General features: G+C 72.0%; 47 protein-coding genes and 5 tRNA genes (2 of these 52 cut by a window edge). 22 read left to right on the forward strand and 30 right to left on the reverse strand.

The annotated features are described in order from the left end of the window. Positions 1-247, reverse strand: the beginning of a protein-coding gene (locus tag ACN260_RS20545) for a TetR/AcrR family transcriptional regulator (protein WP_422752622.1). It extends 422 nt beyond the left edge of the window; the window shows 247 of its 669 coding nt (coding positions 1-247); its start codon is at positions 245-247; its stop codon lies off the left edge, out of view. A 56-nt stretch (positions 248-303) separates the two neighbouring features. Between ACN260_RS20545 and ACN260_RS20550 the strand changes: the two genes are divergently transcribed. Further along, complete coding sequence (locus ACN260_RS20550; protein WP_422752623.1) at positions 304-1,158, forward strand: alpha/beta fold hydrolase; 855 nt, start codon at positions 304-306, stop codon at positions 1,156-1,158. A gap of 110 nt (positions 1,159-1,268) precedes the next feature. Then, on the forward strand, positions 1,269-1,700 hold the full coding sequence (locus ACN260_RS20555) for an NUDIX domain-containing protein (RefSeq protein ID WP_422752624.1): 432 nt from the start codon (positions 1,269-1,271) through the stop codon (positions 1,698-1,700). On the opposite strand, the gene ACN260_RS20560 is transcribed toward ACN260_RS20555, so the two are convergent. Next, the gene (locus tag ACN260_RS20560; protein WP_422752625.1) at positions 1,674-2,108 is read right to left on the reverse strand and encodes a hypothetical protein; all 435 of its coding nucleotides are present in this window, start codon (positions 2,106-2,108) and stop codon (positions 1,674-1,676) included. The genes ACN260_RS20555 and ACN260_RS20560 overlap by 27 nt on opposite strands. 56 nt (positions 2,109-2,164) lie before the next feature. Further along, positions 2,165-2,530 carry a DoxX family protein gene (locus ACN260_RS20565; protein WP_422752626.1) on the reverse strand — a complete coding sequence of 122 codons (366 nt, stop codon included), beginning with the start codon at positions 2,528-2,530 and terminating at the stop codon, positions 2,165-2,167. Positions 2,531-2,646: 116 nt separating this feature from the next. Between ACN260_RS20565 and ACN260_RS20570 the strand changes: the two genes are divergently transcribed. Then, positions 2,647-3,024: a winged helix-turn-helix transcriptional regulator gene (locus ACN260_RS20570; RefSeq protein ID WP_088642232.1), complete on the forward strand. Its 378-nt coding sequence runs from the start codon at positions 2,647-2,649 to the stop codon at positions 3,022-3,024. A gap of 28 nt (positions 3,025-3,052) precedes the next feature. Here the strand turns inward: ACN260_RS20570 and ACN260_RS20575 are convergent, their stop codons facing one another. The 4 genes from ACN260_RS20575 to ACN260_RS20590 form a co-directional block, all read right to left on the reverse strand. Further along, positions 3,053-3,436: a PIN domain-containing protein gene (locus ACN260_RS20575; protein ID WP_302741683.1), complete on the reverse strand. Its 384-nt coding sequence runs from the start codon at positions 3,434-3,436 to the stop codon at positions 3,053-3,055. Next, the gene (locus ACN260_RS20580; RefSeq protein ID WP_422752627.1) at positions 3,433-3,681 is read right to left on the reverse strand and encodes a type II toxin-antitoxin system Phd/YefM family antitoxin; all 249 of its coding nucleotides are present in this window, start codon (positions 3,679-3,681) and stop codon (positions 3,433-3,435) included. The genes ACN260_RS20575 and ACN260_RS20580 overlap by 4 nt, the downstream gene beginning before the upstream one ends. Before the next feature lie 146 nt (positions 3,682-3,827). After that, positions 3,828-4,055, reverse strand: coding sequence for a DUF397 domain-containing protein (locus ACN260_RS20585; protein WP_422752628.1), 228 nt, complete (start codon positions 4,053-4,055; stop codon positions 3,828-3,830). Continuing rightward, complete coding sequence (locus tag ACN260_RS20590) at positions 4,052-4,915, reverse strand: helix-turn-helix domain-containing protein (RefSeq protein WP_422752629.1); 864 nt, start codon at positions 4,913-4,915, stop codon at positions 4,052-4,054. Before ACN260_RS20590 ends, ACN260_RS20585 begins: the two co-directional genes overlap by 4 nt. Positions 4,916-5,220: 305 nt before the next feature. On the opposite strand from ACN260_RS20590, the gene ACN260_RS20595 reads away from it, so the two are divergent. Beyond that, a complete protein-coding gene (locus ACN260_RS20595; RefSeq protein WP_422752630.1) occupies positions 5,221-5,469 on the forward strand; it encodes a DivIVA domain-containing protein in 249 nt (82 codons plus the stop codon). Next, positions 5,463-5,729: a hypothetical protein gene (locus ACN260_RS20600; protein ID WP_422752631.1), complete on the forward strand. Its 267-nt coding sequence runs from the start codon at positions 5,463-5,465 to the stop codon at positions 5,727-5,729. The genes ACN260_RS20595 and ACN260_RS20600 overlap by 7 nt, the downstream gene beginning before the upstream one ends. 7 nt (positions 5,730-5,736) lie before the next feature. On the opposite strand, the gene ACN260_RS20605 is transcribed toward ACN260_RS20600, so the two are convergent. Next, positions 5,737-6,513, reverse strand: coding sequence for a DeoR/GlpR family DNA-binding transcription regulator (locus ACN260_RS20605; protein ID WP_088642199.1), 777 nt, complete (start codon positions 6,511-6,513; stop codon positions 5,737-5,739). 40 nt (positions 6,514-6,553) lie between these two features. Next, positions 6,554-8,599, reverse strand: a complete 2,046-nt coding sequence (locus ACN260_RS20610; RefSeq protein WP_422752632.1) for a beta-galactosidase — start codon at positions 8,597-8,599, stop codon at positions 6,554-6,556. Between the two features lie 279 nt (positions 8,600-8,878). Here ACN260_RS20610 and ACN260_RS20615 point away from each other — a divergent pair, with 279 nt between their 5' ends. From ACN260_RS20615 to ACN260_RS20630, 4 genes are all read left to right on the forward strand, one after another. Continuing rightward, entirely contained in the window at positions 8,879-10,204 is a 1,326-nt protein-coding gene (locus ACN260_RS20615) for an ABC transporter substrate-binding protein (protein WP_422752633.1), read from the forward strand. Positions 10,205-10,226: 22 nt separating this feature from the next. Then, positions 10,227-11,186 (forward strand): carbohydrate ABC transporter permease, encoded by a 960-nt coding sequence (locus ACN260_RS20620; protein ID WP_422752634.1) that lies wholly within the window; start codon positions 10,227-10,229, stop codon positions 11,184-11,186. Then, entirely contained in the window at positions 11,183-12,103 is a 921-nt protein-coding gene (locus ACN260_RS20625; RefSeq protein WP_422752635.1) for a carbohydrate ABC transporter permease, read from the forward strand. The genes ACN260_RS20620 and ACN260_RS20625 overlap by 4 nt, the downstream gene beginning before the upstream one ends. A gap of 196 nt (positions 12,104-12,299) precedes the next feature. Further along, entirely contained in the window at positions 12,300-14,495 is a 2,196-nt protein-coding gene (locus tag ACN260_RS20630) for an alpha-galactosidase (protein WP_422752636.1), read from the forward strand. 156 nt (positions 14,496-14,651) lie between these two features. Here ACN260_RS20630 and ACN260_RS20635 read toward each other — a convergent pair whose 3' ends face one another. After that, positions 14,652-16,040: a cellulase family glycosylhydrolase gene (locus ACN260_RS20635; protein WP_422752637.1), complete on the reverse strand. Its 1,389-nt coding sequence runs from the start codon at positions 16,038-16,040 to the stop codon at positions 14,652-14,654. Positions 16,041-16,421: 381 nt separating this feature from the next. On the opposite strand from ACN260_RS20635, the gene ACN260_RS20640 reads away from it, so the two are divergent. Further along, positions 16,422-17,384: a TIGR03557 family F420-dependent LLM class oxidoreductase gene (locus tag ACN260_RS20640; RefSeq protein WP_088642206.1), complete on the forward strand. Its 963-nt coding sequence runs from the start codon at positions 16,422-16,424 to the stop codon at positions 17,382-17,384. 60 nt (positions 17,385-17,444) lie between these two features. Here the strand turns inward: ACN260_RS20640 and ACN260_RS20645 are convergent, their stop codons facing one another. The 9 genes from ACN260_RS20645 to ACN260_RS20685 all read right to left on the reverse strand — a co-directional run bounded on the left by ACN260_RS20645 (position 17,445) and on the right by ACN260_RS20685 (position 25,546). Continuing rightward, positions 17,445-18,629: a hypothetical protein gene (locus ACN260_RS20645; protein WP_422752638.1), complete on the reverse strand. Its 1,185-nt coding sequence runs from the start codon at positions 18,627-18,629 to the stop codon at positions 17,445-17,447. Further along, a complete protein-coding gene (locus tag ACN260_RS20650) occupies positions 18,626-19,144 on the reverse strand; it encodes a SigE family RNA polymerase sigma factor (protein WP_422752639.1) in 519 nt (172 codons plus the stop codon). The genes ACN260_RS20645 and ACN260_RS20650 overlap by 4 nt, the downstream gene beginning before the upstream one ends. 81 nt (positions 19,145-19,225) lie before the next feature. Next, complete coding sequence (locus tag ACN260_RS20655; RefSeq protein WP_422752640.1) at positions 19,226-20,131, reverse strand: hypothetical protein; 906 nt, start codon at positions 20,129-20,131, stop codon at positions 19,226-19,228. Between the two features lie 91 nt (positions 20,132-20,222). Beyond that, positions 20,223-21,047 carry an endonuclease/exonuclease/phosphatase family protein gene (locus ACN260_RS20660; protein WP_422752641.1) on the reverse strand — a complete coding sequence of 275 codons (825 nt, stop codon included), beginning with the start codon at positions 21,045-21,047 and terminating at the stop codon, positions 20,223-20,225. 10 nt (positions 21,048-21,057) lie between these two features. Then, positions 21,058-22,551, reverse strand: coding sequence for a phosphatase PAP2 family protein (locus ACN260_RS20665; protein ID WP_422752642.1), 1,494 nt, complete (start codon positions 22,549-22,551; stop codon positions 21,058-21,060). An 82-nt stretch (positions 22,552-22,633) separates the two neighbouring features. Then, positions 22,634-23,635, reverse strand: coding sequence for a YihY/virulence factor BrkB family protein (locus tag ACN260_RS20670; protein WP_422752643.1), 1,002 nt, complete (start codon positions 23,633-23,635; stop codon positions 22,634-22,636). Then, the gene (locus ACN260_RS20675) at positions 23,628-24,629 is read right to left on the reverse strand and encodes a diacylglycerol/lipid kinase family protein (protein ID WP_422752644.1); all 1,002 of its coding nucleotides are present in this window, start codon (positions 24,627-24,629) and stop codon (positions 23,628-23,630) included. The genes ACN260_RS20670 and ACN260_RS20675 overlap by 8 nt, the downstream gene beginning before the upstream one ends. Positions 24,630-24,731: 102 nt before the next feature. Further along, positions 24,732-25,310: a Clp protease N-terminal domain-containing protein gene (locus tag ACN260_RS20680; protein ID WP_422752645.1), complete on the reverse strand. Its 579-nt coding sequence runs from the start codon at positions 25,308-25,310 to the stop codon at positions 24,732-24,734. Then, positions 25,310-25,546: an HTH domain-containing protein gene (locus ACN260_RS20685; protein ID WP_088642213.1), complete on the reverse strand. Its 237-nt coding sequence runs from the start codon at positions 25,544-25,546 to the stop codon at positions 25,310-25,312. The genes ACN260_RS20680 and ACN260_RS20685 overlap by 1 nt, the downstream gene beginning before the upstream one ends. A 116-nt stretch (positions 25,547-25,662) precedes the next feature. Between ACN260_RS20685 and ACN260_RS20690 the strand changes: the two genes are divergently transcribed. From ACN260_RS20690 to ACN260_RS20705, 4 genes are all read left to right on the forward strand, one after another. Next, positions 25,663-26,469 carry a PP2C family protein-serine/threonine phosphatase gene (locus ACN260_RS20690; protein ID WP_422752646.1) on the forward strand — a complete coding sequence of 269 codons (807 nt, stop codon included), beginning with the start codon at positions 25,663-25,665 and terminating at the stop codon, positions 26,467-26,469. An 85-nt stretch (positions 26,470-26,554) separates the two neighbouring features. Further along, on the forward strand, positions 26,555-27,379 hold the full coding sequence (locus tag ACN260_RS20695; protein WP_422752647.1) for a universal stress protein: 825 nt from the start codon (positions 26,555-26,557) through the stop codon (positions 27,377-27,379). A gap of 125 nt (positions 27,380-27,504) precedes the next feature. Next, positions 27,505-29,907: a phosphoketolase family protein gene (locus ACN260_RS20700; protein ID WP_422752648.1), complete on the forward strand. Its 2,403-nt coding sequence runs from the start codon at positions 27,505-27,507 to the stop codon at positions 29,905-29,907. Positions 29,908-29,974: 67 nt separating this feature from the next. Then, a complete protein-coding gene (locus ACN260_RS20705) occupies positions 29,975-30,841 on the forward strand; it encodes a universal stress protein (protein WP_422752649.1) in 867 nt (288 codons plus the stop codon). Positions 30,842-30,963: 122 nt separating this feature from the next. Here the strand turns inward: ACN260_RS20705 and ACN260_RS20710 are convergent, their stop codons facing one another. Next, positions 30,964-33,297 carry a heavy metal translocating P-type ATPase gene (locus ACN260_RS20710; RefSeq protein WP_422752650.1) on the reverse strand — a complete coding sequence of 778 codons (2,334 nt, stop codon included), beginning with the start codon at positions 33,295-33,297 and terminating at the stop codon, positions 30,964-30,966. Between the two features lie 187 nt (positions 33,298-33,484). Between ACN260_RS20710 and ACN260_RS20715 the strand changes: the two genes are divergently transcribed. Further along, positions 33,485-34,495 carry an Acg family FMN-binding oxidoreductase gene (locus ACN260_RS20715; protein WP_422752651.1) on the forward strand — a complete coding sequence of 337 codons (1,011 nt, stop codon included), beginning with the start codon at positions 33,485-33,487 and terminating at the stop codon, positions 34,493-34,495. 96 nt (positions 34,496-34,591) lie between these two features. Then, complete coding sequence (locus tag ACN260_RS20720) at positions 34,592-36,262, forward strand: GAF domain-containing protein (protein WP_422756776.1); 1,671 nt, start codon at positions 34,592-34,594, stop codon at positions 36,260-36,262. Positions 36,263-36,342: 80 nt separating this feature from the next. Here the strand turns inward: ACN260_RS20720 and ACN260_RS20725 are convergent, their stop codons facing one another. Next, on the reverse strand, positions 36,343-36,981 hold the full coding sequence (locus tag ACN260_RS20725; protein ID WP_067310092.1) for a response regulator: 639 nt from the start codon (positions 36,979-36,981) through the stop codon (positions 36,343-36,345). 282 nt (positions 36,982-37,263) lie between these two features. On the opposite strand from ACN260_RS20725, the gene ACN260_RS20730 reads away from it, so the two are divergent. After that, positions 37,264-38,238 carry an Acg family FMN-binding oxidoreductase gene (locus tag ACN260_RS20730; protein ID WP_422752652.1) on the forward strand — a complete coding sequence of 325 codons (975 nt, stop codon included), beginning with the start codon at positions 37,264-37,266 and terminating at the stop codon, positions 38,236-38,238. Positions 38,239-38,577: 339 nt separating this feature from the next. Here the strand turns inward: ACN260_RS20730 and ACN260_RS20735 are convergent, their stop codons facing one another. Both ACN260_RS20735 and ACN260_RS20740 read right to left on the reverse strand, forming a co-directional pair. Continuing rightward, on the reverse strand, positions 38,578-45,435 hold the full coding sequence (locus tag ACN260_RS20735; protein ID WP_422752653.1) for a polymorphic toxin-type HINT domain-containing protein: 6,858 nt from the start codon (positions 45,433-45,435) through the stop codon (positions 38,578-38,580). 91 nt (positions 45,436-45,526) lie between these two features. Further along, the gene (locus ACN260_RS20740; protein ID WP_422752654.1) at positions 45,527-48,751 is read right to left on the reverse strand and encodes a LamG domain-containing protein; all 3,225 of its coding nucleotides are present in this window, start codon (positions 48,749-48,751) and stop codon (positions 45,527-45,529) included. Here ACN260_RS20740 and ACN260_RS20745 point away from each other — a divergent pair. Continuing rightward, positions 48,744-49,232 (forward strand): hypothetical protein, encoded by a 489-nt coding sequence (locus ACN260_RS20745; protein WP_422752655.1) that lies wholly within the window; start codon positions 48,744-48,746, stop codon positions 49,230-49,232. The genes ACN260_RS20740 and ACN260_RS20745 overlap by 8 nt on opposite strands. Before the next feature lie 425 nt (positions 49,233-49,657). Here ACN260_RS20745 and ACN260_RS20750 read toward each other — a convergent pair whose 3' ends face one another. Beyond that, positions 49,658-50,659, reverse strand: a complete 1,002-nt coding sequence (locus ACN260_RS20750) for an NAD-dependent epimerase/dehydratase family protein (RefSeq protein WP_422752656.1) — start codon at positions 50,657-50,659, stop codon at positions 49,658-49,660. Between the two features lie 758 nt (positions 50,660-51,417). On the opposite strand from ACN260_RS20750, the gene ACN260_RS20755 reads away from it, so the two are divergent. Next, positions 51,418-52,008, forward strand: a complete 591-nt coding sequence (locus ACN260_RS20755) for a hypothetical protein (protein WP_422752657.1) — start codon at positions 51,418-51,420, stop codon at positions 52,006-52,008. 80 nt (positions 52,009-52,088) lie between these two features. On the opposite strand, the gene ACN260_RS20760 is transcribed toward ACN260_RS20755, so the two are convergent. Both ACN260_RS20760 and ACN260_RS20765 read right to left on the reverse strand, forming a co-directional pair. Beyond that, positions 52,089-52,163: transfer RNA gene (locus tag ACN260_RS20760), tRNA-Val, on the reverse strand. A gap of 9 nt (positions 52,164-52,172) precedes the next feature. Beyond that, positions 52,173-52,245: transfer RNA gene (locus tag ACN260_RS20765), tRNA-Gly, on the reverse strand. 156 nt (positions 52,246-52,401) lie between these two features. On the opposite strand from ACN260_RS20765, the gene ACN260_RS20770 reads away from it, so the two are divergent. After that, a complete protein-coding gene (locus ACN260_RS20770; protein WP_422752658.1) occupies positions 52,402-52,638 on the forward strand; it encodes a DUF6458 family protein in 237 nt (78 codons plus the stop codon). Between the two features lie 45 nt (positions 52,639-52,683). Here the strand turns inward: ACN260_RS20770 and ACN260_RS20775 are convergent, their stop codons facing one another. The 4 genes from ACN260_RS20775 to ACN260_RS20790 all read right to left on the reverse strand — a co-directional run bounded on the left by ACN260_RS20775 (position 52,684) and on the right by ACN260_RS20790 (position 55,532). Then, entirely contained in the window at positions 52,684-55,104 is a 2,421-nt protein-coding gene (locus ACN260_RS20775) for an ATP-binding protein (protein WP_422752659.1), read from the reverse strand. A gap of 165 nt (positions 55,105-55,269) precedes the next feature. Further along, positions 55,270-55,341: transfer RNA gene (locus tag ACN260_RS20780), tRNA-Val, on the reverse strand. A gap of 13 nt (positions 55,342-55,354) precedes the next feature. After that, positions 55,355-55,425 (reverse strand) — tRNA-Cys (locus tag ACN260_RS20785). 34 nt (positions 55,426-55,459) lie between these two features. Then, positions 55,460-55,532 (reverse strand) — tRNA-Gly (locus ACN260_RS20790). A gap of 298 nt (positions 55,533-55,830) precedes the next feature. Here ACN260_RS20790 and ACN260_RS20795 point away from each other — a divergent pair. Together ACN260_RS20795 and ACN260_RS20800 are read left to right on the forward strand one after the other, a co-directional pair. Next, complete coding sequence (locus ACN260_RS20795) at positions 55,831-56,430, forward strand: TetR/AcrR family transcriptional regulator (RefSeq protein WP_204924047.1); 600 nt, start codon at positions 55,831-55,833, stop codon at positions 56,428-56,430. A 119-nt stretch (positions 56,431-56,549) separates the two neighbouring features. Continuing rightward, positions 56,550-57,671 carry the start of a M36 family metallopeptidase gene (locus tag ACN260_RS20800; protein WP_422752660.1) on the forward strand. Its footprint extends 1,809 nt past the window's final position, so 1,122 of the gene's 2,931 nt are visible here — the first part of the coding sequence; its start codon is at positions 56,550-56,552; the stop codon falls past the right edge of the window.

Below are 57,671 nucleotides of genomic sequence, written 5' to 3' on the forward strand. Positions count from 1 at the left end.
CCGCCCGGTCGACCATCAGGTCGAGCAGGTCGTCGCGGGAGGACAGGTAGCGGTAGAGCGACCCGGCGCCGGTGTGCAGCGCGGCGGCGACCGCCCGCATGGAGACCGCGCCGATGCCGTCGGCGTCGGCAACCGCGATCGCGGCGGCCACGATCTCGTCCCGGGAGTGGGTGGGCGCGGGACCGCGCTGTCCCCGGGCGGGTCGGGACCAGATCGGCGGACGCGCTGGCTCGTCGGGTGAGGTCACCGCTACACTCTAAAACTGCAAACGCCGTTCGCGGTTTCGATGTCGGGGAGGACGAGATGGAACAGCACTGGACCGTGCAGCGGGTACCGGCGGCCGACGACGCCGAGATCGTGCTCCACTCCACCGGCAGCGGGCCGGGCATCATCGTGGTGCACGGCGGCGGCGTCACCATCGGCATCTACCGCCGGCTGGCCGTGCGGCTGGCCGACCGGTTCACCGTGCACCTCTACAACCGGCGCGGCCGGGACGACGCGGCGGCCCGCGCCGAGCCCTACGACGGCGAGCAGGACGTCGACGACCTCGCCGCGCTGCTGGCCGCCACCGGGGTCGGCAACGTGCTCGGCCACAGCGGCGGCGGCTTCGTGGCCCTGCGCGCCGCCGCCCGGGGGCTGCCGATCGACCGGCTCGCCCTCTACGACCCGGCGGTGCAGGTTGACGGTCTGTTCCCGCTCGACTGGGTGCCCGCCGCCCGCGCGGCGGCACACGCGGGCGACATCGCCCGCGCCATGGCGATCACCGGGGCCGGCCTCAACACCCAGTCGGCCACGTCGCGCCTGCCACTGGCCGTCCAGGTGGCCATCTGCCGGCTGTTCCTGCGTACGCCGATCGGGCGCGGCATGGGCGAACTACTGCCGACCACCCTGGACGAGAGCGCGCTGATCCAGCACCACGACAGCCCGCCGCAGCGGTGGGCCGGCGTCACCGCCGAGGTGCTGCTGGCCTGCGGCGGCAGCGGTCCGCCCTACTACCGGCCGATCAACGAGGCGCTGGCCGGGGCGCTGCCGCACGCCCGCACGCTGGTGGTGCCACGCGCCGGTCACGACGCGCTCAACCGGGCCCCGCAGCACCTGGTCGACGCGCTGGCGGAGTTCTTCACCACCCCGGTCACCTCGGAGCGGGCCGGTACGTGACGAGGGAGGAAGCCCTCGCTGGCTTCGGTGTACCGGCCGGGCCGTTCGGCCGGACGGCCAGGCGTACCCACCGGCGAGGGACTGTCCCACTCCTGTGGTCGAATCCCGGCATGCACATCGTCGTCTGCGGGGCACTCGTGGTGAACGACGCGGTCCTGCTGGTGCACCGCAGTCCGACCCGCCGGGCGTACCCGGATCTGTGGGATCTGCCCGGGGGTCACGTCGAGGCGGGCGAGTCCGAACGACAGGCCCTCGCCCGTGAGCTGCGCGAGGAGGTCGGCGTCGAGATCGTCGCGGAGTCCTGCTCACGGCTGGGCGACCTGCGGTCCGGCAGCGGCGAGGACGCCGTACACGTCGGTGTGTGGCACGTCGGAGCCTGGCTCGGCTCCCCCACCAACCGTGCGCCCGACGAGCATGACGATCTCGCCTGGGTCGGGCTCAGCGAGTTGGGTGGCCTCCCCCTCGTGCACGGCGGCCTGCCGGCGCTGCTCCGTGCCCTGGACGGGCCGCCCGGCTCACGCCTGGTCGAGGAGATGGCGTGACGGCAGGTAGTCGATCTTCGTGTCGGCGTAGACGCCGAGCGTGCCGTCGTCGAGGCACCGCAGGCCGACGCTGATCCAACGCACCTCGCCGTCGGCACCGAGCGCGTAGCCGACCGCGACGGCGAACTCCTCACCCCCGCAGGGGCAGGAGCAGGACTCGTGACCCGTCTCGTCCCAGTAGTCGGCGCTGTCACCGATGAAGGCGACCGTGCCGCAGGCGAGGCAGGTCCGCCGGGTCGCCTCCTCCTCGTCGATGTCGACGCGGAAGGCACGGCCGTCGCAGCCGGCACACCGGGACTCCACCACCGTGTCCACCGGGTAGCCGCCCGCCGCGAAGTAGCGGAGGTAGTCGGCGAGGTCGTCGACGTTCTCCCCGCGCCACAACTCCCCGGACCTGTCCAGTGCCATCCCGGCATTCTGCCCGGTGCCGGCGGTGCCTCGGCGAGCGGACGACCTCGTCCGGCTCAGACCCAGACGGTGGCCAGCCAGATGGCGACGGCGGCGGTCACCAGTAGGCCGAGGTTGAGCCCGATCTGGCGGGTCTCGCCCCGGGACAGGTGCACCGCGATACCGCCGACCTGGATCAGGACGAACCCGACGGCCGCCGCGACCGCGAGCCAGGGCGCGATCCCGGTCAGCGGCGGCAGGACCAGGCCGACCGCGCCGAGAACCTCCAGCACCCCGATGGTCCGGACCAACGGCATGGGTACGCGGTCGACCCAGCCCATCATCGGTTGCAACTGCTCCCGGCTCTGCACGACCTTCTTGCCCCCGGCGTAGAGATAGAAGACGGCAAGCAGGGCGGCGACGATCCAGTAGGCGAGTGTCATGACGGGCCCTCCAGCTCTGAACCCAATGGTTACGAGAAGGAACTAGCCACATCATGTGTCACTATCGGAGGGCTTACAAAAGGCACACGGGTGTGCGTAAGGCACAGGGGGTGGTCATGTCGCAGTACGAACACACCTGCATGATCCGGGGCGACGGCGGCCGGACGATCCGGGCGATCCTGGACCGCATCTGCAACAAATGGACGCTGCTGATCGTGGCGACCCTCGACGGGGGCGCGCTGCGCTTCACCGAGCTGCACCAGCAGATACCCGGCATCTCCCAGCGCATGTTGACGTTGACCCTGCGCCACCTGGAGCGCGACGGCCTGGTGTCGCGGACGGCGTACGCGGAGGTACCGCCCCGGGTGGAGTACGCGCTGACCCCCACCGGCAAGAGCCTCATCCCGCCCGCGCTGGCCCTCGCCGGCTGGGCCATCGAACACGTCCCCCACATCGAGGCCAGCCGAGCGCTCCACCAGGACAAGTCCGGATGACGGCAACGTTGTCAGATCACCGGGTCAGTCAGATGGTGCGGATCGTGATCAGGTCTTCGAGTCCTGCGAGATCGCCGGCGTTGCGGGTGTAGACGGCGGCGTCATGGGCGTGTGCGGTCGCGGCGATGAGCAGATCCATCACTCTGGCGCGCGGCTGACGGCCGGCTTCGACGACGCGGGCAGCCAGTCGTGCGTAGCTGTCGGCGATCACGTCATCGATGGGCAGCGGATCAAATCGGCGCTGGATGGCACTCAACCGCGCCAACCGGAGTGCCCTCGCCTCGGCGGTCTTGGCGACCAGGACACCGAATTGGAGTTCGGCAAGACTGGCGACGCTGATGGCCAACTCGCCCGGGATCGGGGTTATGTCGTTGGCGATGAGGACGCTGGTGTCGAGGATGCCCCGGCTCACCGCTCGGCCCACGGATCGGTGACCGCACTGTCCAGGAGATCCCGATCGTCTGCCCACGCAGGGTCTGTGGGCTGGTCGAACACCCCGGCAAGGTCGTCCCACTCCCGCCATGCGCGGGGGCTGACCGGGCCGAGTACGGCTGCCGGGCGGCCGGCGACGGTGATCGTCAAACGTTCACCCGCCTGCGCACGACGCACCAGGTCGCTGGCGTTCTGTCTCATCTCCCGAAGCCCCACCTCATGCATACGGCAAACGTAGCACATGTGCTACGCGCCTCTGACGAACCTCACCACGGACAGGTGCACGGCGATGCCACGACGCGGGAAGATCTTGGAAGCAAACGGCCCTCTGGTGGGCCGACATCCTCCAAGATCTCCCCGGGGCCCGACGCTCAGTGGGTGGCGTCGGTGAAGTCGAACTCGCCGTCCTTGACGCCGCCGACGAAAGCCGCCCACTCGTCAGCCGTGTAGACGATCGTCGCCGCGTCCCGGGCCTTGCTGTGCCGCACCGCCACCCGACCCGAGCCGTCGAGCAGCGGGCCCGCCTCCACGCAACTCCCGCCGTTGCTGTCGCTCTTGGTGCTGATGTGCCAGGCCACCTCGGGCATAGCCTCGTTCATGCCAACTCCTCTGCAATGGCCCCCATCAGGGCGGTCGACTCATCTTTGCTGAGTGCGGACTTCGACAGACGATCGTACGCACGGAGAAAGCGTTCGGCTTTTGGTGATTCCATGTAGAGCCGACCACCGAGGGATTCGACGTAGGCGACCGCAGGATACGGTTCGGGTAGGTGGAAGATCCAGAACGTGCCGTCGAGTCCCTGGTGGAGGGCGACCGAGAACGGCATGATCTGAATGCGGACATGCGGCAGGGCTTGGAGCTTCACCAGGTGTGCGAGCTGGTCCCGAAGGACCTGGACACCACCGACCCGACGACGCACGACGGACTCGTCGATGACGACATGAATCGTGAGCGGGCATTCCTTGGAGAGCACCTCCTGCCGCGAGAGCCGCAGCTCGACCCAGCGGTTGATCATCGACTCGGACGCCTCCGGCTCCGCCGCGTTCCGGATCACCGCTTCGGCGTAGGCCCGGGTCTGGAGCAGCCCCGGCACGAGGGTCATGTGAAAGCAACACACCTTGTCGGCGCGGCCCTCCAGCCACGGGTACTCGATGAAGGACGAGTCGACGACGTCGCCGTAGTCCTCGTCCCAGCGGTCGGTACGCCACACGTCCTCGGCCAGTGCCAGCAGGCGGGCCCGCTCGGCGGCGTGGTGGAAACCGTAGAGGTCGAGCAGTGCGACGACGTCGCCCTTGCGGATCGGCCAGTCCGCCCGCTCGTAGCGGCCGAGCGCCGACATGTCGCGTTGCAGGTGCTCGGAAACCAGTTTCAAGGTCATTCCGCGTTCTTCCCGGAGGGCGCGGAGTTGTTGCCCGAGCCACTGCGCGCGCAGGGTCCGTATGAACGGCTTGTGCGGCATGATCCACCTCTCAAGAAAGTTGACGAGGCCCGCGAAGGAACCATTGCTCCAGTTCCAGCCCACTGGAAATGTGGCCTTCGGGTGAGGGTGATCACCGGCCCCCGGGGACGCCCGGTGCAAGCGCAGTAACCGCGGCTGTGCCAACAGCCGAGAAGGTGACGAAAGCCGGCGTCGCGGGTGGCAGCCGCATACCGGATCTCGTCGGGTCTCAACATGAAGCCGAATTCCCGGCTCCGACCGACTTGCTGAATACCTATCACGGCGGCGCGGGTTCCCGCGACCCCGTACCCGCCAGGAGGCGACGAATGATCCGCGACGACGGCACCCTGCCGGCCCGGCTGCATCCGGTCCTGGTCCGCGACCACCAGTTCCCCTCCGCAGGCTTCGGCCGGCGCGGCCTCTGTCCCCGGGAGGTACGCCGGTTCCTGATCCGGGTCGCCCTGGAGCTGGCCAGCCTGCACCAGGAGGTGACCCGGCTGACCGGGGAGAACACCAGGCTCAAGCGGCTGCTGCGGGACCGCCGCAGCGCCCAGGCCAACCGTCCCCCGTGCTGACCGACGGCCGCGACGACGGCCCCCGGCACGTCCTGCACCTGCCCATGACGGTCACGACCGAGGAGCAGGCGCTGCGGTTCGCGTACGCGTTGGCCCGGTCGTTGGCGTTGGTGCCGGGGGTCGACGTCGCCGGGGCCACGCTGTCGGCCGAGGACGCCCAGCACGTACGACGGTGGGTGTTCTGTGACCGGATCTTGCCGGGCCGGCGGCGCTGCCGGGCGCGGGCCGACCACGACGGGCCATGCGACCCCGACCGGTGAGCCGGGGTCAGTCGACCTCGACGACGACCAGCTCACCTACCTGTTCGCCGATCTGCCGGCGGCCGTCCGCCGGCAGCCCGGCGTCGGTGATCAGCAGGTCGGCCTCGGCCAACGGGGCGATGGTGGCGATACCGATGGTCTCCCACTTGGTGTGGTCGGCCAGCACCACCAGGTGCCGGGCCGCCCCGATCAGCCGCTTGTTGACCGCCGCCTCCAGCAGGTTGGGGGTGGTGAACCCGGTGCGCGGGCTCATCCCGTGCACTCCGAGAAAGAGCAGATCCACGTTCAGGGTACGGATCGCCGCCTCGGCCACCGGCCCGGTCAACGCGTCCGACGGGGTACGGATGCCGCCGGTCAGCACCACAGTCTGGTCGACGCGCGGGTTCTGGTAGAGGGCGTCGGCGACCGGGATCGAGTTGGTCACCACGGTCAGCCCGGGTACGTCGCCGAGCAGGGTGGCCAGCGCGGCGGTGGTGGTGCCGGCCGACAGCGCGACGGCCATCCCCGGCTCGACCATCCGGGCGGCCCGGCCGGCGATGGCCCGCTTCTCGTCCTGCTGGCGGACCGACTTCGCGGCGAAGCCGGGTTCCTCGGCCGACCCGGGGCCGGCCAGGGTCGCCCCGCCGTGCACCTTGTCGACCAGCCCTCGTTCGGCGAGCACCTCCAGGTCGCGGCGGATCGTCATGTCGGAGACGCCGAACCGGCTGACCAGGTGGCTGACCCGCACCCCGCCGCGCTGCCGGATCAGCTCCAGGATGGCGTTCTGCCGTTGCTGAGCGAGCATCGAACCTCCCAACCGCGCGGACGAGGGAACGGTACGCAGCTCAGGCCGCTGCGGCCGGGGACGGTTCACCCGCTGGGACCGCCCCGCTCACCGCCGGCTCCTCCCGGACCACGGCCACCTCGCCGGCCGGCACCCGCAGCGTGCCGCCGCAGGGCTGCCCGGTGAGCAGGTCGGTGCCGGTGACGTCGAGGGTCGCCTCGGCGTCGGTGTGGTTGACCACGAACAGCCAGGACCGGTCGTCGGCGCGGCGGCGGACCACCTCGACGCCGGCCGGGGCGGCGGCCGGCGGGCGTACCCCGGCCTCGGTGAGCAGCCGGCCCACCAGGGCGTCGGTGGCCGCCTCGTCGAGCCGGGTGGCCAGGTACCAGGCGGTGCCGTCGCCGACCCGGTGCCGGGTCAGCGCGGGCACGCCCGGCAGCGGACCGTCCTCGTAGGACGCGACGACCTCCGCGCCGACCGGGTGCAGCCACTCGGTCCACACGTCGGCGGTGGAGCCGTCGTCGAGCGCCACCCGCTCGCCGGCCAGCAGCGGGAAGAACTCTTCGGTACGCACCCCGAGCAGCTCCCGGAACGCCCCCGGGTAGCCGTCGAGCCGGATGTGGTCGTGCTCGTCGACGATCCCGCTGAAGTACGTCACCAGCGCCGTCCCGCCTGCGGCCACGTACCTGTGCAGCGCCTCGGCGTCGGCGTCGCGGACCAGGTAGAGGGTGGGGACGAGGACCAGCCGGTAGCCGGACAGGTCGGCCGACGGGTGCACCACGTCGGCGGTGACCCCGGCCCGCCACAGCGCGTCGTAGAGCGCCCGCATCCGGTCGGTGTAGGTGACGTCGACGCTGGGGTGGGAGTCCAACTCGACCCCCCACCACGCCTCCCAGTCGAACAGGATCGCCACCTCGGCCTCGACCCGGCTGCCGCGTACCTCGGCCAGGGCCTTGAGGTCGGCACCGAGTCGGCAGACCTCGTCGAACACCTTGGTGTCCGGGCCGGCGTGCGGGACCAGGGCCGAGTGGTACTTCTCCGCGCCGCTGCGGGAGGCCCGCCACTGGAAGAACAGCACCCCGTCGGCACCGCGCGCCACGTGGGTGAGGCTGTTGCGGCGCAGTTGGCCGGGGGTCTTGGCGACGTTGCGGGGCTGCCAGTTGACCGCGCTGGTGGAGTGTTCCATCAGCAGCCACGGGGCGCCGCCGGCCACGCTGCGGGTCTGGTCGGCGGCGAACGACAGGCCGAGGTGGGCGTACGGGTCGGTGGCCATCAGGTAGTGGTCGTTGGCGACCAGGTCCACGTCGGACGCCCACGAGTGGTAGTCCATGTGCTTGGCCATGCCGATCATGAAGTTGGTGGTGACCGGCTGCCGGACCCGCCGCTTGAGCACATCCCGCTCGGCGCGCAGCTGGGCGCGCTGCTCGTCGGAGGAGAAGCGCAGGAAGTCGAGCTGCTGGGTGGGGTTGGCGATGGTCAGCGTGGCCCGGGGCGGGTTGATCTCGGCCCAGTCGTGGTAGCGCTGGCTCCAGAAGGCGGTGCCCCAGGCGTCGTTGAGCCGGTCGAGGCCGCCGTAGCGCTCGCGCAGCCACTCCCGGAACGCCTCGGCGCTGACGTCGCAGTAGCAGTGCACGTTGTGGCAGCCCAGCTCGTTGGAGACGTGCCACATGACGACGGCGGGGTGCTCGGCGTACCGGTCGGCGACCGCCTCGACCAGGGCGAGCGAGCGCTCCCGGAAGATCGGCGAGCTGGGACAGTACGCCTGCCGCCCGCCGGGCCACCGCACGGTGCCGTCGACGCCACGCGGCAGCGTCTCGGGGTGCCGGTGGGCCAGCCACGGCGGCGGGCTGGCGGTGGCGGTGGCCAGGTCGACGTGGATTCCTCCGGCGTGCAGGACGTCGAGGGCCCGGTCGAGCCAGCCGAACTCGTACCGGCCGGGGGACGGTTCGAGCAGGGCCCAGGAGAAGATCCCGACCGAGACGAGGTTGACGCCGGCCTGTCGCATGAGCGCGACGTCGTCGGCCCAGACCTGCTCGGGCCACTGCTCGGGGTTGTAGTCGGCGCCGAAGTAGATTCCGTCGCCCTGCCAGGTGCCGTGTTGCCGCATGAGAGCAGAGCGTGCCCCGAGCGGTCGATCAAGTCAACACTTTCCAACACCGACCCGCTTTCCAACGTTTACCACCAGGATCCCGTAGGGCTCCCGCGATACCGATCCGGAGCTGCCCTCTTGACAGGCGCGTACGGACGGGTAGCTTCAAGCGCCACCGGGAGTTTGTGTTTGCCAATGTTCGTTCTCGGTGGATCTATGTTGGCATTCCCGAACAGCCCCTCCCCCACCACTGACGGCCCTCGGGCGCAGCGCACCTCTTCTTCCGCAGGAGGCACCATGTCCCGTCCCCGCACCGAAGCCGAGTATCTCGCCCGGCTCGTCCCGTCCTCCGTCGCCGGCATCGGACGACGTTCCCTGATCACCGGGGTCGGCGCGGGCGCGCTGCTCGGCACCGGGCTGCTCGCCGGTTGCGGCTCCGACTCCGACTCGGGCAGCGACAGCAAGGAGGTGTCGGTCGGTTCCAACCAGTCCGACCCGCAGCCCAAGGGGGTCATCGCCAAGGTGATGGACGGGTTCAAGACCTCGTCCGGCATCACCGCCAAGATCAACACGGTGGACCACAACACCTACCAGGAGAACATCAACAACTACCTCCAGGGCAAGCCGGACGACGTGTTCATGTGGTTCGCCGGCTACCGGATGCGCTTCTTCGCCGCCAAGGGCCTGGCCGGCGACATCAGCGACCTGTGGGGCAGGCTTTCCGGCTACTCCGACGCGTTCAAGAAGGCGTCCACCGGGGACGACGGCAAGCAGTACTTCGTACCGTCGTCGTACTACCCGTGGGCGGTCTTCTACCGCAAGTCGGTCTGGAAGCAGTACGGCTACCAGGTGCCGACCACCCTCGACCAGCTCACCACCCTCAGCGCCCAGATGAAGCGGGACGGACTCACCCCGATCGCCTTCGCCGACAAGGACGGCTGGCCGGCGATGGGCACCTTCGACATCCTCAACCTGCGGATCAACGGCTATCAGTTCCACATCGACCTGATGGCGGGCAAGGAGGCGTGGACCTCCGACAAGGTCAAGAAGGTCTTCGACACCTGGGCCGGGCTGCTCCCGCTGCACCAGCCGGACAGCCTGGGCCGCACCTGGCAGGAGGCCGCCCAGTCGTTGCAGCAGAAGAAGAGCGGCATGTACCTGCTCGGCCTCTTCGTCGCCCAGCAGTTCGGCAACGACGAGCAGGACGACATCGACTTCTTCACCTTCCCCGAGATCGACCCGGCCATCGGGGCCAAGGCGCTGGACGCGCCGATCGACGGCTACATGCTGGCCCGCAAGCCGAAGGCCGAGGCCAACGCCAAGAAGCTGCTGGAGTTCGTCGGCTCCAAGGAGGCCGCCGACATCACGGTGAAGAACGACCCGACCACGCTGGTCGCCAACAGCGGCGCGGACACCAGCGGCTACACGGCCCTGCAGAAGAAGGCCGCCGAGCTGGTCGGCTCGGCCACCGAGATCGCCCAGTTCCTCGACCGGGACACCCGGCCGGACTTCGCCTCCACCGTGATCATCCCGGCGCTCCAGCAGTTCATCAAGAACCCCAAGGACATCGACGGGCTGGTCAACAGCATCGAGAACCAGAAGAAGTCGATCTTCACCAGCTGACGGCGAGAGGGGGAGGACCGTCGTGTCCGACCTGCCCCTGATCCAAGCGGATCACGCCGTGCCGTCGCCGGTCACGACCACCACCTCCCCGGGTGGTCGCGGCCGGCGGCTACGGCTCCTGTCCCGCACCGACCGCGTGGTGATCACGCTGATGGTGCTCGTACCGCTGCTGCTGGTGGTCGCCCTGGTCTGGCTGCCCGCACTGGCCACCGTGGCGCTCTCCGGCACCGACTGGGACGGCATCGGGCCGCTCAGCGAGATCGACTGGGTCGGCGGCCGGAACTACTCCGACGTGGTCAACATCTACCCGCCGTTCGTGCCGGCGTTGCAGAACAACCTGCTCTGGCTGGCCGCGCTGTTCGTGGTCGCCACCCCGTTCGGGATGTTCCTCGCCGTGCTGCTCGACAAGGAGATCCGGGGCAGCCGGTTCTACCAGACCGCGCTCTACCTGCCCGTGGTGCTCTCGCTGGCGCTGATCGGCTTCGTCTGGCAGCTCATCTACTCCCGCGACCAGGGGTTGCTCAACGCCGTCCTGGGCGGCCAGACCGACTGGTACGGCGACCCGAACGTCAACATCTGGGCGGTGCTGGTGGCGGCCGGGTGGCGGCACGTCGGCTACATCATGCTGCTCTACCTGGCCGGGCTCAAGGGCGTCGACCCGTCGCTGCGGGAGGCCGCCTCGGTCGACGGCGCGTCGGAGACCAGCACCTTCTTCCGGGTGATCTTCCCGGTGCTGCGACCCATCAACATCATCGTGCTGGTGGTGACCGTGATCGAGTCGCTGCGCGCGTTCGACCTGGTCTGGGTGATTAACAAGGGCCGCAACGGGTTGGAGCTGATCTCCGCCCTGGTGACCCAGAACGTCGTCGGCGAGGCCAGCCGGATCGGCTTCGGCTCCGCCCTGGCGACGATCATGCTGGCGGTCTCGCTGGTCTTCATCACCATCTACCTGGCCGTCGTCATGAGGGAGAACCGGCGATGAGCGCGTCGACCGTCACCCGACCGCCGGCGTCGACGCCGACGGCCAAGCCGGCACCGCGCCGCCGGCCGCTGCGCCCCGCCCGGGTGGTGCTGCACCTGTTCCTCGGCGCGGTCGCCGTCGGTTGGCTCTTCCCGATCCTCTGGGCGGTGCTGACCTCGCTGCGCTCGTACGCCTACACCGCCGCCAACGGGTACGTCTCGTTCGGCGGGTGGACGTTCGACAACTACGTCACCGCCTGGCAGACCGCCGAGTTCGGCAAGCACTTCCTCAACTCGGTCTACATCACCGTCCCGGCGGTGCTGCTCACCCTGTTCCTCGCCTCGTGCGTGGCGTTCGTGATCGCCCGGTTCAGCTGGAAGCTCAACATCGTCCTGCTCGGGCTGTTCACCGCCGCCAACCTGCTGCCCCAGCAGTCGCTGCTGATCCCGCTGTTCCGGATCTTCACCGAGGTGCCGCTGCCGGAGTTCATGAGCGACTCGGAGCTGCTCTACGACAGCTACTGGGGGCTGATCCTGGTCAACGTGGCCTTCCAGTGCGGCTTCTGCGTCTTCGTGCTGAGCAACTACATGAAGGCGCTGCCCCGCGACCTCTACGAGGCGGCCATGGTGGACGGGGCGAGCATCTGGCGGCAGTACTGGCAGGTGACCATGCCGCTGTGCCGTCCGGCGCTGGCGGCCCTGGCCACCCTGGAGGTGACCTGGATCTACAACGAGTTCTTCTGGGCCACCGTGCTGATGCGCACCGGCGACAAGTTCCCGGTCACCAGCTCGCTGAACAACCTGCGCGGCGAGTTCTTCACCGACAACAACCTGGTGTCGGCCGGCTCGGTGCTGGTCGCCGTCCCCACCCTGGTGATCTTCTTCCTGTTGCAGAAGCAGTTCGTCAAGGGCCTGACCCTGGGGGCGTCCAAAGGCTGAGGTCACCATCCCGCCTGCACCGGCCCGCAGCTGGGGTATCCGACTGCTGGGGGGCATGGGATTCATGTGGGAGCGGTATGCCTGTCAGGCATAAATATGACCGCCAGGCATATCGCTCTCCCGCGCATGATGTCCCAGTGACGACGCCGCCGACGTGCCCGTACCACCGACGTGCCCGGATCCGGAGATGAGCGCCATGACCCTTCCCACCGTGCTTCACCTGCGCCGGGCTGACACCAGCCTGGTGCTCGACGCGCGCGGCCCGGGGTTGCCCCGGATCGTGCACTGGGGCGGCGACCTCGGCCCGGTGTTCGCCGACGACCTGCCGGCCCTGGTCGACGCCACCGTGCCGCCGGTGGTGCCGAGCAGCTTCGACGCGCCGACCGTGCTGTCCCTGCTGCCCGAGGCGAGCGCCGGTTGGAGCGGCCGGCCCGGCCTCGCCGGCCACCGCGCCGGCCGGGACTGGTCGACCGCCTTCCGCCTCGACGCGATCGACGTCGATGATCCGCGTGGCGACGTGGGGGACGCGGTGCGCGTACCCCCTGAGGAGGATGACCGGGGCGGAGTCGGCGCGGCGCGGGTCACCGTGCGGGCGACGGACCCGGGCGCCGGGTTGACCATCACCGTCGAGGTCACCCTCGACCCGGTCGGGGTGCTGACCGTACGGCACCGGCTGCGCAACGACGCCGACCAGCCCTACGAGGTACGCGAGCTGACGCCGGTGCTGCCGGTGCCGGCGGTCGCCACCGAACTGCTCGACCTGACCGGCCGCTGGTGCCGCGAGCGTGCGCCGCAACGGCACCCGTGGCAGCACGGCGCGTGGGTGCGCGAGGGTCGGCACGGGCGCACCGGGCACGACGCCACCCTGCTGCTGGTCGCCGGCACCGCCGGGTTCGGCTTCGGCCACGGCGAGGTGTGGGCGGTGCACACCGCGTGGAGCGGCGACCACGTGACCGTCGCCGAACGCCGCCCCACCGGCGAGTCCACCCTGGGCGGCGGGGAACTGCTCGCCCCCGGGGAGATCGTCCTCGGGCCCGGTGATGAGTACGCCACCCCGCTGCTCTACGCGGTGCACTCCACCGCCGGGTTGGACGGGCTCAGCGACCTGCTGCACACCCACCTGCGGGCCCGGCCGGAACACCCCCGCACGCCGCGCCCGGTCACCCTCAACGTGTGGGAGGCCGTCTACTTCGACCACGACCTGGACCGGCTGCGCACCCTCGCCGACCGGGCCGCCGAGGTGGGCGTGGAACGGTTCGTCCTCGACGACGGCTGGTTCACCGGCCGCCGGCACGACCGGGCCGGCCTGGGCGACTGGCAGGTCGACGCCGACGTCTGGCCGGCCGGCCTGGGACCGCTCATCGAGCATGTTCGCGGGCACGGCATGCAGTTCGGGCTCTGGGTCGAACCGGAGATGGTCAACCCCGACTCCGACCTGTTCCGCGCCCACCCCGACTGGGTGCTCAGCGCGCCCGGCCGGCTGCCCCTGCCGTGGCGGCACCAGCAGGTGCTGGACCTGGCCGACCCGGCGGCGTACGCGCACCTGCTCGGCCGGCTCGACGCCCTGCTGACCGGGAACCCAGGGATCAGCTACCTCAAGTGGGACCACAACCGGGACCTCACCGAGGCCGGGCACGCCGGTCGGCCCGGGGTGCACGCGCAGACGGTGGCGGCCTACCGGCTCCTCGACGAGCTGCGCGCCCGGCACCCGCACCTGGAGATCGAGAGCTGCTCGTCCGGCGGGGCCCGGGTCGACCTGGAGATCCTGCGACGTACCGACCGGGTCTGGGCCAGCGACACCAACGACGCCCTGGAACGGCTGTCCATCCAACGCTGGACCGGGCTGCTGCTGCCCCCGGAGCTGGTCGGCACGCACATCGGCCCGGGGCGCTCGCACACCACCGGCCGGGTGCACACCCTGGGTTTCCGGGCGGTCACCGCGCTCTTCGGCCACCACGGCATCGAGTGGGACATCGTCGCGCTCGATCCCGCCGAGCGGGCCGAGCTGACCGCCTGGGTGGCCCTGCACAAGCGCCTGCGGCCGCTGCTGCACACCGGGCGGGTGGTGCGGATCGACCACCCGGACCCGGCCGTGCAGGCGCACGGCGTGGTCGCCCACGACCGCTCCCGCGCGGTGTACGCGGTGTCCCGGGTGGCCACCTCCGTCACGCAGACCCCCGGCCCGGTGCGCCTGCCCGGTCTCGACCCGACCCGCCGGTACGCCGTCCGCCCCGCCGAGGGGGTGCCGGAGCCGGAGACCATGCAGATCACCGGACCCGGCTGGCTGCCCGCCGTGACGCTGCCCGGCTCGGTGCTGGCGACGGTGGGCCTGCACCTGCCGGCCCTGAACCCGGAGCAGGCGCTGCTCCTGGAGGTCGACGCCGTCGCCTGACCGGCCCGGCCCGGTGCTTGGTCGTCGCAGCGGGGGCGAAGTTGCGGCATCCCCAACGGTTGATACCGCTACACCGCCCCCGATAAGTGGATCACGTCATCCCGGGCGGGGACGGGTGGTGGCCGGGCCCTCAGGGGGCCCGGCCACCCGGGGCGGTCAGCTCGCGGTGCAGGTCACCGCAGGCGCCGGGTTGCTGCCGGTCCAGCTGCCGATGAAGCCGAAGGCGGTGCTGGCGCCGGCACCGAGCCGGCCGTTGTAGTCGACGTTGCGGGCGGTCACCGTGCTGCCGCTGCTGCTCAGCGTCGCGTTCCAGGACTGGCTGACGGTCTGGCCGTTGGCGAAGGTCCACTTCGTCGTCCAGCCGTTGATCGCCGCGCTGCCGGCGGTCACCTTCACCTCACCCTGGAAGCCGCCCTGCCACGAGCCGATGACCGTGTACGTCGCGGTGCAGCCACCGGTCGCCGGCGGGGTCGTGGTCGGCGGGGTAGTGGGAGGCGTGGTCGGCGGCGTGGTGGGAGGGGTCGTCGGCGGGGTGGTCGGCGGCGTGGTCGGGGTGGTGCCGGAGTAGACCGACGCCTCCTTCGCCGTCGCCTTGATACCGTTGGCCCCGTTGAAGATCCGCTGGCCCCAGGTGGTCAGGGCGGCCGGGTTGAAGTTGGTGGTCATGTCGAGGTACTCCACGCCGCCACCGTTGCCGCTCCACGACCAGCCCAGGTAGCCGATCCCGTTGGCCTGGGTGTACGACAGGATGGTGTCCTCGTCGGGGTTGCCGTCGGAGTGGTCGAAGCCGAACTCGCCCACCACGATGGGCAGCTTCGCGGTGCGGAACCGGCCCAGGTAGTCGCTGATCTCGGCGGCGGTGTCGAAGACGCCGTACATGTGGATCGAGAAGACCGTGTTCTTCTGCGGGTCGGCGGCGAACACCCCGGCCGCGTTGTCGCGCATGGTGAACGACCAGTCCTGACCCCAGTTCGGGGCGTCCACCATGATCGTGTGGGTGATGCCGCCGGCCCGCAACCGCTTGATCGCGTTGGCGTTGTCGGTGGCCCAGGTGGCGTAGCCCTGGTTGCCGTACGGCTCGTTGCCGATGTTGACGATGACGTACCGCTCCTGGCCCTGCAGGGCACTGGCGATGCTGAGCCAGTAGTCGACCGCCCGGTCCAGGGTGATCGCCCCGGCCTGCTCGCCGTAACCGGTGGTGTCGTGCACCTCCAGCACGCAGATCAGCTTGTTGGCCCTGCACAGCGAGATGACGTTGCTGACGTCGGCGGCGGTGTTCTTGGTCCAGCGGTCACCGCTGGCCAGCACGACCCGCACGGTGTTCGCGCCGAGCGCCTTGATGTTGGCGAAGGAGGTGGTCTGTTGCGGGTACCAGGTGTGGGCGTGGTTGACGCCGCGCATGATGAACTCGTTGCCGTTGGCGTCGTACAGCTTGCCACCGGAGACGGTGAACCCGGCCGCGGCCTGGGCCGGCTGGCCGAAGGCGAACACGGCGGCGAGGACGGTGAGCAGGGCGACGCAGGCGACGGAGAGCCGCTTCTTCATGGGTTTCCTCAGGAAGGGTCGACCCCGTTGCCCTGGCGGGGTGGCGATGCTGGTGACGGTGGCGCTCGGCTGCAGCCCGACAGCCGCCGCCTGACTCCCTGGCCGCGTGCGGACCAGCGTAGGGCCACCGGGCCGGGAAGGCAACCGGTTAAGTTGCCTGCCTACCCACGCCGACCCTGTGGCGACCCACGCCGACCGCGAGCCGCCACAGGGGGCGGTCATCCCCACCACAGGATGTGACACCACCAGCCTGAACCGGTTAAGCCGGACCCTAGACGGCCCTCCCGTCACCGTCAAGAGGGACCCGGCCGCTCATCCGAGGTTGACCGGCACCGGCCAGGGGTATCCGGTGACGATCGTCGCCCGGAAGGAGAAACCAGGATGGTCCGCGTCGGCTACACCCTGATGTGCGAACAGACCGGCCCGAAACAGTTGGTCGACCACGCGGTACGGGCGGAGGCGGCCGGCTTCGACCAGCTGGTCATGTCCGACCACTACTATCCATGGCTCGACGCGCAGGGCCACTCCCCGTACGCCTGGTCGGTGCTGGGCGCGGTCGCCCACGCCACCAGCCGGGCCGAGCTGATGTCCTTCGTGACCTGCCCGATCCGCCGGTACCACCCGGCGGTGGTGGCGCAGAAGGCCAGCACCATCGGGGTGCTCTCCGACGGGCGGTTCACCCTCGGCCTCGGCGCCGGGGAGAACCTCAACGAACACGTGGTCGGCGGGTGGCCGCACGTGCAGCAGCGGCACGAGATGTTCTCCGAGGCGCTCCAGATCATCCGTCCACTGCTCAACGGCGAGACGCTGACCTTCTCCGGCAACCACTTCGACGTCCCCGACGCCTACGTCTGGGACCGGCCGGAACACCCCGTGCCGATGGCCGTCGCCGCGTCCGGGCCGTCGTCGGCCACCCTCGCCGCCGAGTACGCCGACGGCATCGTCGCCACCGAACCCGACTCCCGGATCATCCAGCTCTACGACGACGCGGGCGGCGCCGGGCAGCCCCGCTACGGCCAGGTGGCCATCTGCTACGGCCCCGACGAGGCCGAGTGCCGCAAGATCGTCCACGACCAGTTCCGCTGGTTCGGCAGCGGCTGGAAGGTCAACGCCGACCTGCCCGACCCGGAGGCATTCGCCGCCGCCACCCAGTTCGTCCGGGAGGAGGACGTCGCCGACGGCATCCCCTGCGGCCCCGACGTCGACCGGCACGTCGAGGCGTTCCGCGCCTTCGTCGACGCCGGCTTCACGCACGTGGCGATCGTGCAGGTCGGCGGGGACAGCCAGCCGATGTTCCTGGACTGGGCGCAGGAGCAGCTACTGCCCCGGCTCCGCGAACTGTGACCCGACCGGACGGCCGGTCCCGGAGTCGGCTCCGGGACCGGCCGTCCGGTCGGTCGCGCTCTACAGGGGACGCCAGCGGGTCGGGTCGTCGCTACCGTCGACCAGCCTGATCGAGGCCGCCAGGTCGAGTGCCCCCGCCCGCCCACCCACCGCGGCATTACCCGCCACCGACTCCGTGTCCACCTCGGCGACGCAACCCGCGCAACCTGGCACCTGGGCCACCCGGTAGGCGCCGAACCCCTTCGGCCCCTCGTCCGCCGAGCCGACCCGCCCGCCCACCATCACCCGGAAACGGACGAAATCCGACCCGTCACCGGCGAACACCCCGTCGGAGACGCCGATGAGGATGTCACGCCCGGTCGACTTACCGGTCTTCATCACATAGTGCGCGGTCACGTCCAGCCACCTCCCCCGGAACGTCCGGATCTCCACACCCCTGAGCATGCTGCCGGGTGGATCGGCGACCGGCGCGTACGGGACGGTGATCGGCTGGTCCTCCCAGAGCAGGCCGGCGGCCACCTGACGGGCGACCATCTCCGGCCGGCCGAACCCGATGACCCCCACGGAGATCCACCCGTCGGGCGCATACTGCCAGGACAGCACGGTGTCGCCGCCGCCGGCCCACAGGTGGGCGGGGTGCCCCTCCACCGGGGTGACCGGGGGGCCGGGCAGGGCGACCGACGGGGAGGCCGACGGCATCCCCGGCATCGGTTCCCGCCGGTACTGGCCGAAGACGTCCTTCCCGCGCGCACCCACCCGGACGACCACCGAGCCGCTGGAGGCCATCATCGGGCCGGCTTCCACCGGGCCGCCGGGGCTCAGCGCCTCCGGCACGTTCGCCCGCACCGTGATCACGGACAGATCCGACTGGTACGACTGGTGGCCCGCGCCCGCCGGCAGGCTCCCGAGCCGGAGCAACCGGCGGGTCGGGTCGAACCGCTCCGGGGCCACCGTCGGCGGCCCGGTCCGACCCACCGTCGGCGATCCGGTCGGGCTCACCGTCGGTGCCGGTCCGCCGTCGTCGCCGGGCACCGTGCCCGGCCGTACCCCGACGACCGCCACGGCCACGCCGACCAGGGCGCACACGGTCACGACGGCCGACACGGCGGTCACCAGCCGGCGACGACGCCGCACCGCCCGCTCCCCCGCCGCCACCCACGTCTGCGGCCCGTCCCCGCCGTCGGGCAAGTCGTCGGCGGCCCGGGTCAGCATCTCCCGGACCTGGGTCTCGTCGTCGTGGATCATCGGTTCACCTCCGTCGGGTCCCCCAGCGGCAACTGCCGGCGCAGCGCGGCCAGCCCGCGCGCGGTCTGGCTCTTGACGTTTCCGGCCGAGCAGCCCAGCACCTCGGCGGTCTGCTCCACGCTCAGGTCGGCGTAGAAGCGCAACACCAGCACCACCCGCTGCCCGGGTGGCACCGCCGCCAATGCGGCCCGCACCGCGACCGTGTCCACCACCGCGTCGGTCGGCGGGGCACCCCTGGGCTCCGGCTCCGGCGGACGGTCGAACAGGCGCACTCCGAACCAGCGGGACCGACGCTCCTGCCGGAACGCGTTGACCAGCATCCGGTGCACGTACGCCCCGATGTCGTCGGCGGCCCGCGCCCGGTCCCACTTCACGTACAACCGGGTCAGGGTCTGCTGCACGACGTCGTCGGCACGGTGGGCGTCGCCCCCGGTCAGCAGGTACGCCGTGCGGCGCAGCTTCGGTGTCGCCGCCGTCACGAAGTCGACGTACTCCTGCCGTTGCGTCGCCTGCATCGACCACTCCCCGTCCCGGACGCTGGCCCTGTCACCGTACGGATGGCACCCGGGCCGGAATCGGTTGCACGGGGGGAGAACTCAGAACGGACGCCAGCCGGCCTCGTCGTCGGGGTCGGCGACCATCATCACCCGGGCGGCGAGGGCGAGCGCAGCCGCGCTGCCGCCGAGCGCGGTCAGGCCGTGCCGCGTCAGCACCCCGACCTCCGCCACCGTGCCCGGGGCCGCGCCGGGAACCCACCCGACCCGGTAGGTGCCTGGACCATCGGCCGACCAGGCCGGCCGCCCGTCAACGGTGGTGGCGTTCCCCTCCCCGCCCGCCCGGTCCCGGGTCACCCCGACGGTCAGATCGCCGTACGGCGAACGGGAGCCGGGTACGAGGTAACCGCTCGACACCCGATGCCACCTGTCGTCCCGCCGCTCGACCACCACGCGTTCGAGTCGGCAGCCCACCGGTGGCGGCACCCGGCGGAACGGGGCCGTCAGCGGCCGATCGTCGCCGACCAGTCCCTCGGCGATCTGCCGCAACACCCGGGCCGATTCGGGCTGGTTGGTGGAGAGCACCGCGGCCCAGGCGTCGTGGGCGTACCGCCAGGACAGCGCGGCACGCGAACCGTCCGGACTGACGTACCGGTACGCCGGCCGGTCCCGCACCGGCGCGACGGCGACACCGATCGGGGTCGACGGTGGGGCTGACCCGGTCAGCTCGGGGTCCCACTCGCGCAGCGGCCGGCAGACGTCCACACCCCGGGCCCCCACCGTCACCGTCACCACCCGGTGGGCGCGCCCCGGACCGGTCCCCCGGTCCGGGGTCGCCGCCGGCGGCAGGGCGGTGAGCGAGTGCTCCCCCCGCTGCCCGGTGTAGGTCAGGTGGGTCAACTCCCCGGGCAGCCAGGAGAGTCGGAAGACCCGCCGGCCGGGCTCGAACTCAGGTGGCGCCTCCGTCGTGCGACACCAGTTGTTCTCCTGCTCCCGCATGGCACCCATCGACCACTCCCCGTCCCGGACGCTGGCACTGTCACCCGTAGCGATGGCGGTGGGGGCGGCGAGGGTTGCACGGGTTCCCGGAGCGGGCCGGTCAGGCCGGGTCGAGGTCCAGGTCGGCGACGACCGGGTAGTGGTCGGAGGCGTACTCGGTGTCGCCGCCTCGTACCACGTGGACGTCGCGCAGCCGGGCGGCGAGCGCCGGGGTGCCGAGCAGGTAGTCCAGCCGCATGCCGGAGAACTCGACGCCCCCGCCGTGCCGGGTCGGCGCGGTCAGCCCGGTCTCGGCTGACCCGGCCGGGTCAGCCGGTCCGGCGGCGTGGGTCCAGAGGTCGACCAGGCCGGCGGCGAGCAGCCGGGCCACCGCGCGGGTGTCCACCGTCCGCCCGTCGCGGCGCAGGTGCCGCCGCCGGTACGCCGCCGGCAGCCGGGCCACCCGCCCGGTGTGGTCGGTGCCCGGGTCGAGGGTGTTCAGGTCACCGGCGAGCAGCGCCAGCTCCCCCGGCGCGCGACGCACCGCCCCGGCGAGCCAGCCCGCCTCGATGCGCCGCCGCAGCCCGGTGTACGGGTCGAGGTGGGCGCTGAGCACGGTGAGCGGCCCGGCGCTGGTGGCCAGCTCGACCCGCTGCGCCGCGTGGTGCAGCGGCCGACGCACCGGCCCGGCCGTGCGGGTGCGCCACGGCGGGCGGACCAGCACCGCCACCGGCTGACCGAAACAGCTACGGGCCAGGTGGGGGCGCATCCCCAGCCGGTCGGCGAACCCGGCCAGCACCCCCGGCCGGTCGAAGCCGCGCAGCTCCTGCACGGCCAGCACGTCGGGGTCCTGCGCGGTGACGACCCGGCACACCAGGTCCCGGCGGTCCGGGCCGGTACGGTCCCGGCCGCCGGTCCTGATGTTCCAGGTCATCACCCGCAGCACGGTCGGCGGCTCACCCGGGACGGCCGGCCTTGGCCAGCTCGTCGTCCAGCTCGTCGACCTGCTCCGACTCGATCTCGGGCCGGTTGCCCTCGTTGACGTCGGCGTTGGGCCGGATCACCCAGTAGAGCAGGCCGATCCACAGGCCGCTGAGGATCAGCGCGCCCATGAAGTCGGTGGGGTGGTGCATGCCCCGGTACATCCGGGAGGTCGCCACCCCGACCGGCATGATCACGGCCAGCGCCACGAAGAGCCACCGCCACCAGCGGTCGGTGCGGACGAACACGATGATCGCGATGACCAGCCACAGGCAGGTGGTCGCGGCGATGTGCCCGGACGGGAAGGACGAGGTGGGCATCTGCCCGTCGAGGTTCTCCACCGCCGGGCGGGGCCGGTCCACCACCCGGGCCGAGGCGAGGAAGAGGCTCAGCTCGCCGAAGAGGGCCAGCACCACGAAGAGCACGGGCCGCCACCGCTTCCAGATGGCCAGCACCAGCGGGCAGAAGACCAGCGAGACGATCAGGATGGCGTGGGTGTCGCCGAACTTGCTCCACCACCAGCTCAGCTCGGTGAGGAAGTCGGTGTGCCGGTCGGCGAACCAGCGCGGCACGTCGGTGTCCATGGTCTCGAAGACGGTGCCCTTGGCGTGGTAACTGACGTAGGTGCCGAAGGCGTACAGCGCGCCGAAGACGATCACCCAGCCGACCAGCAGTTCGGCGACGGCGGAGCGGGGGTGCTCCAGCACGTGCTCCTCGGCCGGGGCGGGGGTGATCTTGTCGCCGGCCTCCGGTTCCAGCCCCTCGCTCAGCGGCGGCACCGACCGGCCCCGCTCGCGCCGCCACAGCCGGAAGGCGTACGCGGTGACGCCCAGCCAGGCCGCGCCGAGCAGCCAGCCGCCGATCACGTCGGAGACGAAGTGCACGCCGAGCGCGATCCGGGTCAGCCCGATCAGCGCCACCAGTACGGCGACGACGGCGATCGCCGGCTTGCGGAAGCGGGGCGACATGGCCGGCAGGAAGACCAGCAGCAGCGCCCCGTACGCGACGAACGAGCCGAGCGCGTGCCCGCTGGGGAAGCTGTTGCCGGGGGCGCTGGCGACCGGCACGTCCACCACCGGGCGGAGCCGGCCGACCAGGGCCTTGAGCGACGGGTCGAGGATCAGCCCGCCCACCCCGGTGACGATCAGGTAGACCGCCAGCCGGGACTGACGCCGGATCAGCAGGGCGACCACGGCGATGGTGACCAGCCAGATCAGCACCGGCCGCCCGCCCAGGTCGGTGACCGCCTGGAGCACGGTGACCAGCGCGTGGTGCGGGGCGACGAGCCCGTTGAACCACTCGGCCGCCTCGTGGTCGGCGTGGTACATGGGGCTCCACCTGAACCGGACGAGCATCAGCAGCAGCCCGAAGGCCACGCCCGCGCCGGCCACGGCCAGCAGGCCGACGACGCTCCGTTCGGCGAAATGGCCGAGCGGCCGTCGGGCCGTTGACTCCTTGACCGCGGTCAACCCGCACCTCCCTGCGTCGACGTGGCGAGGCGCGCTGTACCCGATTCCGCCGCCGCGTACACGCCCGTCCGGTGTGGCGGGTTCAAAGTGCGGTCATGTCACCGGTGTCGAGCAGTTCGTCCCGCTCGGCGTCGGGCTCCCACAGGTCGGGCTGGGCGGGCTCCGGGGCCCCGATCCGCATCGCCTCCAACTGGGCGGCGAAGGACAGCCCGCCGAACAGCGCCATGCCGGTGAGGTTGGCCCACAGCAGCAGCGCCATCATCCCGGTCAACGCCCCGTACGTCTGGCCGAACCCGCCGCCGAACTTGACGTACGCGGCGAGCAGCAGGCTGGCCAGCCACCACAGGGCGGTGGCGATACCGGCGCCGAAGTAGAGCCAGGACAGGCCGGGCTGCTTGCGCCGGGGCGCGTGCCGGAAGATCACCGCCACCGCGACGACGGTCAGCACGAGGCTCAGCGGCCAGCGCACCACCTCCCACACCCCGGCGGCGAGGTCCCCCCACCGGTAGTGCCGCTGCACCGACTCGCCCATCGCCCCGCCGCCGACCAGGATCAGGAACCCGGCCAGCGCGGGCAGGCCGGCGACCACGGCCAGCACCGCCGCCCGCAGGTACTTCCACAGCGCGGGGCGGTCCCGTTCCACGCCGTAGATCCGGTTGGCGCCGCGTTCGATCTGCGCCATCGTGGTGGTCAGCGCGACCAGGCCGGTGATCAGGCCGAGACCGAGCGCCAACTCGCCGGTGCGCTCGGTGCGGTCGCCCTCCCCGAGCAGGTCCTGCACCACCTGTTCGCTCTGCCCGGGGGTCAGCGCCAACACGGTGTCGGCGACGACCCGGCCGCCCTCCTCGACACCGAGGTCACTGATCAGGCCGGTGAGGGCGATCAGGAACGGCACGACGGCGAGGCAGAGTTGCAGGGCGAAGGCCCGGGAGTGGCTGAACCCGTCGCCGTAGCGGAACCGGATGAACGCGTCCCGCATGAGGTGCCAGCCGCCGTGGCGGCGCAGCGTACGCCAGGCGTCGTCGGCGGAGAGTTCGTCCGACGCCATCAACCGGGTCTCGGGGACGAGCCGGGTGCTACTCACGGCGGGCTTCCCCGACCAGCTTCTCCCCGCGCCGCGCGGCCGCGTCGGCGTCGTGGGCCAGGTCGGGGTCGCCGGCCGGGCGCGGTACGCAGAGCCAGAGCGACTGCGGCCTGATCTCCGCGGTGAGGGTGCGCCCCGGCGCGATCAGGTCGCCGTCGAGCTGCCGGGGCTGGGCCCGGTTGCTGGTGACGACGACCTTCCGGGCCCGGTGGACCTCCATCCGCGGGACGCTGCCCCGGCGGCGGACCAGGGCCCAGCCCATGGCGAGCCAGTGCCGCAGCGTACGCGGGGTGAGCACGGCTACGTCGAGCCAGCCGTCGTCGGGCTCGGCGTCGGTGAGCAGGCGCACCCCGCCCTGGAGCCGCCCGACGTTGGCGACGAGCACGGTGCGGGCCCGGCGACGCATCGGCGGCCGGTCGTCGATGCGGATGCTGAGCCGCATCGGGCGGTCCCGCAGGTGCTTCGCGGCCCCCACCACGTACGCGGGCCAGCCGATGCGGGCCTTGGTGGTCTCGGAGGTGTCCGCCAGCATCTGCGCGTCGAAGCCCATTCCGGCCATCACCGCGAAGCACCGGTCGTCGACGACGCCGACGTCGAGCCGGCGGCGGCCCCGTTCGACGGCGACCTGGAGGCCGGCGGCGAGGTCGTTGGAGAGCCCCAGGTTGGCGGCGAGCAGGTTGCCGGTGCCCTGCGGCAGCACGGCGAGTTCCACGTCGGTGCCGGCGAGCGCGGTGACGCAGGCCATCACCGTGCCGTCGCCGCCGCAGGCGAACACGAGTTCGGCGCCGGCGGCGACGGCCTGCTCGGTCTGTCCCCGGCCGGGGTCCTCGGCGCTGGTCTCGTACCAGGTGGGGGCGGGCCAGCCGGCGGCGGCGAGCGCCTCGTTCACGGTCGCGCGGAACCCGTCGAGATCGGCCACCTTTGTCGGGTTGACCACCACCGCCGAACGCGGGGGGCGGTCGCCGCCGGTCACCGTACGCTTCTGCTCGTCCACGGCGTCAGTGTGCAGCACCCCGGCGCGGTCAGCGACCCGGCGAAGACCGACGTTGCATTGACCGCAAACAGGTTTGAGCGGCCGGACAGGCGGATCGGCCGCTCAGGCCGCCGTGCGGAGTGCCGACTCGATCCGTCGGCGCAGGTCGTCGAGGTCCGCGCCGGCCTCGGTGAGCACCGTCGCGCCCAGGCCGCCACCCTCGCGGAGCACGCCGAGCAGCAGGTGTTCGGTACCGATGTGCCGGTGACGCAGCCGCAGCGCCTCGCGTAGCGACAACTCCAGTGCCGTGCGGGAACGCGGGGACAGCGGCCCGCCGGGCGGCCGGCGCAGCCGCCACCGGCGGCGGGGGGCCGGGACCGCCTCGCGCAGGGCGTCGGGGCCGAAGGTGTCCTCGATCCGGGCGACGATGGCCGCGAGGTCGATGCCGATCTCGCGCAGCGCGGCGGCGTCGGCCTCGCCGAGCCCCGTGCCGCCGTCGCCGGTGTGCCGCCTGATCCGGGCGCGCAGGTCGTCGGCGTCGAGGCCGGCGGCGGTGAGCACCCGGCAGGCGAGCCCGTCGCCGTCGGCCAGGACGGCGAGCAGCAGGTGCTCGGTGTCGACGGGTCGTCCCCCGTCGGCTCTGGCCTGCTCGACCGCGTGGTGGACGACCGCGCGGGCGCGGTCGGTGAACCGTTCGAACATCATGCCTCCCCGGTGCCGTGGACCGCCGGTCGCCCGGCGTGCTTCTTGTGGACCGCCTGCCGGCTGACCTCGAGCGCGTCGGCGATCTCCTGCCAGGACCAGCCCTGTCGTCGGGCGTTGTCCACCTGGACCACCTCCAGCCGTTCGAGGAGCCGGCGCAGGGCGCGCACGGCGCGCAGGCCGACCCGGGGGTCGGTGCTGCCGGCGGCCGCCGCGAGTTCCGTCGCCTGACTCATGCTGTCAATGTACGTTGACACGCGCCGGACGTCAACCTGAGTTGACGACGGCGTCGGGTACCCGACACGACGCCGGACGGCCCGGTCCGGGCCGGCGGCGGTGCTACGGTCCGCTGGTGTTCCGTCGCCGCACCACCGCTGACCAGCCCGTCGAGGCTGCCCGCCGGATGCCCGTCGGCCGGGTCGAGTGGGAGATCGCCGGCGGCACCGTGGCCGGCCACCGGTACTCGGCCAACTTCGACGCCCTGCACGTCGACCCGGAACTGCCGTTCGCGGTGGTCGTCGACGGCATGGGCGAGGGCGAGGGCAGCCGCGTCGCCGGCGACACCGCCCGGGACACCCTGCACGAACTGGTCCGCGCCGGCTGGCCCGCCGTCGGCCCGCGCGAGCTGCGCGCCGCGATCACCGAGGCCCAGATCCGGGTACGCCGGGCCGGCGCCGCCATCGACGAGCTGGCCGGCTGCACCCTGACCGCCATGCTCGCCCAGCCCGACGGCGAGCTGGCCTGGATCGTCCAGCTCGGCGACTCCCGGGCCTACCGGCTGCGCGACGGCCTGCTGGAGCTGGTCACCGTGGACCACACGATGGCCTGGCTCGGCGTGCTGCACGGCTGGTGGCCGGCGAACTCCCGGGAGGCCGCCCGCGCCCGCTACCAGCTGCTGCGCTACCTCGGCCATCCCGACCGACCGGACCCGGACCTGCTCGGGGTGCCGCTGCGCCCCGGCGACACCTGGCTGCTGTGCACCGACGGGGTCAGCGACCAGCTCGACTACCACCGGCTGCGGGACCTGCTCGCCGAGCCGGACCCGACCCGGGCGGTACGCGGCCTGCTCGCCGCGAGCCTGGCCGAGGGCGGCAGCGACAACGCCACCGCCGTCGTGCTGCGCGTCCACCCGGCGACCGCAGGACACCCGTCCGACTGATCCGGCTCCACCGCCCGTCCGCCGCGACTAGCGTCGGTGGGGACGGCGTGGGGCGTGGCTGCGGACGCCCGGGAGGTGAAACCGGATGACCGGGTCCACGGACGGGCCGGTGGTGGTCGGGGTCGGGCCGGCACCGGCCGACCTCGCGGTGGTCCGGCTGGCGGCCCGCGAGGCCGCCGCCCACAGCCGGGGTCTGGCCCTGCTGCACGCCTTCAACTGGGAGGCCGCCCTCGCCGGCCCCTCGGTGGCCGGCAGCCGGGACGCCGCCGAGGAACTGGTCACCCGGGCCGCCACGGCCGCCAACGAGGTCGAACCGGCGGTGCCGGTCAGCGGGGAGATCGTCGAGGGCGCGCCGGTCGGAGCCCTGGTCCGCCGCTCCGGGACGGCGTTCCTGGTGGCCATCGGCGACGGCGGGATGGCCGGCTGCGGCGGCTGCGTACCGGCCGACGCGCCCGCCGTGCAGCTCGCCGCCCGCGCCGGCTGCCCGGTGCTGGTGGTCCGCCGCGACCCCCCGCCACCGGGCCCGGTGCTGGTCGGGGTGGACGGTTCACCCAGCTCCCGGACCGCGCTCGACTTCGCCTTCGACTGCGCCGCCCGCCGCCGGGCCCGGGTCATCGCGGTCCGGGCGGTCGAGCCGGGACGCCCCGACGACGACCTGCTCGGCGCGCTGGTCGCCGAGGTCGGCCGCCGGCACCCGGGGGTGCCGGCGGAGTGCCACACCGTCCGCGGCGACCCCGGCACCGTCCTGGTGGAGCAGTCCCGCTCGGCGCAGGTGGCGCTGGTCGGCGCGCGGGGCGACCAGCCGGGACGGGGAATGCTGGGCGAGGTGAGCCAGACCCTGCTCTACCACGCGCCGGCTCCGGTCATCGTCGTCCGTGGGCTGGTTTCCGCCGTACCGGCCGGGGCATGACGTCCCCGGCGGCCGGGACCAACGGCCCTGCCCGGTGACCGCTCGAACGCGAAGACTGGATCTGCCCGGGACGAATCGGCGCTTCCGGGTGCAGAACTCCCCGACCCGCGAGAGGCTTTGCCAGCATGGACACCGCTCTCGACCTGCACAGCCCCCTGACCGACGACGAGCTGCGCCGGCTGGACGCCTACTGGCGGGCGGCGAACTACCTCACCGTCGGGCAGATCTACCTGCTCGACAACCCGCTGCTGCGCGAGCCGCTCGCCCCCGAGCACGTCAAGCCCCGGCTGCTCGGCCACTGGGGCACCAGCCCCGGCCTCAACCTGCTCTACGCCCACCTCAACCGGGTCATCGTCAACCGTGACCTGTCGGCCATCTTCGTCACCGGCCCCGGCCACGGCGGCCCGGCGCTGGTGGCGAACACCTGGCTGGAGGGCACCTACAGCGAGCTGTACCACCCGGTGAGCCGCGACGAGACCGGCATGCAGCGGCTGTTCCGCCAGTTCTCCTTCCCCGGCGGCATCCCGAGCCACGTCGCACCGGAGGTGCCGGGCTCGATCCACGAGGGCGGCGAGCTGGGGTACGCCCTGAGCCACGCCTACGGCGCGGCCTTCGACAACCCGGACCTGCTGGTCGCCTGCGTCATCGGCGACGGCGAGGCGGAGACCGGTCCGCTGGCGGGGAGCTGGCAGTCGAGCGTCTTCCTCAACCCGGCCCGCGACGGCGCGGTGCTGCCGATCCTGCACCTCAACGGCTACAAGATCGCCAACCCGACGGTCATGGACCGGATCCCCACCGAGGACCTGCTCGACCAGATGCGCGGCCACGGCTACCAGCCGTACCTGGTCGCCGGGGACGACCCGGAGCAGGTGCACCAGCTCCTCGCCGCCACCCTGGACCGGGCCTGCGACGAGATCGCCGAGATCCAGCGGGTGGCCCGCTCCGGCGGCCACGTCGAGCGTCCCCGCTGGCCGATGATCATCCTGCGGACCCCGAAGGGCTGGACCGGCCCGGCCCAGGTCGACGGCAAGCAGGTCGAGGGGACCTTCCGCGCCCACCAGGTGCCCATCGCCGAGGTACGCGACAACCCGGCGCACCGGGCCGAGCTGGAGCGCTGGCTGCGCAGCTACCGACCGGAGGAACTCTTCGACGCCACCGGCGCCCCGGTCGCCGAGCTGACCGCGCTGCCGCCGAAGGGTGAGCGCCGGATGAGCGCCAACCCGGTCACCAACGGCGGTCGGGTGCTGCGCGACCTGACCCTGCCGGACTTCCGCGACTACGCCGTCGACGTCAAGCGGCCGGGTGAGCCGGTGGTCGGCGCGGCCGGGGTGCTCGGCACCTGGGTCCGCGACGTGATCACCGCCAACCCGCAGACCTTCCGGCTGTTCGGCCCGGACGAGGTCGCCTCCAACCGGCTCGGTGCCGCGTTCGAGGTCACCGACCGGTCCTTCGACGGCCGGATCGAGCCCACCGACGACCATCTCTCCCCCGACGGCCGGGTGATGGAGGTGCTCTCCGAACACCTCTGCGAGGGCTGGCTGGAGGGCTACCTGCTGACCGGCCGGCACGGCATCTTCACCAGCTACGAGGCGTTCATCCACATCGTCGACTCCATGGTCAACCAGCACGCCAAGTGGCTGAAGGTGACCCGGGGCATCCCCTGGCGGGAGCCGATCGCCTCGCTGAACTACCTGCTGTCCAGCCACGTGTGGCGGCAGGACCACAACGGCTTCTCGCACCAGGACCCGGGCTTCATCGACCACGTGGTCAACAAGAAGGCCGAGGTCGTCCGGGTCTATCTGCCGCCGGACGGCAACACGCTGCTGTCCACCATGGACCACTGCCTGCGCAGCCGGCACTACATCAACGTGGTGGTCGCCGGCAAGCAGCCCGCCCCGAACTGGCTGACCATGGACGAGGCGGTCCAGCACTGCCGGCGCGGCCTGGGCATCTGGGACTGGGCCAGCACCGACGACGGACGGGAACCCGACGTGGTGCTCGCCTGCGCGGGCGACGTGCCGACCCTGGAGACCCTCGCCGCCGCCGACCTGCTGCACCAGCACCTGCCCGAGCTGAAGGTGCGGGTCGTCAACGTGGTCGACCTGATGCGGCTCCAGCCGTCCTCGGAGCACCCGCACGGCCTGCCGGACAACGAGTTCGACACCATCTTCACCCGCGACAAGCCGATCATCTTCGCCTACCACGGTTACCCGTGGCTGATCCACCGGCTCACCTACCGCCGGGCCAACCACGACAACCTGCACGTGCGCGGCTACAAGGAGGAGGGCACCACCACCACGCCGTTCGACATGGTGATGCTCAACGACCTGGACCGTTTCCACCTGGTCATCGACGTCATCGACCGGGTGCCCGGCCTGGCCGCCCGCGCCGCCCACCTGCGGCAGGAGATGGTCGACACCCGGCAGGCCTGCCGCGACCACACCCGTCGGTACGGCGAGGACGACCCCCGGGTCGCCGAGTGGCGCTGGGTCCGCGAGACCCAACCGCAGCAGCTCGACGGGCAGTGACACTCCTGTGGTGGGCCGGCCGCCGGCCGGCCCACCACCTCGTGACCAGCCAGGAAAGGACGAGACGATGAACCCCGACGAGATCCTGGTCGGCTACGACGGTTCCGCCGACGCGGGAGTCGCCATGGACTGGGCGCTGGCCGAGGCGCAGCGCAGCGGACGCACGGTCCGGCTGGCGTACGTCTTCGAGTGGATGACCGTCGCCGGTTGGGTCGGCCCGGGGGTGGCCCCCGGGGTCTGGCCGGACGACGACGCCCGGCGGCAGGTCGAGGAACTGGTGCACCAGGCCGCCGCGGACGCCACCGCCGCGTGGCCCGGCGTCACGGTGCACGGTGAGGTTTTCGACGGCCCGCCCGCGCTGGTGCTGGAGGAGCGTTCCGCCGAGGCCGGGCTGCTGGTGCTCGGCAGCCGGGGCCACGGCGGCTTCACCGGTCTGCTCGCCGGCTCCACGGCGGTCTCGGTGGCCGCCCACGCGCACTGCCCGGTGGTGGTGGTACGCGAGGCGCAGGCCAAGGTCACCGGCCCGGTGGTGGTCGGCTACGACGGCTCCGAGCAGGCCGGTACGGCGATCGGGTTCGCCGTGGAGCGGGCCGCCCGGCACGACGCACCGCTGCGGGTGCTGCGGGCCTTCGAACCGCCGGATGACCGCTGGCGGCCGTCGGACCCGGACGCCGAGGCCCGGCTCGCGGCGGACCGGGCCGAGATCGACCGGGCCCTCGCCGGGTGGCGGGAGACCTTCCCCGAGGTCCCGGTCACGGTGGAGATCGCCCCGGCCCGCCCGGCTGCCGCGCTCGTCGAGGCGAGTCGGGAGGCGCAGCTCGTGGTGGTCGGCAGCCGGGGTCGGGGCGGGCTGCGCGGGATGCTCCTCGGCTCGGTCGGCCAGCAGCTCATCCAGCACGCGCACTGCCCGGTCGCCGTCGTCCGCGAACGCTGACCGGCCGCGCGGGTCGGGCGGCTGTTGGGCCGATGTTGCGGTGATCCGGCGCCCGGACACCGCAACATCGGCCCCAGCGCGCGGATCACCACGGGCGGGTGGGTCATCGCGGGGCGGGTGGATCAACGCGGGGCGGGTGGGTCGGGGTCCAGGGCGAGGTAGGTCTCCTCCTCCTGGGCCAGGTGCAGGCGCAGCACCGCGTCCAGGCCGTACAGGCTGGCGAGCAGATCGGGCACCTGGTCGGGGCGCAACCGTCCGTCGGCACGGGCCAGGTGACCACCGATCGCGTCCACCAGCCGGTGGATCTCCACGTGTTCCCGGCTCATCGTCGACGTCGCCTCCCCGCCGAGCGGGCCGGTCAACGCCGGATAGAGCTGCCGTTCCTCGGCGCTGTCGTGCGGCAGCACCTCGTCGGTGAGCCGGCGGTGCGTGTCGCGCAACGCCGGCAGGCACCCCTCGGCGGTCGGCCGGGTCGCCACCAGGTCGGCGGTGTCGCGTACCCGGGCGAGCACGTCCCGTACGCCGGTATGCTGGCCCGCGTACCGGTCGAGCAGTGCGCGGGCGGCCGGCGGGACGTCCGGGCGGCGCAGCCCGCCGCGCAGCGCCCGCAGCGCGTTGAGGATCACCAGCACGTCGATGCCCTCCTGGAGGAAGGCGCCCGCCACCGGCGGCAGCCGGCCGGCGGCGGCGACCAGCATCGCGAGCACCGCCAGCCCCATCCCGACGGTGGCGCTCTGCACCGCGATCCGGCGGGCGTGCCGGGCGATCTCGACGGCGTCGGCGAGCCGGTCCAACCGGTCCACGGTGATCACCGCGTCGGCGACGTCCGCCGACGCGGTCGCCCCGGTCGCCCCCATCGCCACCCCGACGTGCGCCGCCGCCAGCGCCGGCGCGTCGTTCACCCCGTCACCGACCATCACGGTGACCGCCCGCCCCGCCTCCTGCCGGACCCGGGCCACCTTCTGCTCCGGGGAACACCGGGCCAGTACCTCGTCCACCCCCACCAGCCGGGCCACCTGTTCGGCGGTGCGTGGGCGGTCCCCGCTGAGCAGCAGCAGCCGGGACAACCCGGCGTCCCGCAGCCGTCGTACCGTCCGCCGGGCGTCCGGGCGGACCGGGTCCTCCAGCAGGACCGCCCCGAGCGGGCCGTGGTCGTCGCTCACCCACACCGTCGACCAGCCGGCCAGCTCGGCCCGCTCCCGGGCCTGCTCCGCCCAGTCGGGCAGGTCCCCGGTGAGCTGCCCGACCCGCACCGGCCGGCCGTCGACCCGGCCGCTGACCCCGCGCCCCGGCTCCTCGGTCACCTCCGTCGGCGTGGTCAGCCGCAGCCGCCGCTCGCGGGCCTGCCGCACCAGCGCCACCGCCAGCACGTGCGGGGAGAGCTGCTCCACCGACGCGGCCAGCCGCAGCACCTCGTCCCGGTCGCCGCCAGGGCCGGCCACCGTCTCCGCCGCCCGGGGCCGCCCGGCGGTCAACGTGCCGGTCTTGTCGACCAGCAGGGTCCGGGCCCGGCCGAGCAGCTCCAACGCGCCGCCGTCGCGCACCAGGACGCCCCGGCGGGCCGCCCGGGACAGCCCGGAGACGATCGCGATCGGGGTGGCCAGCAGCAGCGGACACGGCGTCGCCACCACCAGCACGGCGACCGCCCGGACGACCTCCCCCGACCACCACCACGCCACCCCGGCCAGCAGCAGGGTGAACGGCACGAACGCCGCCGCGTACCGGTCGGCGAGCCGGACCGTCGGCGCCCGGTGGGCCGTCGCCTCCCGCGCCAACCTCACGATCCCCGCATAGGTGCTGCCCGCCGCGTCCCGGGTGGCCTCCAGGCCCACGGCGGCGCCCGCGTTGACCACCCCGCTGGACACCTGCTCCCCGGCGGCCCGGCCCACCAGCTGCGACTCGCCGGTCACCACCGACTCGTCGAGCGTCGCCGGGGCCGCGAGCACCCCGTCGACGGGCACCACGTCCCCCGGCCCGACCAGCAGGTCGTCCCCCACCGCGACCCGGTCCAACGGGACCACCTCGACACCCCCGTCCGGGGTGCGCCGCCGCGCCTGCCGGGGCGCCCGCGCCAGCAGGGCGCGCAGGTCGCGGGTCGCCCGCCCCCGGGCGTACGCCTCCAGCGCCCGGCCGGTCGCCACCATCACCGCGATCACCGCCCCGGCCAGGTACTCCCCGACCAGCAGCGCACCGGCCAACGCCAGCACGGCGATGACGTCCACCCCGAACCGTCGCCGCCACCACTGGCGCAGCACCGCCCCGACCGCCGGCACCAGCGCCCCCAGGGTCGCCGCCGCCCACACGGCGTCGGCGGGGCCACGCCGCCCGGTCAGCCACAGCGCCGCCCCGACCAGCAACGCCCCGCCGAGCAGGGCCAGGGGCGTCCACTCGCGCCACCGCACCGGCGGCCGGTCGACCGGCCGCCGCGGAACACACTCCTGCGGTGCCGCGTCCACCTGCGGATCGTCGCAGCAGGTGGGCGGCGGGGGCCGGGAACCGGGAAACCACCGGGCCGAAATGCCCCCGGGGAGGGACCTGCGGACCGTGCGCGAGGCCGGGTCGGCAGGCCAGGATGGAACGGTATCCCCACCCCGGGGCCGACCGGGTGGGGCACGATGGGAAAGAGACGGAAAGGTCGTGCCGATGAGCCACCAGACGCCCGCGACGGACCGCCCGCTGACCACCGCGCTCGCGGAGGCGGCGACGACGGCAGGTCACGCCCCCTCGGTGCACAACACGCAGCCGTGGCGCTGGAGGGTCCTGCCGGACGCCCTGGAGCTGCGGGTGGTCCGGGAGCGGCAGCTCTCCGCCACCGACCCGGAGGGCCGGCTGGTGGCGGTGAGCTGCGGCGCGGCCCTGCACCACGCCCGGGTAGCGCTGGCGGCCGAGGGCTGGACGGCGGTGGTCGAGCGGCTGCCCGACCCGCAGCAGCCGGACCTGCTGGCCCGGTTGACCGGCCTGACCCGGTCCGGGGCCGACCCGGAGGCGATGCGCCTGGTGCAGTGCATGCAGGTGCGGCACACCGACCGCCGGCCGGTCAGCGACGAGCCGGTGCCCGCAGGTGTGCTCGACGACATCGTCCGCGCCGCCGACGCCGAGGGTTCCCGGTTGCAGATCCTCGACGCCGACCAGGTGATGGAGCTGGCCGCGACCGCCTCGCACGCCGGCACGGTCGAGGCGGAGGACCCGCAGACCCGCGAGGAGTTGCAGTACTGGACGCACCGGGCCGGCACCGGCACCGGTCTCCCTCCGGAGGTGCTGCCGCAGGACCAGCCGCAGACCACCGTCCCGGCCCGGGACTTCGGCAGCCCCGGCGACCTCCCCGTCGGCCCGGGGCACGACAAGGCCGCCGCGTACGGGCTGCTCTACGGCGACGAGGACGAGCCGGACAGCTGGCTGCGGGCCGGTGAGGCGCTCTCCGCGTTGTGGCTGACCGCCACCCGGCACGGGGCGTCGGTGGTCCCGCTGTCCGGCGTGGTCGAGGTGGACGGCACCCGGCAGACGCTGCGGCACCTGCTCAGCGGGCTCGGCTACCCGTACCTGGTGCTGCGGATCGGGATCGCGGACCCGGCGCACGCCGGACCGCCGCACACCCCGCGGCTGCCGGCCGCGCAGGTGGTCGACACCTCCGCGGTACGCGACCAGCGGCCCTGACGATCTCGTGCCGGACGGTCACCGGGCGGTAACATCGCCCGCGTGGCCGCCAGCACCCCTGCTTCCCGCAACGAACACCAAATCCCCTCGCTCGGGCTGAGCCCGCTGTCCCGGGTCCGCCTGGACGAGCTGCTCCAGGAGATGCTCGACCGGGTCGGCGACGTGGTGACCAGCCGGGAACGGCTGCGGGCACTGCTCGACGCGGTGGTCGGCATCGGCACCGACCTCGACCTGCGCAGCACCCTGCAACGGATCGTGCAGGCGGCCTGCGAACTGGTCGGGGCCCGCTACGGCGCACTCGGCGTGATCGGGCCCGACCGGCTGCTGCACGACTTCATCACCCACGGCATCGACGCCGAACTGCACGCGAAGATCGGTGACCTGCCGCACGGGCGGGGGGTGCTCGGCCTGCTGATCGACGAGCCCCGCCCGGTGCGCATGCCCGACATCACCCAGCACCCCCAGTCGTACGGCTTCCCGCCGCACCACCCGCCGATGCACAGCTTCCTCGGCGTGCCGGTACGCATCCGCGAGCAGGTCTTCGGCAACCTCTACCTGGCCGAGAAGCAGGGCGCCCCGGAGTTCACCGAGGACGACGAGGAGATCGTCGTGGCGCTGGCCGCGGCTGCCGGCGTGGCCATCGAGAACGCCCGGCTCTACGCGCTGGCCCACCGCCGGGAACGCTGGCTCGCGGCCACCGCCGAGATCACCTCGGTGCTGCTCGGCGAGGTACGCCGGACCGACGCGCTGACCCTGGTGGCCCGCCGGGCCCGGGAGGTCGCCGAGGCGGAGCTGGCGCTGGTGCTGCTCTACGACGAGGACGCCGGGCAGTTCACCGTCGAGGTGGTCGACTCCGCCGACGGTGACGCCGACGAGTTGGTAGGCGCGCTGCTGCCGGCCAGCGAGACCAGCTTCGTCGGCCCGGTCACCGAACGTCGCCGGGAACTGCTCGACAACCTGGCCGAGGCGGCACCCTGGCCGGTGCCGGTGGTCGCCGGCCCGGCCGTGGTTTCCCCGCTCGCCGCCGCCGACACCCTGCACGGGGTGCTGGTGGTGGCCCACCGGCCCGACGCCGGCCGGGCCGCCGACGCCGACGTCACCCTGCTGGCCAGCTTCGCCGGTCAGGCGGCCCTGGCCATGGAGCGGGCCCGGGGGCAGGAGGAACGGGAGCTGCTGGTGGTCCTGGAGGACCGCGAACGCATCGCCCGGGACCTGCACGACGTGGTGATCCAGCGGCTGTTCGCCACCGGCCTGCAGCTGCAGAGCGGCGCGATGCACGCCCGCCCCGACGTCGCCAAGCGGATCAACGCGGCCGTCGACGACCTCGACGCCACCATCCGCGACATCCGCCGCACCATCTTCGAGCTGCGTACCCCGATGAGCGCGGCGCTGCGCACCGAGATCCGGGAGGCGGTCGACGTGGCCGCCGGGTCGCTGGGCTTCCGGCCCGCCGTCGAGTTGGACGGCCCGATCGACAGCGCCGTGCCGGAACCGGTCCGCCCCGACCTCACCGCCGTGCTCCGCGAGGCGCTGTCCAACGCGGTACGCCACGCCGAGGCCAGCCGGGTCGCCGTCGCCGTGCGGGTCGACGCCGGCCGGGTCACCGTGACGGTCACCGACGACGGGGTGGGCTGCGATCCGGCCGCCGCCCGGGGTGGCCTGGTGAACCTGCGCGAACGCGCCGAACGGCACGGCGGCGAGTTCGAGGTACGCCGGGTCGAGCCGCACGGTACCCAACTCTGCTGGTCGGTCCCGCTGCGCGACTGAGCCGGTCGGTTCCCGCTCAGCCGGCCGGCGCGGCCGGTCGGTTCCCGCTCAGCCGTTCGGCCGGCCGGCGGCCCGGTGGGTCAGTGGCGTTGGCCGAGCAGGCGGGTGGCGAGGACGGCGGCCTGGGTGCGGCGTTCCAGGCCCAGCTTGGCCAGCACGCTGGAGACGTAGTTCTTCACCGTCTTCTCGGCGAGAAACATCTTGCCGGCGATCTCCCGGTTGGTCAGCCCCTCGGCCACGTACTCCAGGATGCGGCGCTCCTGCTCGGTGAGGGTCTTCAACTCGCGGGGCTGCTCGACGCCGCTGCGGATGCGCTCCAGCACCCGGGTGGTGATCGCCGGGTCGAGCAGCGACTGCCCGGCCGCGACCCGACGGACGGCGTCGACCAGGTCGGTGCCCCGGATCTGCTTGAGCACGTACCCCGCCGCGCCCGCCATGATCGCGGCGAACAACGCCTCGTCGTCCTCGTACGAGGTGAGGATCAGCCCCTTGATCGACGAGTCGACCGCCCGGACGTCCCGGCACACGTCGATGCCGTTGCCGTCGGGCAGCCGGGCGTCGAGGATCGCCACGTCGGGGCGGAGGGCGGGAATGCGTCGGGCCGCCTCCTGCGCGGAGCCGGACTCGCCGACCACTTCGATGTCGCCGCTGCTCTGCAACAGGTCGGCCAGGCCACGGCGGACGACTTCGTGGTCGTCGAGGAGGAACACCCGGATCATCCCTCGTTTCTACCCGCCCGGAGCAGCCCGTGCACGGGCCGAAGGTCCCTAAACCGGCGCGTCGGGCCGCCCTTCCGGCACGTCGCGCCGGGGACGGGCGGCCCGGCCGGGTCGGGGAGGGCGGCCCGGCGGGTCGGGACGTCCGGCCCTGCCCGGCCCACCCCCGGGTGACGGACCGTGGAGGGGAACCACCACCGGGACCGGTCGGTGTCGGGCCGGCCGGGGCGAGGCGTTCCCCGCTCGGGGTGGAGCGGCACGAACCGCCACGGAAGGAGCACGACCATGGGCACCGGGTACACCGAGGCGCAGCTACGGGCCGCCGTCGCGGACGCCGTCCGCGCGCCTTCCCTGCACAACACCCAGCCGTGGCGGTTCCGCCTGCGCGACGGCGGGATCGAGGTGTCGGTCGACCCGACCCGCCGGCTGCCGGCCACCGACCCGAGCGGATGGGGCACCCGGATCTCCGGCGGGGCGGCCCTGTTCAACCTGCGGCTGTCCCTGGCCGTGGCGGGCACCCCGGCGACCGTACGGCTGCGCCCGTACCCGGCCGACCCGGACGTGCTGGCCCGGCTGGTCCCGGACCTGCCGCGCCGCCCCACCCCCACCGAGCAGAGCCTGTACGCGGCCATCGGCCGCCGGTTCAGCAACCGGGCGCCGTTCTGGCCCGACCCGGTGCCCGCCGACGCCCGCTGGCGGCTCGGCGAGGCGGCCCGTGCCGAGCAGTGCTGGCTGGAACTGGTGATCGGGGTGAGCGCCGTCAACGCCTTCGCCGAGGTCGCCCGCAGCGCCCACCGGGTGCTCGAACGCGACCCCGCTTACCGGGCCGAACGCGCCGACTGGGTGCGTACCGAACCTGCCCCCGACGGGGTGCCGGCCCGTGCCGGCGGCCCGCAGACCGAGCCGCAGGACCTGCTGCCGTCGCGGGGCTTCGGCGGCCTGGACCGCGCCCCCGGCCGCGACTTCGAGCCGGAACCGCTGGTGGCGGTGCTCGGCGCGGCCGGCAACACGGTCGTCGACCAGGTGCTGGCCGGGCAGGCGTTGCAGCGGGTCCTGCTGACCGCCACCGACGCGGGGCTAGCGGTGTCGCTGCTGTCGCAGCCGATCGAGGTGTCGGGGGCACGGGAGGCGCTGCGGCTGTCGCTGGGGCGTTTCGGCACGCCGCAGATGGTGATGCGAATCGGGTACGGGCAGCCGGGGGTGGCGACGCCGAGGCGCAGCGTGGACGAGGTGCTGGATGTGGCGGTGGCACCCGGCTGAACGTCGCTCCCTGTGCCGACGTAGCGACTACCCACCGGATTCGATATGCCTCCTAAGCTCCACTACTCGTATCGGAGCCATAGGCCGCGTCGTATGCGGTATTGCGGTCACCTCCCTCACCCTTTCCTCTCAGGGAACCCCTAGACCTCCTGCTCCTCTCCTTGGCCATCTCCTGAATGACCAGGCGACCGGCGGCCGCCTCGTCGGTCGCACCACGATTCGCCCTCCGCCGCAGCACTACAACCATGATCGATGTCGCAGCAACCACCAGAACAGCACCGACCACAAACCAAACAGCCATATCGACTCCCACGACTCCCCTCCAATCCGACAACGACACTAGAGACCGCCACGCTTGGCCCGCCACTTCGCCCACACCCCGACAACCACCAAGATGCCACCCAGAACGGGGTCCCCTCCCGACTTCACGGCGTCCACTTCGGCCTTGACACCGCGACTGACCGAATTCCTGACATCAGCTTGATGAGCGATCTCTTCAGCATGACCGATTCGCCTGTTCGCCACCTCGGGCGCGCCCTCGTCCAGCCCTCCCGCTGGAGATCCTGAATTATCCGGCCCACACTTACATTCGGCAGCGCTTTTCCCAGGAATCGACGCGGGCCCATGAACTGGGCACATCCCGTTGCTGTTGTGAACCAGCGTTGCAGCGCCGCCAGCCATCACATAGTACGTGTGGATGTCAGCGACGGTCAGGTCGTGCATGACCTTCACGGCCGTGTACGAGCGCGAGGCCCGCAGCGTCACCCTCGTGCCGTCGAGCGACCGCAGCCGCTCCCCCACCCGCAGGTCCTTGGCGTCGATCCAGTCGTGGCGGGTCTCGCTCCAGAACGGGTGGTGCTGGGTGGTCTCGATGGTGGTCTGCTCGCCGGCCGCCGCGACCCGCAGGTCGGTCAGCTCGGTGTCCTCGTGGCGGTAGGTCCGGGTGACCTCCCGCTCCTCCGTCCGACCCGTCTCGGGGTCCGTGGCGACGACCTCGTCGCCTTCCTTCAACTCACCGATGGCCTTGGTGCCGCCGGTGGCCATCACCACCTTGGTCGAAGGGGCGAAGCTGTGCCTGATCTGGCACGATGCCTGCTCGATGACGTCGTCGGCCCACTTCGTCTCATCGGACCACTTGACAAGGGCCTTGCCGGCCTTGCCGACCAGCTTGATTATCTTGCCGGTCTTACCCAGTATCTGGAGCGCCTTGGTCCCTGGGACCATGCCGATGAGGGTCCAGGCACATGCCCCCAGGTCACCGTGGATACAGTCCAAGATGTCATTGATGCCGAAGAGTTCCAGGAGAAGCTGACCACCGGCCTTGACTACGATCGAGACCGCGTTCTGCTTCTTGATCTCCTTGGCCCGTTTGATCTGCTCGTCGGTGGGGCCGCCGTGCTTGCCGCCGCCCTTACCACCACCGCCGCCGTTGCCCCCGCCGGCATTGTTGGCCGCATGGGCTTCGGCCCAGTCGTCGTCGCCGCACTTGCCATTGCAGCCGTCGTTGTCGCCGGGGACATCGTGGTAGTTGCCCCACATGTCCTCGTAGTCGGCACCGGGGCCGCATGCGTCGTCGGCGCAGGCCTTGAGGCCGGTCGGGTCGGAGAAGGTGATCGGGCTGTTGTTGCTGTAGGCGTAGGCGTTCCACTGCTGCGGGTCGGCCAGGTCCTGCACCGGGTCGACGGAGACGAACCGACCGAGGCCGGCGTCGTACTGGCGGGCCCCGATGTGGGTCAGGCCGGTGGGGTCCTTGTCGCCGCCGACGAAGCCCTTGCTGTTGCTCCAGAGCGGCGGGTTGCCCCGGGGGTCGCCGTACGGGGTCTGCCGGCGGATCGTCACCGCCTGGTTGGCGGCGTCGACCGCCGTCTGCTGGGTGCCCTGGTGGTCGGAGAAGAGCCAGGTCAACACGGTCGGCGTGCGGTTGCCGACCAGTTTGCCGGCGAAGCTGTAGTAGCGGGTGCCGGTGACGATGGAGCTGTTGTCCCGCCGGAGCTCCTGACCGGGCAGGTAGAGGGTGGTGCCGGTGGTGTCCCGTCGGATCAGTCGGGCGCCGTCGGCGTCGTAGATGTTGGTCTCGACGGTCTGCCCGCCGACGCTCACCGAGGCGAGCCTGCCCTCGGCGTTCCAGTTCAGCGTCTGGGAGTTGGTGCCGGTCGTGCAGTTGTTCGCCGCGCCGCTGACGGGCCGGCAGCGCATGTTGCCGACGTTGTCGTAGCTGTAGTTGGTGGTGACGTCGGCCTGGCCGGGCACCGTGGTCAGGACCGAGGTGACGGCGTGCGGCCGGACGACGTTCGCGCCACCGGTGGGCGTGGTGTATGTGCGGACGGTGTCCCCGGCCGCCGTGTGCACCTTCTCGGTGCTGCGGTTGCCGACCTCGTCGAGCGCCCACTCGTGCCAGTACTGGGCCGGACCGCCGAGGTCGGCGACCTTCGGGTCGGCGGCGCAGGCGACGCCGGCCTTCGGGGTCCAGGCGTGCCGCATCCGGCGCAGTTCGTCGTAGCGGAAGCACTGGGTGTCGGCGGTGCCCACCTGGGGGGTGTCGGCGATGGACAGGATGTTGCCGGCCGCGTCGTAGGTGTAGCTGGTGTCGTTGACGGTGCCGGTGGCGGTTTCCGGCTTGACCTTCGTGCGGGTCACCCGCCGGGTGACGGAGTCGTAGTAGGTGTCGTCCTGGACGTAGACCCCGCCGTCGGTCTTGCGGGTGGTCAGCGTCGGCTCGCCGTACCGGGTGTAGTCCTGCCCGATCACGTAGCGGCCGACGTTGGTCAGGGTGGAGGACAGCTGGGTCGGCAGGCCGGTCGTCGCGTCGTATCCGGTCTGCACGGTCTCGGCGGTCAGCCCCCCGGCGGCCGGATAGGTGATGCTGGTGGGGCTGCCCTCGTACGACGAGTAGCCGTAGCCGTAGATCCAGGTGCCGGACAGGCCGCTGCCCTCGTTGGCGGGGATGACGTAGTTCGCGCCGGTGGGCTGGTAGCGGGTGTTGAAGGCTCGCGCCTGCCACTTGTAGGCGTTGGTGGAGCCGGCCGACTCGTAGCGGATGCTCTCGGTGAGCTGACCGCGCAGCGTCGCCCCGGTGTAGAGCTTGTCGTACTTCCACTCGGCGAGCTTGTTCGCCGTGGCGATGCTGCCGGAATAGAGCGCCTTGCGTCGGCCCATCCCGTCGTACTCGTTGACCAGCACGGTGTTGTTGGCGTCGGTGGTCGTCTCCACCTCGTCGTACACCGTGTAGGTGGTCTGGGTGGTGCCCTTGTCGGGGTCCTTCGCGGTGATCTGCCGGCCCTTGACGTCGTAGGTGTTCACCCACTCGTTGCCGTCGGTGTCGGTGACCTTGGCGAGCTGCCCCTTGCGGTTGTAGGCGTAGGTCGTGACGAGGTCGGGGGTGGCCTGGGCGTCGTCGGTCCGCTGGCGCAGCTCGACGGTCCGCCCCTCGATGTCGGTCCTGGTGGTGGTGACCGTGCCGCCCTCCGGCGGGGTCACCCTGACCGTGTCACCCAGGTACGTCGTCGTGGTGCGCCACTTCTCCACCAGGTTGGTGACGCCGTCGGTGCCGAAGAGGATCTGGTCGGTGGCCCGGGAGGCGTTGTCGTACAGCGTCCTGGTGACCGCCGGCACGGACCACTCCGGCTCCCACCAGAGCGCGCCCCCGGGCGTGCCCGGCTCGGCGTGCGCCTGGTAGCTGGTGACCGCGCGGCCGGTCGCGTCGTAGAGGGTGTCGGTGACCACCCGGTCGCCGCCCACCCCGGCGGTCTGCGTCTGCCGGGGACGCAGGAAGGCATCCTTGATCTCGTACGAGGTCAGGTAGCCGCCACCGGCGTGCAGCTTGCGGGTCGTCGTATAGGGGTAGGCGTCCCGGTTCGGCGCGTAGAAGTAGGTGTGCTCGACCGACGGGGTCGTCGGATTGTCCGCCTTCGCCCAGCCGACCTCCCAGCCCTTGGCGAGTCGACCCATCGGGTCGTACTCCATGTCGGCGAGGCGGCCGTTGTAGTCGGTCGTGCGGACGGGTTGACCCCAGTAGGGGCGGGTGTCGATGGTGTTGACCCAGGCGGTGGTGCTGCCGTTCGGGTCCGGCGTCCTGGTGGTCACCCTGGTCACCGGGCCACCGCTGGCCGGGGTGTACTCGGTGGTCACCGTCCGACCGCGGTTGTCGGTGGCGGTCTGCGGCCGGCCGTACGCGTCGAAGGTGGCCTGACTGGTGGTCTGCCAGACGGTGCCGCCCGACGACGACCAGTCCTTGAGCTTGTCGACCCGGGTGACCTCGCCCCGGGTGGGCGCGGTGTCCACGCTGGTCGCGCCGTCGTAGAACTTCCGCTCGTCGGCGACGATGTCGGCCTCGGTGGCCGGCGCGGTCGCGCAGGGCACCGCCTTGACGGTGATCTGCTTGACCGCCTGCACGATGTTGGCGGCGACGTTCCGGTTGTACAGGTACGTGGTGCACTTCTCGTCGCCGGTGCCGGCGATGTCCCCGTCGGCCTGGATGGTGTCGGTGGTGCCGTACGTGTCGTTGAAGGTCGACACGGTCCGCGCGGTCCGCCAGCCCCCCGCCCCGTTGACGCCCAGTGCGGTAGCGGTGTAGGCGACCCGGGTGTTGGTGTAGCGGGCGGTCACCTCGTCATCGTTGATCGTGCGGCTCGCGGTGGCCGGTGAACGCCACGGCACGTTGACCGTCTTGGATACCGGCCTGGTGTCGACGCCGTCGTAGACGACCTGTTCCCGGACCATGCCGGCGAACTGGTCCTCGTCGTACACCGTCTCGGTGCCCAGGGAGGCGGCCACGGTGACGGTGCGCTTGGCGGTGCTGGACCTGCTCACCCGGTCGCCGTGCATGCCGCGCAGGAACGTGGTCCGGGTCAGGGTCTGTGCCGGGGCGTCGCCCTTGCGCACCTCGACCTGGCCGTAGCCGCGGAACTGGTTCCACGTCTTGCGCTTCGGCTTGACCAGGCCGTTGTCGTCGGCGAAGTGCCAGGCCGGGGTGCCGAGATAGGTGTAGAAGGTGTTCTGCACCGGTTGGCCGTGGTCGGTGCTGCCCACCATGACCTTGATGTCGGACTCGGAGACCTGGGTGACGACGTACTTGTGCCAGTACTCGGTGATTTCCAGATCGGCGTCGTACGGGTCCGGGCCGACCACCGGATAGCAACGCCGGGTGTTGGTCTCCGGCGCGGACGGCAGACTGGTGGCGGTGCAGTCACGTTGGCTGTAGCTGACCTGGATCTTGCCGCCGGTCTCGGTGAGGATGTTGCCGATCCGCATCCGGTTGTTGCTGGTGTTGTTCTTGCTGAGCACCCGGTTGGGCATCGACACCGGCTCGAACGTCACCGGTGGCATGACGACGGTCCCACCGACCAGGCCCCGGTGGACCACCGAGGCGAGCCACATGCCGGCATGGTCGCTGCCGTCACCAACAGGCGGGTAGGTGTGGTCGAGGGTCCACGAGTCGACCTGCTGCCACGCGGGCGTGGTCTTCGTGGTGTCCCAGACCTGGGTGGTGATCTTCGACAGCCGTTTCGTGCTCCAGAACGTCGGGCCGTAGTTCTCCCCGCAGTCCGCCGCCCCCGAGGCGCAGTCCTGGTCCCACGGGACGTCCTTCCAGTGCGCGGCGTCGTGGATCTGGCAGTCCGCCGCACACCGGTCCTGCGTCTCCAGCACCACCTGTGCCAGCGCGGTCACCGACCGGTCGGTGGTGCCACGGTCCCAGGTGCCGTAGTCGATCCGCTTGAGCACGCCGCCGCGCACGTACTCGGCCTTGTTGGTGGAGGTCGCGTTCTTGGCGTACCGGTTGAGCTCCTTGTCGTACCAGTACGACACGGTGTTGCCGCGTGGGTCGACGACGTAGTCGAGGTTCCACCGCCACGCCTGGTTGCAGAACGACGACGCGAACGACGACACGTTGCACGGCTCGTTGGCGTGGTTGCCGGCGACCGGCACGGTCCAGGTGGAGTTCGTCGCGCTGCTCTGCCCCGGCAGGTTGTTGCGGCCGAAGAAGTACTGCACGCCGTCCGGCGTGGTCACCTTCCAGTACTCACCGTCGTTGTCGCCGTTGGTGGCGCTGGTGAGCTTCTCGATCTTCGAGCCGTCCTCGTTGCGGCTGTGCCAGCCCTTGCCCGCCTCGTAGACCAGCTCGCCGCCCCGTCCGTTGAGCGACATGGTGGCGTTGTCGGACCGCCAGCACTGGTCACCGGTGCGGTTGGTGCTGTTGTTGCCGCCGGACATGTCGTCGGCACACGGCACGTAGCTGCGCTCGATGTACCCCGACCACAGGTCGAAGCCCTCACCGACCCAGGACGGCTGGCTGTTGGACGCATCCGACTGCCCGTCCACCTTGTCGGATGTGTAGGAGAGCCCGAGGCTGGGCGCGGGGCCGCCGATCGTCGGCGGCATCCGCATCGGGTACGACCAGGAGAAACCACCGGTCGACGTGCCGGCGGACCAGGTCGCGCTCGCCGACATCGGGGTGGCCGCGAAGTCGCCCTCGGGGCCGGACGCGCCCGCGGACAGCGCGACCAGCGACGACGTCCCGGTTCCGGCCCGGCCGGTGACAGCTGCACCGAGGGGCACCTCGGCGCTCACCGACGATCCGTCGTTGTGCGAGGGCAACGGCTGCGCCGCGCATCCGGCCCGGTCCGGGGTCCGCAGCGCACAGTCCGGCACCTGCCACAACCGCAGGCGGGAGGACCAGTTGCCGCCGAAGGCGTTGCGGAAGGCCCGGTAGTCGACCGAGACGGTCACCGCCTCCGGCCGCTTCGCGGCGGTCGCGCCGTCGGCACCGCTACCCTCGGCGCTCCCGTCGAGCCGCAGCAGCAGACCGTTGTTCCAGCGTTGCGGTGCGGTGGCCCGGTCCAGTACTTCAACCGAGACCACTGACGTGTCGGCTCCCGCCGCGCCGGGTGCCCGGCCCACCGTGACCGGCAGCTTTCCCGCCTTCACCCGGGCCGGTGCCGCCCGGCGCTCGTCGTCGACCGCCGGCAGGGTCACCGACGCCCGGCCGGGAGCGGGCCACACCGGCGGGCTCAGCTTGGCGCTGGTGGATGGGCTGGTGGGATTGGCCCTACCCCGGGCGGTCTGCCCGTCCCGGTCGAGCTTCTCCCGCTGTCGGCTGAGGGTGACCGACCCCGGGGAAGCCTGGGCGGGCACCGTCATGCCGGAGACGACCAGTACGGAGGTGAGCACCGCAGCGATCACCTGGGTGAAGCGGCGCACGGGGGCAGGACGTGCAACGGAGGTTTTCACCAGACTCCCAGCGGGGATCACGTTCGCGGCTGACGGGGTGTGCGTGGTGCTCGGTGGGCGGTCAGCCCGTGACATCGGCTTCCCTGACGGCTTCGACCTCGTTGATCTCGCGGACATCGTCGTCGCTCAGCGCACCCTGGTAGAGACTCACGTCGTCGATGTCGCCGTCCCAACGGTCGACCAGTTGGGTGGCGGCCCCGAACGGGGTGAATCGGGCAGCGCCCACGTACAGCGGGCCGGTCGCGTCGAACGCCCCGGTGAAGGAGCCGGTGCCGAACGGGGTCGTCGCCGCGAGTTTGCCGTCCACGTAGAGCCGGACCTCGCGGCGGGAGGCGTCATGGACCCCGACCAGATGGGTCCAGTGGGACAGATCCGCTTCCTCGGTCATGTTCCGGGACGTCATGAACGCGTCGGCGAACCGACTGCCGAGGGCATCGCTGTCGATGCCGAAGACACTGAACGACCACCAGTTGACGGGGTTCCCGCTGACGATCTTGGTACGTTGACCGAGATAGAACGAGGACTGCTTGGTGCCGATCTGGGAGATGGCGGTCTGGATGCCGAGCGACCTCGGCTGGACCCAGGCGGAGACCGAGAAGGACTGGTCGGTGCGGAGCACCCGTCCGTCCTGCCAGCTCGGATTCTGCGGATTGCCGGCCACGTCGTCCTGGCTGCGGCCGTACTCGACGGTCGGTTGGATGGGGTCGTCGATGGCCTGTGAATCGAAGGAGAGGAAACTCGACCGGCTGCCGTCGCCGACGTCGACGCCCTTGGTGAGCGCGATCCGCCGCCCGAAGGAGGTGTTCTCCGGACTCATGCACAACGTCCAGTCGGAGGGATTGTCCTCATAGCAGCCGGTGGCTCCGTCGAAGGTCCACTGACCCACCCGGACGGGCTTCAGCATGCCCGGTTCGTCGAAACCGCCGGAGCCCTCCTCGTCCCGGCGCTGTCCGGTGAAGTCGTGCGGCACCAGGGCCCGGTTGTACACCTGCATCTGGGCGACCGAACCCTGGAAGAAGTTGTTCGTGACGCCACCGGCGGCGTTGCGTCCCACCTGGAAAGCCTTCGTGGCGTTCCAGGCGGTGGTCCACGGTTTGGCGGCGACGGACACCCCGTCGACGAACAACGTGATCATTTTCGTCGCCTCGTCGTAGGAGAAGGCCACGTGTTGCCAGCGTCCGACGTCCGCACTCGTGATCGCGGTGCTCTCCGGGCTCACGTGCGTGTAGGTGGCCGGCGTCCCGCAGTCGCTACTGCGGGTGGTGACGTTCCACCTCGGCACGCCGTTCTCGACGTAGACCCCGAAGAAGAAGCCGTAGATGCAGTCACCACTCTGGGTGGCGATGGCCATGCTCTGGGTGGGAAGGGAGGACAGGCGCACCCATGCCGCGACACCGTACGACTTCGTGGTGTCGAGCACCGGTCCCGTCGTCTGCAAACTCGACGAGGTGCCGTTGAAGGTGGCGGTCGTGCCCTTGATGATGCGCAGGTCCGGGGTCCACCCGACGTTGCTGGCCGTCAGCGGGGTGTCACCGCCCAGGGCGGGCTGGCCGTCGGCCAGGGCAGCGCTCGTGGTGACACCGGGCAGGGTCTCCAGGCCCCACCGGGCGATCGCCGGCGACGGCCGACCCGCGATGAACTCGGCAGAGGCGTCACCGGGGTTGCCCGCGCCGTCGTACGCCCGGACGTGCAGGGTGTTCTGGCCGTACTTCGGGACGGACAGCGACACCGAGCCGATCCGGTAGCAGATGTTGGTGCCCGCCGGCACGCTGGCGCTACAGGCGGTGGTCGCCGGCACCTCGATGGTGCCGGGGAAGGTCCAGCCGTACCGGAACTTCGTCACGCTGGTGTCCGTGGAGGAGAAACCGAAGGTCACCTTCTCGCCGGGCAGCGGTGCGTCGGTGCCGTTACGGGTCACCACCACCGGGGGGATGGTCGTGTCGACCCGGAACTCACACCAGGCCGACCAGGCGCTGGTCTTGCTGTAGGGCGCCGGATCGGTGGCCCGGGCCCGGAAGGCGTACACCTGTCCCTCGGTCAACTGCGGCAGCGGCGCCGTCGTGGAACGGCCACCGGCCGGAACGGACGCCCCCGTAGGAGCGGGCTTGCGTGGAGTGGAGTCTCCGTACGTGCCGGTACCGGGCACCTGCAGCCACTCGTAGGCGGTCGTCAACGCCTGCGTGGTGTCGGCGTCGGGGAAGATGCCCGAGAAGGTGGGGGTGAGCGTGCCGATGCTGATCCGCTGGCCCGGAGCGCATGCCACCCCGGAGGTCTGGAGGCTGTACGGCGCGCCGGGTACCGAGTCGTAGTCGACGACCAGCTTCGCGCTGTTGGGCCAGAACTTCTTCCACCTGTCGGTGGTGGACTCACCCGAGCCGTCCGTGCCGCTACAGGCGCAGAACCCCAGGGTCACGTTCGAGTAGTTGTTCGTGGCGTGGGTCTGGATGAGGGACGTCACGGCCGACCCGGTGAAGTTGACCGTCATGTCCGGCTGCGGAGAGTCCGAACAGCCGTAACCCTCGTTGGCGTGGGACTGTGCGGTCGACTTGTGGCTGTGCAGCTTCGGCGCCCACGCGGTACGGGGCGTCGAGGCGATGCCGCTGGAGTGGTACATGTACGTCGGGGTGTCCGTGCAGGACCAGGAATGGTCCAGCTTCATCTGCACGTACGCGGACTCGATGTGCTTGCCCCTGATGGCGGACAGCGGGAAGTCGAAGTACGAACGGTAGATCTTCCCCGAGTCGGGGTCCCTGCCGACGCGGGCGATGGTGGTGTCGGTGTTGTTCGTGTTGTTCTGGGTGGCGTAGGCCCAGCGGGACCTGGCGGTCGACCATGCGGGGTCGATGAACACCGGGAAGGTGACACCCCGGCCGGCGAGCAGCCGCGCGTCGGGACGCAGGATCAGGTGTCCGTCGGCCACGGCGGTACCGACGGTCGCCGTCCTGGCCCGGCCGCCCGGTCCGGCCGCCGAGGAACGCGCGTCGGAAGCGGGCCCTGGTGTGCCCGACAACCGGCCGGCCGGGTCGGCGATGCCCGCCTGCGTGGACGAGTCCCACATCAGGGCGGGTTCGGCGGTGGCGATCTCCTGGCCGTCCACCACCGCGGACAACCGTCCATCCCTGGTCTTGGTGACCCGGGTACCGCCGCCGAGCGCGAAGCGCAGTTCCCGCAGGCGGGGGTCGGCCGCGGCCGCCGGCGTCCGCACCACGAAGACATGGGTGAATCCGGTACGTGTCGCGCGCAGCACCAGATCAGTCCCCGGCAACACGTTGGGGTAGGTGGCCACGTCCCCCGAAACGGTCGGCTTGGGCAACCTGCCCGGCCACGACAACGACAATGACCTGTTGCCGCGTGAGAGGACCACTGCCGGACCGCGTCCACCGGCCGAGAAGCGCACCTGCGCCACGGAGGCCGCCGGTGCCCAGCCGTCCGCCGACCTGCGCAACGACAGATCGATGTCCGCCCAGGAACCGTTGCTGCGCTTGACGCGCTGTGGCATCACCGCGGTCTCGGCGGTGAACCCACCGGACGGGTTGGCGAACACCTGGGTCAACTCCGTACGGGCGGACTCCACCTCGACCCGGCGCCCCGACCGCTGTGCCGCCGACACGGCAGATGCCGCGTCCGGCGCCACCGTGACATCCGCCACCGGGGGTACGGGTGGTGACGCCGCCTGCACCCGCCCCGGGCCCGTCAGTACCGAACCGGCCAACACGCAGGTCAACGCCAGAATTGCGGTCGTCCACCGCCGTGCTGTTGGTCGCTGAACGCAACAGTCGGTGGTTCGGTGAGCGGCTGTCACAGTGCCTCCACAGGCAGGAGTCGCAGGGTGTTCGAACAGGGTGGGCGGCGCAGGACACTCCCGGGATCCCCCGGCGGAGAACTCGTGGACTTTCATCGAAGGAACGCCGTCGGCCGCCGGGTGGGCCAATCAGCCGACGGGAGCGGTAGCGGTTCCAGCAATATGGACAGGCAGCAACCAGCCGCCAGCCGTCATGGCGATCCCCCGTGTAGATGATTGGCAGTGGCCGAACTCTAAGGGCGTTGACGATAGTTGTCCACGTCGATTACTTTGCGTGAAGAACAAATAGTTCAGAGGGCGGCAAAAAGCGCACCGGACGCCGCTATTGGTCCTGTCCACAGGACTTCCGCCGCGCCCGGTCACCCCATTCCCGGGCCGGGTCGGTGGCTGTCAGGGGTGCTGCGTGGTGAGCAGGGCGGCTTCCCGGGCCGGGTCGAGGCCGACGGTGGCCCGCACCGGCCGCCCCGCACGGGGCGGGACCGTACCCACCTGCTCCAGCCAGCGCCAGGTGTCACCGACCGTCTCGGCCACCGGGCGGCAGGTCAGCCCCGCCGCGTACGCCTTCTCGACGCCACGTTGCTGCAACCACCGGTACTCGTGGCCCGGCGGGATCCAGATCGGCAGGTCGTTCCACGGTTCGATCCCGGCGGCGAGGATCGTCTCGGGGTCGCTCCAACGCAGCCGGGCGTCCGCTCCGGTCGCCGCCACCGCCTCGGCCAGCAGTTCGCCCATCGTGGTGTGCCCCGGCCGACTGATCACGTTGAACGCCCCGCCCACCCCCTCGGCGGCCCGGTCGAGCGTGAAGGCCGCCAGGTCCCGGACGTCGACGTACTGCACCGGCAGGTCGGCCGGCCCCGGGGCGAGCACGTCACCACCCCGGGCCACCCGGCGCAGCCACCACGGCAGCCGCCCGATGTCCTCCCCCGGCCCGAGGATCAACCCCGCCCGCACCAGCAGGGCGCGTTCCCCGAACACCCCGGTCGCGGCCAGTTCACCGCCGGCCTTGCACCGGGCGTAGTCGTCGTCGCCGGTGTCGTCGGCCGCCGCCGGCACCACCGCCGACTCCTCGCCGACCCCGGGGAGCACGGGCGGGGCGTAGACCGAGCCACTGGAGACGTAGGCGTAGTGCCCGGCGGAGCGCAGCAGCGTGGCGGCGTCGCGTACCGCCCGGGGGGCTCCGTCCCAGGTGTCGACCACCACGTCCCACCTGCCGCCCGCCAGTTCGGCCAACCCGCCGGGCGCGGTCCGATCACCCCGCAACCGGTGTACGCCTGGCGGGGTCGGCCCGTGTATCCCCCGGTTGAACATGGTCACCGTCCAGCCCCGGCGTACGCCCTCGGCCACGACGGCGGAGCCGACGAAACCCGTGCCACCCAGCATCAGCAGTCTCATCCGTCCCACCCTGCCGGCCCGGGACATCAGCGGGGCATCCTGTTCACCGGCAGCGGATCTGCCCTCGGCAGAACCGCTCCCCTGCCCCGCCACCCGACACCCGCGCCGCGTCCTGCGCACCCCGGCCGGCCCCGGGCGTCGTTGCGCATACTCGCCATATAGCGGTGTATCCGCCCCGGCCCAAAGCCGCTATTTCGACCCCATGACGATAGGCAGATGCCGTCGCCTCCAAGGATGCCCGGCATATCGCTGCGGGAAGGGGACGGACCGGACGTTCGGCGCACATTTCTTTTCGTCCACGACGTGCCGGAAATGGGTTCCGGGGGCGGGCAACTTCGCGGACACCTGTATGCCTGTCAGTCATATTTATGACCCGCAGGAATGGAGCTCTCCGCGTAGGACTGGCCAGACACCGCGCGCGCCACTGGCAGCAGGTGGCGGCAGGGTCGCTACCAGGCTCGGTGCAGCGTCCGCCGACGGAATGACCGGGCGCCGTCCGGCGTTACATCTCCCGTACGACCGCAGCAGCGCCCGGCCGACCCCGCACCCCTGCGGGAATGGCCCCGGACCCCCGGTCGTTACACCTGACCCCGGCACGAGCGGCCACCACCCCGGCCGGGAACCCCCCGAACCTTCCCTCCCCCGCATGAGCGCCCCGACGTGGTGCCCACGCCCCCTCCGCGCTGCCCGACCCCCACGGGCACACCCAGCCCGCCACGGGCCAGGGCCGGGGCGTCTACCCCCGAAGGAGCAACCCCATGAACACCACCATCCTGCGCAAGAGCATCCTCGGCATCGCCGGTCTCGCCGTCGCCGCAGGACTGGCCGCCGGCCCGCTCAACCACGACACCCCCACCATCGACACCCACCCCGTCGCCGCCATCCAAACCGACAAGCCGGCCGTGGACACCGGCAAGCTGATCCCCCACGGCGTACAGGGCGACCAGTCCCACATCGACCTCGACGACGAGCAGACGAGCAACGTCAAGGCGATCATCGCCGCCACCAAGAAGGCCGGCATGGACGAACGGGCCGCGGTCGTGTCGATCGCCACCGCCCTACAGGAGTCGAAGCTGGAGAACCTCGGCCACCTCGGCGACCGCAACGACCACGACTCGCAGGGCCTGTTCCAGCAGCGCCCCTCCAGCGGCTGGGGCACCGTCGAACAGATCACCGACCCCGAGTACGCCACCCTCGCCTTCCTCAAGGGCCTCAAGCAGGTCGACGGCTGGCAGGACATGCCCCTGACCAAGGCCGCCCAGACCGTCCAGGTATCGGCCTACCCCGACCACTACGCCCAGTGGGAACAGCAGGCCGCCGACCTCGTCACCCAGCACTGGAACAGCTGACCCACCCGGACCGCCACCGCAAGACAACGCCAATCGCGAAGGCCCCCGGCTCAACTGAGCCGGGGGCCTTCGCGGTGCTCTGGTGGGCGATACTGGGTTTGAACCAGTGACCTCTTCCGTGTCAAGGAAGCGCGCTCCCACTGCGCCAATCGCCCGTGGTCGAGAGCGGACGACGGGATTCGAACCCGCGACCCTCACCTTGGCAAGGTGATGCGCTACCAGCTGCGCTACGTCCGCGTGCCGCCCGGTCTCCCCGGCGACGGGGTGAACTCTACCCCATTCCAAGATCGCTCGCCCGGCCCACCCCACCACGTGGCCCCTCCCGGCGATTGCCCTGCTCATCGACGGGGTACTGCATCCCGACAGCACACCCCCGTCCCCCAAGGAGCTGTCATGGGAATCGGAACGAGCATCTTCCTGCTCGCCGTCGGCGCGATCCTCACCTTCGCGGTGAACGCGAGCGTCGGCGGTGTCGATCTCGACGTCGTCGGCTGGATCCTGATGGCCGCCGGTGTCCTCGGCCTCGTCATGGTCCTGCTGATGCGCGGTCGCCGCCGTACGGTCACCACCGCCGAGCCGGTGGCGTACCAGCGGGTCGAGGAGCATCGGGACGTCGCCCCGCCGCTGTGACGCGACCAGCCCGGCCCCGCGACACGGGGGTGGGTGCTTGCGGGACTACCGCGCGGCCGGCAACGCGTCGAGCCGGCCGCGCACCAGTGCGGCGTCCGGGTGACCGAGCTGGTCGAGCACGTCGAGGGCCTGCCCCCAGGCGGCACGGGCGGCGTCGGGTTCGGCAGTGGCCCGGTGACTGTCACCGAGGTGCATCAGCGTGACCGACTCGTAGTAGCGTTCGCCGGTCTCCCGCCAGAGTGCGAGCGCCTGCCGGTAGCAGTCGAGGGCGTCGCGGTACCGGCCGAGGTGGTGGTGGGCGAAGCCCAGACTGTCCCACGCGTGTGCCTCCCAGTAGCGGTTGCCGGTCTGCTGCTGCCGCACCAGCGCCTGGCCGCAGTAGTCCAGCGCACGCAGGTGGTCGCCGAGCTGGATGTGGTACCAGCCGATGTTGTTGAGCGCGTTGGCCTGCCCCTGCGCGTGCCCGGCGGCCTCGAACAGGCGGTGCGCCCGTTGCGCGTGGTGCAGCGCCCGCCGGTGGTCGTCCTGCCGCTCCGCGAGGATGCCGAGGTTCAGTTCGGTCCGCCCACCACCGACCCGGTCGCCGAGTTCGGCGTACAACCGCCGGGAGCGTTCCAGGTGCTCGTGGGCCTCGTCGTACGCGCCGAGGCGCAGGCAGGCGATGGCCCGGTTACGGTGGGCGCGGGCCTGCCCGTCGCGGTCCCCGGCCGCCGTGGCGGCCCGCAGCGCCAACTCCTGGGCGCGGGACTGGTCGGTCCAGGCACCCACCCGGTCGAGGTAGGTGTTGACGCTCCACGCCAACTGCCAGGCGTGGGTCGGCAACCCGTGCTCGACGGCCAGGTCGATCGCGGCGAGCAACGCCCGGTGTTCGGCGGCCAACCACGCCCACGCCGCGTCCCGGTCGGCCGGCGCGGGCACCGTGGTCCCGGGGTGGGCCGCCGGCAGGTCGATGTCGTCACGGTGCTTGTGCAGCAGCAGAGCGGCGGCGTACGCGGTGTGCAGGTAGTGGTCGAGCAGCCGGCACAGCGCCCCCCGCCGCCGGCCGGCGGAGTCGGTGGCGACTGCCAACTCGACGGCGTACGCGCGGAGCAGGTCGTGCAGGACGTACCGGCCGGGGGCGTGCTCGGTGAGCAGGTTCGCCCGGGTCAGCACCGCCAGCGGCCGGCGCACCTCGGCCGGGGCCAGGGCGGCGAGGCTGGCGGCCGCCGCCACGGACACGTCGGGCCCGGGGTGCGTGCCGAGCGCCCGGAACAGGTCGGCCGACGCCGGGTCGAGCCCCCGGTACGACCAGGACAGCACCGCCCGGACGTCGACGCCGGCCTCGCCGCCGCTGAACGCGTCGAGGGCGCCCCGGCTCGCGCCCAGCTCGGCGGCGAACCGGGCCAGCGGGAAGTCCGGATAGGTGGCGGCCCGCGCGGCCACGATCGCCAACGCCAGGGGCAGTCCGGCCGCCGCGGCGACGATCCGGTCCACCGCCTCCGGCTCCGCCGCGACCCGCTCCGCGCCCAGCCGGCGGGACAGCAGCTCGCGCCCCTCCGCCGGGGACAGCAGCCCCAGCGGCAGCGGGCGGGCCCCCTCTGCGGTCACCAGCCCCGGAAGCTGGTTGCGGCTGGTGACCAGGACCAGGCATCCCGGCGAGCTGGGCAGCAGCGGGCGTACCTGGTCGGCGTCGCGGGCGTTGTCCAGCAGGACCAGCATCCGCCGGTCGGCGAGCAGGCTGCGGTAAAGGGCCGCCTGTGCCGCCAGCCCCACCGGAATGCGCTCCGGCGGAACCGCGAGCGCCTCCAGGAACCCGGCCACCGCCTCGGCGGGACTCAGTGCGGGCGACTCGGGGTCGAAACCGCGCAGGTCGACGTAGAGCTGACCGTCCGGGAAGCGGTCGGCGACCTGGTGCGCCCAGTGCACGGCCAGGGCCGTCTTGCCCACGCCCGCGGTACCGCCGATGGTCGAGACGGGAACGGTCCCCGGCGGGCCGGCCGGCTCGGCGAGCAGGGCGGTCAGGGCGGTCAGTGGCGCGGACCGGCCGGCGAAGTGCCGTACCGCCGCCGGCAGCTGGCGGGGCACGAACGGTGCCGGGGCCGACGGCGTGGTGTCGGCGTGGGCCCGCCGGTCCGGCTCGGCGCGGGCGGCGGTGGCGAGCCGGTCGTCGGCGCGCGCCGCGTCCGCCGCCGCCAGCAGCCGCCAGTACGCCGCCTCCCAGCGGGCCCGGTCGGTCAGCCCGGCGGGCAACCGGATGCCGGTCTGCTCGGCGTACGCGACGCAGGCGCCCAGGTATCCGGTGACGAAGTCCCAGTCCGGCAGCGACTTGGCGTTGAGCTTGTCGCTGAGGGTGGAGCGGGCCAGCGGCCGGCCCCGGGCGGCGGCGACCGCCACCAGGGAGTTCAACGACGGCCCACCCGCCTGCTGGCGTAGTCGCCGCAGTTCGTCGGCGAACGCGAGCAGTGCCGCCCGGCCCGTCTCCCCCATCCCACACCACCCGGCGTCGCGATGTTCCCTGGAAGGATCGGAGCCAGGATAGCTTGGCATCGATGCGCGATGATGCCCCTGGAACGGGGCGGCGACCGGACAGCAGCGGGACCGGACAGCAGTAGGGCCACCTTCCGGTACCGGAAGGTGGCCCTACTGACCGAGTGGGCGATACTGGGTTTGAACCAGTGACCTCTTCCGTGTCAAGGAAGCGCGCTCCCACTGCGCCAATCGCCCGTGCTTGTTACCGAGGTGGGGACGGGATTTGAACCCGCGTACACGGCTTTGCAGGCCGTTGCCTCGCCTCTCGGCCACCCCACCGAGGTTGCCCCCGTCATGCGTGGCGGCAGCTCCGAGCGGACGACGGGATTCGAACCCGCGACCCTCACCTTGGCAAGGTGATGCGCTACCAGCTGCGCTACGTCCGCTTGCCTCCGGGACGACACCCGGTGACGGATGGAAACTCTAGCCGAGCGGCCTCACCGATGCCAAATCGGGGCCGGCGACGGCGCGTCCGGTCTGCGCGACGGTGTCCTGCGCCACCACCCGCAGAGCTTCCTAGGAGAGTTGGTCGCCAGGGCCGGGGCGCGTCGGCCGCACCCCTATCGAACAGGTCGGGGAGGTGGTCGACCCGCCGTGGGGCGCTGTCCGGCTTCCGACTGCCGGCGACCGGATCGGGCGGGTCGGTAACTCCCCGTGGTCGGTTCGATAGGTTACCGTAGCGGCGTGACGAGACGTGCCGCCGCCGATGTCCGCCTGGATTCCCTGCTGCGCACGGCCTGTGACGTGATCGTCGAGCGTGGACTCGCCAACACCCGCACCGCCGACGTGGCCGCCGCCGCCGGGGTCAGCCAGGCCCTGGTCTTCTACCACTTCGCCACCAAGGAGCGGCTGCTCGCCCAGGCGTTCGCGTACGCGGTCGAGCAGGAACTGTCCCGGCTGGACGCGGTGCTGCGCTCCGCCACCCCGCCGCTGACCAAGCTCCGGCGCATCCTGCGTCTCTACACCCCCACCGGCCGCCCCTGGGCGATGTGGATCGACGGCTGGGCGGAGTCGCTGCGAACCCCGGAGCTGGAGAAGGTCTGCCGGCGGCTGGACCTGCGCTGGCGGCAGGACCTGGCGGCGGTGATCTCGGCCGGGGTGGCCGACGGGACCTTCGACTGTGCCGACCCGGCCGGTGCCGCCTGGCGGATCAACGCGGTGATGGACGGGCTCGCCGTCCAGCTCGCGGTGCACGAGCGGGTGATCTCCCGGCGGCAGTTCGGCGAGTGGATCCGGCTGGTCACGGCCCGGGAACTGGGGCTCGACCCCGCCCAGCTCGTCTGATCCGCGCACCGCGCGCCATTGCCCCCGTCCGGCCCGCCTGGTATCCACGTATGCGCATGCGTTACCCCGCCTGCGCCGGGCCGGCGGTGCGCCGGTCCCCGCTCCCACGAGGAGGTTCCGTGCCCAGACCGGAGTGGACACCCCGAACGAGCCGGCATCGACGCCGGCTCGTTCCCGTACTGGCGACCGCCGCCGTGGTCGCCGCCCTGCTGCCCGGCGGGGGCACCGCCACGGCCGCGCCGGGCGACACCGCGGCCCCGGCCCCGGGCCGCTCCGGCTCGTTCGCCGACGACCGCCACCAGGCCGCCGACGTCGACAACCGCGCCGGTACGGCCGCACCCGACGCCCGCCAACGCAGCCTGGCCCGAGCCACCGGCGCCCCGGTGCGCTGGAACCGGCTCGGCACCCCGCACGCCCTCGGCCCGGCCCGGCTCGCCACCGGCCTGCCCGCCGACCCGGAGGCCGCGGCCCGGCGTTACCTCACCACCCAGCGGGACCTGTTCGGCCTGGACGCCGACGCGGTGACCGCGCTGGACCGGGTGTTGGTCCGGCCGATCGGCGACGGCGCGGTGGTCACCCTGCGGCAGCGCTTCGGTGACCTGCCCGCCGGCCACGACGGGCTGGTCACCGTGGCGGTCGCCGACGGCACCGTACTCTCGGTCAGCTCCTCGCTGACCCGGGACGCCTCCGCCCCCGCCCCGGCCACCCGCACCGCCGACCAGGCGTACGCCGACGCGCTCGCCGACGCCGGCCTGGCCCCCGACGCGGTGGCCAGCCACCGGGTGCGCCCGGTCGCCGTGCCCACCCCGGTCGACGGCAACCGGGCCGCCTACGAGGTGACCCTGATCGGTAAGGACAGCGACCACCCGGCGGCCTTCACCACCTACGTCGACGGGATCACCGGGAAGGTGCTGGTCCGCGAGGACCTCGTCGACTTCGACTCCGACAACCCGAGCTGGGCGGTCTACCCGGCCACCCCGCCGCAGGACCTCGCCCCCGGACAGGACCCCCGGGTGCGCTGGTGCGCCAGCCCCGCACCCGACTGCGCCGCCGCCTTCCGCGACCCGGCGGGCGGGCAACCCTGGGACGTCGACCTCGCCACCGGCGCACCCACCGGCACCACCCGGGGCAACTCCGCCAATACCGTGGTCTCCTGGGGTGCCGGCAGCCCCGTGGTCAACGCCCCCGACCGCCCGGACCGGCGCTACGAGTACCCGTTCACCGACCAGTGGCACCAGGCC

The organism is Micromonospora sp. WMMD708 (assembly GCF_049315245.1).
GTDB classification, from domain to species: domain Bacteria; phylum Actinomycetota; class Actinomycetes; order Mycobacteriales; family Micromonosporaceae; genus Micromonospora; species Micromonospora wenchangensis.

Excerpts from the sequence above, each read along its gene's own strand:
- ACN260_RS20715 (WP_422752651.1), top strand. The coding sequence starts at position 33,485 with ATGAGCCACCAGACGCCCGCGACGGACCGCCCGCTGACCACCGCGCTC.
- ACN260_RS20655 (WP_422752640.1), bottom strand. The coding sequence starts at position 20,131 with ATGGGTGCCATGCGGGAGCAGGAGAACAACTGGTGTCGCACGACGGAG.
- ACN260_RS20630 (WP_422752636.1), top strand. The coding sequence starts at position 12,300 with ATGACCCTTCCCACCGTGCTTCACCTGCGCCGGGCTGACACCAGCCTG.
- ACN260_RS20585 (WP_422752628.1), bottom strand. The coding sequence starts at position 4,055 with ATGAACGAGGCTATGCCCGAGGTGGCCTGGCACATCAGCACCAAGAGC.
- ACN260_RS20705 (WP_422752649.1), top strand. The coding sequence starts at position 29,975 with ATGAACCCCGACGAGATCCTGGTCGGCTACGACGGTTCCGCCGACGCG.
- ACN260_RS20695 (WP_422752647.1), top strand. The coding sequence starts at position 26,555 with ATGACCGGGTCCACGGACGGGCCGGTGGTGGTCGGGGTCGGGCCGGCA.
- ACN260_RS20550 (WP_422752623.1), top strand. The coding sequence starts at position 304 with ATGGAACAGCACTGGACCGTGCAGCGGGTACCGGCGGCCGACGACGCC.
- ACN260_RS20615 (WP_422752633.1), top strand. The coding sequence starts at position 8,879 with ATGTCCCGTCCCCGCACCGAAGCCGAGTATCTCGCCCGGCTCGTCCCG.
- ACN260_RS20570 (WP_088642232.1), top strand. The coding sequence starts at position 2,647 with ATGTCGCAGTACGAACACACCTGCATGATCCGGGGCGACGGCGGCCGG.
- ACN260_RS20755 (WP_422752657.1), top strand. The coding sequence starts at position 51,418 with ATGAACACCACCATCCTGCGCAAGAGCATCCTCGGCATCGCCGGTCTC.
- ACN260_RS20645 (WP_422752638.1), bottom strand. The coding sequence starts at position 18,629 with ATGATCCACGACGACGAGACCCAGGTCCGGGAGATGCTGACCCGGGCC.
- ACN260_RS20775 (WP_422752659.1), bottom strand. The coding sequence starts at position 55,104 with ATGGGGGAGACGGGCCGGGCGGCACTGCTCGCGTTCGCCGACGAACTG.
- ACN260_RS20700 (WP_422752648.1), top strand. The coding sequence starts at position 27,505 with ATGGACACCGCTCTCGACCTGCACAGCCCCCTGACCGACGACGAGCTG.
- ACN260_RS20725 (WP_067310092.1), bottom strand. The coding sequence starts at position 36,981 with ATGATCCGGGTGTTCCTCCTCGACGACCACGAAGTCGTCCGCCGTGGC.
- ACN260_RS20610 (WP_422752632.1), bottom strand. The coding sequence starts at position 8,599 with ATGCGGCAACACGGCACCTGGCAGGGCGACGGAATCTACTTCGGCGCC.
- ACN260_RS20605 (WP_088642199.1), bottom strand. The coding sequence starts at position 6,513 with ATGCTCGCTCAGCAACGGCAGAACGCCATCCTGGAGCTGATCCGGCAG.
- ACN260_RS20650 (WP_422752639.1), bottom strand. The coding sequence starts at position 19,144 with ATGCAGGCGACGCAACGGCAGGAGTACGTCGACTTCGTGACGGCGGCG.
- ACN260_RS20580 (WP_422752627.1), bottom strand. The coding sequence starts at position 3,681 with ATGCATGAGGTGGGGCTTCGGGAGATGAGACAGAACGCCAGCGACCTG.
- ACN260_RS20680 (WP_422752645.1), bottom strand. The coding sequence starts at position 25,310 with ATGTTCGAACGGTTCACCGACCGCGCCCGCGCGGTCGTCCACCACGCG.
- ACN260_RS20555 (WP_422752624.1), top strand. The coding sequence starts at position 1,269 with ATGCACATCGTCGTCTGCGGGGCACTCGTGGTGAACGACGCGGTCCTG.
- ACN260_RS20750 (WP_422752656.1), bottom strand. The coding sequence starts at position 50,659 with ATGAGACTGCTGATGCTGGGTGGCACGGGTTTCGTCGGCTCCGCCGTC.
- ACN260_RS20625 (WP_422752635.1), top strand. The coding sequence starts at position 11,183 with ATGAGCGCGTCGACCGTCACCCGACCGCCGGCGTCGACGCCGACGGCC.
- ACN260_RS20635 (WP_422752637.1), bottom strand. The coding sequence starts at position 16,040 with ATGAAGAAGCGGCTCTCCGTCGCCTGCGTCGCCCTGCTCACCGTCCTC.
- ACN260_RS20590 (WP_422752629.1), bottom strand. The coding sequence starts at position 4,915 with ATGCCGCACAAGCCGTTCATACGGACCCTGCGCGCGCAGTGGCTCGGG.
- ACN260_RS20595 (WP_422752630.1), top strand. The coding sequence starts at position 5,221 with ATGATCCGCGACGACGGCACCCTGCCGGCCCGGCTGCATCCGGTCCTG.
- ACN260_RS20640 (WP_088642206.1), top strand. The coding sequence starts at position 16,422 with ATGGTCCGCGTCGGCTACACCCTGATGTGCGAACAGACCGGCCCGAAA.
- ACN260_RS20730 (WP_422752652.1), top strand. The coding sequence starts at position 37,264 with ATGGGCACCGGGTACACCGAGGCGCAGCTACGGGCCGCCGTCGCGGAC.
- ACN260_RS20565 (WP_422752626.1), bottom strand. The coding sequence starts at position 2,530 with ATGACACTCGCCTACTGGATCGTCGCCGCCCTGCTTGCCGTCTTCTAT.
- ACN260_RS20770 (WP_422752658.1), top strand. The coding sequence starts at position 52,402 with ATGGGAATCGGAACGAGCATCTTCCTGCTCGCCGTCGGCGCGATCCTC.
- ACN260_RS20560 (WP_422752625.1), bottom strand. The coding sequence starts at position 2,108 with ATGGCACTGGACAGGTCCGGGGAGTTGTGGCGCGGGGAGAACGTCGAC.
- ACN260_RS20685 (WP_088642213.1), bottom strand. The coding sequence starts at position 25,546 with ATGAGTCAGGCGACGGAACTCGCGGCGGCCGCCGGCAGCACCGACCCC.